The 57671-nt window shown below is 37.9% G+C and carries 47 protein-coding genes (2 of these 47 cut by a window edge); 27 read left to right on the top strand and 20 right to left on the bottom strand.

Going from position 1 to position 57671, the window contains the following annotated elements:
• Together BLW74_RS05590 and BLW74_RS05595 are read left to right on the top strand one after the other, a co-directional pair.
• Positions 1 to 1109 carry the 3' portion of an alpha-ketoacid dehydrogenase subunit alpha/beta gene (locus BLW74_RS05590; RefSeq protein ID WP_089690430.1) on the top strand. It extends 1324 nt beyond the left edge of the window, so only the last 1109 of its 2433 coding nucleotides appear in the window; the start codon falls outside the window, past its left edge; its stop codon occupies positions 1107 to 1109.
• 194 nt (positions 1110 to 1303) lie between these two features.
• Complete coding sequence (locus BLW74_RS05595) at positions 1304 to 2068, top strand: DUF7003 family protein (protein WP_394331225.1); 765 nt, start codon at positions 1304 to 1306, stop codon at positions 2066 to 2068.
• Positions 2069 to 2070: 2 nt separating this feature from the next.
• Here BLW74_RS05595 and BLW74_RS05600 read toward each other — a convergent pair whose 3' ends face one another.
• Complete coding sequence (locus BLW74_RS05600) at positions 2071 to 2487, bottom strand: carboxymuconolactone decarboxylase family protein (protein WP_089690432.1); 417 nt, start codon at positions 2485 to 2487, stop codon at positions 2071 to 2073.
• 124 nt (positions 2488 to 2611) lie between these two features.
• Positions 2612 to 3004, bottom strand: a complete 393-nt coding sequence (locus tag BLW74_RS05605; protein WP_089690433.1) for a winged helix-turn-helix transcriptional regulator — start codon at positions 3002 to 3004, stop codon at positions 2612 to 2614.
• Between the two features lie 166 nt (positions 3005 to 3170).
• Here BLW74_RS05605 and BLW74_RS05610 point away from each other — a divergent pair, with 166 nt between their 5' ends.
• Positions 3171 to 4232, top strand: a complete 1062-nt coding sequence (locus BLW74_RS05610) for an NADH:flavin oxidoreductase (RefSeq protein WP_089690434.1) — start codon at positions 3171 to 3173, stop codon at positions 4230 to 4232.
• A 185-nt stretch (positions 4233 to 4417) separates the two neighbouring features.
• Here BLW74_RS05610 and BLW74_RS22340 read toward each other — a convergent pair whose 3' ends face one another.
• Positions 4418 to 4576 carry a hypothetical protein gene (locus tag BLW74_RS22340; RefSeq protein ID WP_167358375.1) on the bottom strand — a complete coding sequence of 53 codons (159 nt, stop codon included), beginning with the start codon at positions 4574 to 4576 and terminating at the stop codon, positions 4418 to 4420.
• 189 nt (positions 4577 to 4765) lie between these two features.
• The gene (locus tag BLW74_RS05615; protein ID WP_089690435.1) at positions 4766 to 5968 is read right to left on the bottom strand and encodes a C1 family peptidase; all 1203 of its coding nucleotides are present in this window, start codon (positions 5966 to 5968) and stop codon (positions 4766 to 4768) included.
• A gap of 206 nt (positions 5969 to 6174) precedes the next feature.
• On the opposite strand from BLW74_RS05615, the gene BLW74_RS05625 reads away from it, so the two are divergent.
• The 11 genes from BLW74_RS05625 (at position 6175) to BLW74_RS05675 (ending at position 24657) form a co-directional block, all read left to right on the top strand.
• On the top strand, positions 6175 to 6693 hold the full coding sequence (locus BLW74_RS05625; RefSeq protein WP_089690437.1) for an RNA polymerase sigma factor: 519 nt from the start codon (positions 6175 to 6177) through the stop codon (positions 6691 to 6693).
• A 12-nt stretch (positions 6694 to 6705) separates the two neighbouring features.
• Positions 6706 to 9114: a vWA domain-containing protein gene (locus BLW74_RS05630; RefSeq protein WP_089690438.1), complete on the top strand. Its 2409-nt coding sequence runs from the start codon at positions 6706 to 6708 to the stop codon at positions 9112 to 9114.
• Positions 9115 to 9181: 67 nt separating this feature from the next.
• Positions 9182 to 11950, top strand: coding sequence for a porin family protein (locus BLW74_RS05635; protein ID WP_089690439.1), 2769 nt, complete (start codon positions 9182 to 9184; stop codon positions 11948 to 11950).
• A gap of 3 nt (positions 11951 to 11953) precedes the next feature.
• Positions 11954 to 16474 carry a TonB-dependent receptor plug domain-containing protein gene (locus tag BLW74_RS05640; RefSeq protein ID WP_089690440.1) on the top strand — a complete coding sequence of 1507 codons (4521 nt, stop codon included), beginning with the start codon at positions 11954 to 11956 and terminating at the stop codon, positions 16472 to 16474.
• Between the two features lie 130 nt (positions 16475 to 16604).
• Positions 16605 to 17108: a GbsR/MarR family transcriptional regulator gene (locus tag BLW74_RS05645; protein WP_089690441.1), complete on the top strand. Its 504-nt coding sequence runs from the start codon at positions 16605 to 16607 to the stop codon at positions 17106 to 17108.
• Positions 17109 to 17184: 76 nt separating this feature from the next.
• Positions 17185 to 18129, top strand: a complete 945-nt coding sequence (locus BLW74_RS05650) for an MFS transporter (protein WP_089690442.1) — start codon at positions 17185 to 17187, stop codon at positions 18127 to 18129.
• Complete coding sequence (locus BLW74_RS05655) at positions 18122 to 18784, top strand: class I SAM-dependent methyltransferase (protein WP_089690443.1); 663 nt, start codon at positions 18122 to 18124, stop codon at positions 18782 to 18784. Before BLW74_RS05650 ends, BLW74_RS05655 begins: the two co-directional genes overlap by 8 nt.
• Positions 18785 to 18934: 150 nt before the next feature.
• Complete coding sequence (locus tag BLW74_RS05660; RefSeq protein WP_089690444.1) at positions 18935 to 19411, top strand: SRPBCC family protein; 477 nt, start codon at positions 18935 to 18937, stop codon at positions 19409 to 19411.
• Positions 19412 to 19501: 90 nt separating this feature from the next.
• Entirely contained in the window at positions 19502 to 20401 is a 900-nt protein-coding gene (locus BLW74_RS05665; RefSeq protein WP_167358376.1) for a TIGR01777 family oxidoreductase, read from the top strand.
• 50 nt (positions 20402 to 20451) lie between these two features.
• A complete protein-coding gene (locus BLW74_RS05670; protein ID WP_089690446.1) occupies positions 20452 to 21894 on the top strand; it encodes an alpha-L-fucosidase in 1443 nt (480 codons plus the stop codon).
• 99 nt (positions 21895 to 21993) lie between these two features.
• Positions 21994 to 24657 (top strand): beta-glucosidase, encoded by a 2664-nt coding sequence (locus BLW74_RS05675; protein WP_089690447.1) that lies wholly within the window; start codon positions 21994 to 21996, stop codon positions 24655 to 24657.
• A 54-nt stretch (positions 24658 to 24711) separates the two neighbouring features.
• Here the strand turns inward: BLW74_RS05675 and BLW74_RS05680 are convergent, their stop codons facing one another.
• Both BLW74_RS05680 and BLW74_RS05685 read right to left on the bottom strand, forming a co-directional pair.
• Positions 24712 to 25593, bottom strand: a complete 882-nt coding sequence (locus BLW74_RS05680) for a hypothetical protein (protein WP_089690448.1) — start codon at positions 25591 to 25593, stop codon at positions 24712 to 24714.
• Between the two features lie 123 nt (positions 25594 to 25716).
• The gene (locus BLW74_RS05685) at positions 25717 to 26103 is read right to left on the bottom strand and encodes a hypothetical protein (RefSeq protein WP_089690449.1); all 387 of its coding nucleotides are present in this window, start codon (positions 26101 to 26103) and stop codon (positions 25717 to 25719) included.
• A 178-nt stretch (positions 26104 to 26281) separates the two neighbouring features.
• Here BLW74_RS05685 and BLW74_RS05690 point away from each other — a divergent pair, with 178 nt between their 5' ends.
• From BLW74_RS05690 to BLW74_RS05700, 3 genes are all read left to right on the top strand, one after another.
• Entirely contained in the window at positions 26282 to 26545 is a 264-nt protein-coding gene (locus BLW74_RS05690) for a hypothetical protein (RefSeq protein ID WP_089690450.1), read from the top strand.
• Between the two features lie 227 nt (positions 26546 to 26772).
• Positions 26773 to 28161: a dihydrolipoyl dehydrogenase gene (gene lpdA, locus BLW74_RS05695; protein ID WP_089690451.1), complete on the top strand. Its 1389-nt coding sequence runs from the start codon at positions 26773 to 26775 to the stop codon at positions 28159 to 28161.
• A gap of 250 nt (positions 28162 to 28411) precedes the next feature.
• Positions 28412 to 29212, top strand: coding sequence for a patatin-like phospholipase family protein (locus BLW74_RS05700; protein WP_089690452.1), 801 nt, complete (start codon positions 28412 to 28414; stop codon positions 29210 to 29212).
• A gap of 107 nt (positions 29213 to 29319) precedes the next feature.
• Here the strand turns inward: BLW74_RS05700 and BLW74_RS05705 are convergent, their stop codons facing one another.
• On the bottom strand, positions 29320 to 29757 hold the full coding sequence (locus BLW74_RS05705) for a hypothetical protein (protein ID WP_089690453.1): 438 nt from the start codon (positions 29755 to 29757) through the stop codon (positions 29320 to 29322).
• A 444-nt stretch (positions 29758 to 30201) separates the two neighbouring features.
• Here BLW74_RS05705 and BLW74_RS05710 point away from each other — a divergent pair, with 444 nt between their 5' ends.
• A complete protein-coding gene (locus tag BLW74_RS05710) occupies positions 30202 to 32139 on the top strand; it encodes an SPFH domain-containing protein (RefSeq protein WP_089690454.1) in 1938 nt (645 codons plus the stop codon).
• Positions 32140 to 32160: 21 nt separating this feature from the next.
• Positions 32161 to 32595, top strand: a complete 435-nt coding sequence (locus BLW74_RS05715; protein WP_089690455.1) for a hypothetical protein — start codon at positions 32161 to 32163, stop codon at positions 32593 to 32595.
• Between the two features lie 38 nt (positions 32596 to 32633).
• On the opposite strand, the gene BLW74_RS05720 is transcribed toward BLW74_RS05715, so the two are convergent.
• The 3 genes from BLW74_RS05720 to BLW74_RS22855 form a co-directional block, all read right to left on the bottom strand.
• On the bottom strand, positions 32634 to 33329 hold the full coding sequence (locus BLW74_RS05720; protein WP_089690456.1) for an ABC transporter ATP-binding protein: 696 nt from the start codon (positions 33327 to 33329) through the stop codon (positions 32634 to 32636).
• Between the two features lie 80 nt (positions 33330 to 33409).
• Entirely contained in the window at positions 33410 to 33970 is a 561-nt protein-coding gene (locus tag BLW74_RS05725) for a hypothetical protein (protein WP_089690457.1), read from the bottom strand.
• A 383-nt stretch (positions 33971 to 34353) separates the two neighbouring features.
• A complete protein-coding gene (locus BLW74_RS22855) occupies positions 34354 to 34629 on the bottom strand; it encodes a LytR/AlgR family response regulator transcription factor (protein ID WP_089690458.1) in 276 nt (91 codons plus the stop codon).
• A gap of 8 nt (positions 34630 to 34637) precedes the next feature.
• Here BLW74_RS22855 and BLW74_RS05735 point away from each other — a divergent pair, with 8 nt between their 5' ends.
• A complete protein-coding gene (locus tag BLW74_RS05735) occupies positions 34638 to 34895 on the top strand; it encodes a hypothetical protein (protein ID WP_089690459.1) in 258 nt (85 codons plus the stop codon).
• Between the two features lie 74 nt (positions 34896 to 34969).
• Here BLW74_RS05735 and BLW74_RS05740 read toward each other — a convergent pair whose 3' ends face one another.
• A complete protein-coding gene (locus BLW74_RS05740) occupies positions 34970 to 36007 on the bottom strand; it encodes a serine hydrolase domain-containing protein (protein ID WP_089690460.1) in 1038 nt (345 codons plus the stop codon).
• 111 nt (positions 36008 to 36118) lie between these two features.
• Here BLW74_RS05740 and BLW74_RS05745 point away from each other — a divergent pair, with 111 nt between their 5' ends.
• Positions 36119 to 36631: a hypothetical protein gene (locus BLW74_RS05745; protein ID WP_139265704.1), complete on the top strand. Its 513-nt coding sequence runs from the start codon at positions 36119 to 36121 to the stop codon at positions 36629 to 36631.
• Between the two features lie 321 nt (positions 36632 to 36952).
• Here the strand turns inward: BLW74_RS05745 and BLW74_RS05750 are convergent, their stop codons facing one another.
• From BLW74_RS05750 to BLW74_RS05775, 6 genes are all read right to left on the bottom strand, one after another.
• The gene (locus tag BLW74_RS05750) at positions 36953 to 38416 is read right to left on the bottom strand and encodes a RagB/SusD family nutrient uptake outer membrane protein (RefSeq protein WP_089690462.1); all 1464 of its coding nucleotides are present in this window, start codon (positions 38414 to 38416) and stop codon (positions 36953 to 36955) included.
• A 10-nt stretch (positions 38417 to 38426) separates the two neighbouring features.
• Positions 38427 to 41381, bottom strand: a complete 2955-nt coding sequence (locus BLW74_RS05755) for a SusC/RagA family TonB-linked outer membrane protein (RefSeq protein ID WP_089690463.1) — start codon at positions 41379 to 41381, stop codon at positions 38427 to 38429.
• Between the two features lie 960 nt (positions 41382 to 42341).
• Positions 42342 to 43811, bottom strand: coding sequence for a TolC family protein (locus BLW74_RS05760; protein WP_089690464.1), 1470 nt, complete (start codon positions 43809 to 43811; stop codon positions 42342 to 42344).
• Positions 43804 to 46965 (bottom strand): efflux RND transporter permease subunit, encoded by a 3162-nt coding sequence (locus BLW74_RS05765; RefSeq protein WP_089690465.1) that lies wholly within the window; start codon positions 46963 to 46965, stop codon positions 43804 to 43806. Before BLW74_RS05765 ends, BLW74_RS05760 begins: the two co-directional genes overlap by 8 nt.
• 14 nt (positions 46966 to 46979) lie before the next feature.
• Entirely contained in the window at positions 46980 to 48065 is a 1086-nt protein-coding gene (locus BLW74_RS05770; RefSeq protein WP_089690466.1) for an efflux RND transporter periplasmic adaptor subunit, read from the bottom strand.
• 100 nt (positions 48066 to 48165) lie between these two features.
• A complete protein-coding gene (locus BLW74_RS05775) occupies positions 48166 to 48600 on the bottom strand; it encodes a hypothetical protein (RefSeq protein WP_139265705.1) in 435 nt (144 codons plus the stop codon).
• 302 nt (positions 48601 to 48902) lie between these two features.
• On the opposite strand from BLW74_RS05775, the gene BLW74_RS05780 reads away from it, so the two are divergent.
• The 3 genes from BLW74_RS05780 (at position 48903) to BLW74_RS05790 (ending at position 52622) form a co-directional block, all read left to right on the top strand.
• Positions 48903 to 49466 (top strand): TetR/AcrR family transcriptional regulator, encoded by a 564-nt coding sequence (locus BLW74_RS05780; protein ID WP_089690468.1) that lies wholly within the window; start codon positions 48903 to 48905, stop codon positions 49464 to 49466.
• A gap of 1 nt (position 49467) precedes the next feature.
• Positions 49468 to 50883, top strand: a complete 1416-nt coding sequence (locus tag BLW74_RS05785; RefSeq protein ID WP_089690469.1) for an MFS transporter — start codon at positions 49468 to 49470, stop codon at positions 50881 to 50883.
• 230 nt (positions 50884 to 51113) lie between these two features.
• Entirely contained in the window at positions 51114 to 52622 is a 1509-nt protein-coding gene (locus BLW74_RS05790) for an amidohydrolase family protein (protein WP_089690470.1), read from the top strand.
• A gap of 68 nt (positions 52623 to 52690) precedes the next feature.
• Here the strand turns inward: BLW74_RS05790 and BLW74_RS05795 are convergent, their stop codons facing one another.
• The gene (locus BLW74_RS05795) at positions 52691 to 53902 is read right to left on the bottom strand and encodes a winged helix-turn-helix domain-containing protein (RefSeq protein WP_089690471.1); all 1212 of its coding nucleotides are present in this window, start codon (positions 53900 to 53902) and stop codon (positions 52691 to 52693) included.
• 106 nt (positions 53903 to 54008) lie between these two features.
• Complete coding sequence (locus BLW74_RS05800) at positions 54009 to 54956, bottom strand: beta-1,6-N-acetylglucosaminyltransferase (RefSeq protein WP_089690472.1); 948 nt, start codon at positions 54954 to 54956, stop codon at positions 54009 to 54011.
• Positions 54957 to 55403: 447 nt separating this feature from the next.
• Here BLW74_RS05800 and BLW74_RS05805 point away from each other — a divergent pair, with 447 nt between their 5' ends.
• The 3 genes from BLW74_RS05805 to BLW74_RS05815 all read left to right on the top strand — a co-directional run bounded on the left by BLW74_RS05805 (position 55404) and on the right by BLW74_RS05815 (position 57170).
• On the top strand, positions 55404 to 56120 hold the full coding sequence (locus BLW74_RS05805; RefSeq protein WP_228424782.1) for a DEAD/DEAH box helicase: 717 nt from the start codon (positions 55404 to 55406) through the stop codon (positions 56118 to 56120).
• 52 nt (positions 56121 to 56172) lie between these two features.
• Complete coding sequence (locus tag BLW74_RS05810; protein WP_089690473.1) at positions 56173 to 56367, top strand: cold-shock protein; 195 nt, start codon at positions 56173 to 56175, stop codon at positions 56365 to 56367.
• A gap of 341 nt (positions 56368 to 56708) precedes the next feature.
• A complete protein-coding gene (locus BLW74_RS05815) occupies positions 56709 to 57170 on the top strand; it encodes a MaoC family dehydratase (RefSeq protein ID WP_089690474.1) in 462 nt (153 codons plus the stop codon).
• Positions 57171 to 57259: 89 nt separating this feature from the next.
• On the opposite strand, the gene BLW74_RS05820 is transcribed toward BLW74_RS05815, so the two are convergent.
• Positions 57260 to 57671, bottom strand: the end of a protein-coding gene (locus BLW74_RS05820) for a zinc-binding dehydrogenase (RefSeq protein WP_089690475.1). It continues 551 nt past the right edge of the window; the window shows 412 of its 963 coding nt (coding positions 552-963); the start codon falls outside the window, past its right edge; it ends in the stop codon at positions 57260 to 57262.

Raw genomic sequence — 57671 nt, forward strand, 5'->3', positions numbered from 1 at the left:
TTGAAAAAGATAACTATTCATCGCATTTATATTCTCAATCGGAATGGAAAGCTGAAAATATTCAGGAAATCAAACCTGTTTATTCTGACAGTTCAGAAGAGGTGGACGGAAGAGTAGTGATCAGAAATAATTTTGACAAAATTTTTGAAAAATATCCTGAAACCTTAATCTTTGGAGAAGATACCGGAAACATCGGTGATGTTAACCAGGGATTGGAAGGAATGCAGGAAAAATACGGTGCTTTACGTATCGCTGATACAGGAATCCGTGAAGCAACGATCCTTGGACAGGGAATTGGTATGGCGATGAGAGGTTTGAGACCAATTGCTGAAATCCAATACTTAGACTATGTTCTTTACTGTTTACAGGGAATGAGTGATGATCTGGCAACAGTACATTACAGAACCAAAGGAGGTCAGAAAGCTCCATTGATCATCAGAACAAGAGGTCACAGATTAGAAGGAATCTGGCACTCAGGTTCTCCAATGGCGGGTATTCTTAACCTTTCAAAAGGTATTTTAGTATTGGTACCTAGAAACCTTACAAAAGCTGCCGGATTCTACAATACAATGCTTCAGACAGACGAACCTGCGATCATCGTAGAATGTCTGAACGGATACAGATTAAAAGAGAAACAGCCGGATAACTTAGGGGAATTCACTGTTCCTGTGGGGAAAATTGAAGTAACGAAAGAAGGAAAAGATGTTACTTTGGTAACATATGGTTCTACCTGGAGAATTGTAACAGAAGCAGCTAACGAATTGGAAAAATTAGGAATTTCTGCAGAAGTAATTGATATTCAGTCATTAATTCCTTTCGATTTATCTCACGAAATTGCTGAAAGTGTTAAGAAAACCAGCAGATTAGTCGTGATTGACGAAGATGTGGAAGGAGGAACTACAGGATTCATCTTACAGCAGATCCTTGAAAAGCAAAAAGCATTCAGATACCTGGATTCAGATCCGTTGACAATTTCTGCAAATGATCACAGACCTGCTTACGCAAGTGATGGTGACTATTTCAGCAAACCGTCTACAGACGATATGGTAGAAAAAATCTACGCTATGTTTAATGAAACAAATCCTCAGAAATATCCGGCGATATTCTAATTGGGATTTTAGATAAATTTTAAAACCGCTTCCTTTTGGGAGCGGTTTTGTTTTTAGGAAATTTGTACATTTAAAGATTTGTATAATGTTTTTTTAGCTCATCTTTTAAATCAATTCTATGAAACGGATATCCATCATATGTATTTTTTTTTGCATTATTTTTTTGTCGAGCACAGAACTCTAAAGAAACTGAAATTTTAAATCAATTAGATTTGGCTTTCAATGGTAAGCCCGGTTCATATTTCCCTCAAAAAAAATCAAATGAAATTCAATATAATTTTTTCATGGATCTGGAGCATGGCTATTTTTTGACAGCAGGAAACCGAATACATTTATATGGAAATGATGAAGGACAATGGGCAATAGTTTTTGAAAAAAATGGATACCAAAATAGAGCAGCACGAGCAGAAATAGAGCTTAATTATATTGGTAACTGTATTGGTTACTCTATAGAAAAACATGGAGAGATAAATTATATAAGTAATACCCATTATATTGTTTTAATTGATGGTGATGAATTCAAAAGAATTGAAAATAAAGAAGGAAGTGATTTAGAAACATTCGAACACATCGGAGAACACGTTAAAGACATAAAAATTAGGAATCAATTTGTTCCTTTTAATTCTAATTATAAAGATTATGAAAAAGCAGGAATTAAATTAGAAAACTTTGATAGTGGCAGAAGACTGATAGGATTTGGAGACTTGCTAAGATATTATAATGAAATAAATCCTTCATTACTCTATGCTTCGGAAGATGAAATAAAAATGCATATTCCCAAGAAACTAAAAAAAATAATGACAATAGACAAGTTTCATTATGACAGAGAAATTTTACCAAGCAAACAGGAAACCTATAAGATGATAGCCAAGGTTTTGGTTACCAGGGATTCTTCTTATTGGAAGCCTGCATTGCCTTTTAACAATCATTGGAGTAACTGGGAATCCGGAAACATGTAACTTTAATCCTCTTCTGCCAAAGTAATCCTCAATCTATTTAAAGTATTCATCAGGGTAATGCTTGCCGTAAGCTCTACAATTTCTCTTTCTGTAAAATGTTTTATAAGTTTTGCTTTAGTATCTTCCCAATCATCTTTGCTGTACGTAAGAGCTTCTGCCCATGCTAAAACAAGCTTTTGTTGATCATTGAAGACATTGGTATGTTTCCAGCCCGGAAGTCTGTTAATGACATCTTGTTCAAAGCCAAAATCTGAAAGTTCTTTAGCGTGATAGCTGCAGCAATAGGCACATCCGTTGATTTGAGACACCCTTAACTCCACCAAAGCAATCAGTTTTTCATCAATACCGGATTTTCTGATGCTGTTGTGGGCTCTATACAGATTTCCAATGGTTTCTTTTGCAATGTCTTTGTAATTCATAATGAAATTTTTTCTGCAAATTTGCATCAGAAATGGTTTTGAACCTATATACTTACTTTTTCGTAATACACTTACCTTTTTGAAAGTGCTTTATTGATAAAGTGCTTTTACAAGCAAAAAGCCATCAAACGTTGACAGCCTTTTTATTTTTCTTATCCTCATTCAAAAAAACGCAGTCTTTATCTTCATGATGCCCTTTCACCTGATATTTCGCTTCCCATTCTTCCAGCAAATAAAGAATAGGTAATAAAGCCAATCCTTTTTCTGTAAGTGAATATTCTACTCTTGGAGGAAGTTCTTTAAATTCTTCGCGGATCACCAGTCCGTCAGTTTCCATTTCTCTCAGCTGATCGGTAAGTACCTTTCTGGAAATGACATTAATGCGTACTGCCAGTTCCCCGAAACGTAACTTTCTGTCTTTAATAACAAGAACAATAATTGGCTTCCATTTGCTTCCCAAAGCAGCCATTGCTTTGCCCAGAGGACAGCTGTATTGCATTAATTCATTCTTTTTCATAAGGAAAAATTTATGTTAAATAATCATATGAAACAAGATTTCATGTGTTACTTTGATGTTACTAATATAAGTTACTGCGAAGTTACCACTATTTTTTTAATAAAAGATACAAAAGTGAACTATTATTAGTTACTTTGTGTAACAATTATAAAATATAAATTTAAATATGAGCACATCATCATTATTTAAACCGTTTCAATACAAAAATTTACAGCTTAAAAATAGAATTGTAATGGCTCCTATGACCAGAGCACAGTCTGATAATGGAGTACCTACACAGAATATCGCAGACTATTACGGAAGAAGAGCCGCTTCAGAAGTAGGATTGATTCTTTCCGAAGGAACCGTGATCAACAGACCGGGATCAAAAAATATGCAGAATATTCCGGATTTCTATGGAACAGAAGCGCTGAACGGATGGAAAAATGTTATTGATACCGTTCATCAGAATGGAGGCAAAATGGGGCCACAGATCTGGCACGTGGGAGATACAAGAATGTCTGAAGATTATCCTTTGGTTCCTATGGAAAAAGCTTCCACCATGACCATTGAAGATATTCAGGATACAATTGCACAGTTTGCAGCATCTGCAAAATCTGCAAAAGATCTTGGTTTCGACTGTATAGAAATTCATGGAGCACACGGATACCTTATCGACCAGTTTTTCTGGGAAGTTACCAATACAAGAACTGACGAATATGGTGGTAAAACATTAAAAGAAAGAAGCAGATTTGCTGTTGATGTCGTAAAAGCGATCAGAGCAGCAGTAGGAGAGGACTTTACCATTATCATCCGTCTTTCACAATGGAAACAGCAGGATTATAAAACCAGGCTGGCATTTACTCCAAATGAAATGGAAGAATGGTTATTGCCATTAAAAGAAGCCGGAGTGGATATTTTCCACTGCTCGCAACGCCGTTTCTGGGAACCTGAATTTGAAGGTTCTGATTTAAATTTCGCAGGATGGGCTAAAAAAATTACCGGCCAGCCAACCATTACCGTAGGTTCTGTAGGCTTAAGCGGAGATTTCCTTAATGCTTTTGCAGGACAGGGAACAGAGAAAGCAGACCTTACGGACCTGATCAGAAGACTTGATCATGAAGAATTTGATCTTGTTGCCGTAGGCAGAGCCATTTTGCAGGATCACCAATGGGTACAGAAAATCAAGGACGGCAATACAGAAGCTCTTCTGGACTTTTCAGCAGAAAGTATGAACGTTTTATTTTAATAGCATAAACAGTTGTGAATTCACTGCGCAGTCGTTTTTGTAGCAGCATTATATTCGCCTGCAAAGCAGAACTGACCAACCGGTATGGTATTAAATCAGCATAATTAACTTTATTTTATATTTAATTTTCACCTATTTATTAAAGAATCGGCTTTCAGGATTTCCTGAAAGCCGATTTTGTAAATTTATGGACATCCTATAGAATCCGGAACACATCTCCAGCGAGGCGGAATTCCATTACTGCCGGGAATATAGCAAGCCGTACTTCCTTCAGGACACTCTGGAGCATTTCCTCCGATAATTGTCTTTAAATCTGATTTTAATAATTTTCTTAGATTTTTCATATGTAATGCGTTGTTGGTGAAAACAAATATAATATTTTTTGGAAATTAAACAATGCTTTGCACTAAAAAGTGAAATATATTCTTTGAAATAGTATATTCTAAAAACAAACCCGCTTCCGGATTTCCGGAAGCGGGTTTTAACAGATTTAAATATCTAAAACTGCCATGTACCGGCAGAAATGATTTCTTCTATAAACCAATATTTTTGGTTGGCTTTAACTGTTTTAAAATGCTTTTCGGAATTGCATTTTTGTGAACAAGAATTGCCGTGGATTTGTACTCTACATATGGTCTTGTTACGTAAATATATCCGGCAAAATCATTGGTTACGCCCCATGAATTTTTTACCATATAATATTCTTTTCCGGTCTGGTCTTTCGCCAGACCTACGATATGCATACCGTGGTCATCCGTTGTAGAAAGGTTGTTTAACGCTTTCTGACGCATATCCTCAGTAATGGTTTTGTCTTTTTTAGGCTCAGTAAATAAAGTCTGCTTGTTTTCTGCGGTAATCTGATCAAGATCCATATCAGGAACGTAAGCTACCCCGTTTTTGTAAGAAAAATAAGGCTCAGAAACGTCAGTTGCCCAACCTACAGAATATCCTTTGCTTACTGCATTATCAATAATTGCTGTAAGATCTTTCATCGGAACATTCCAGTCAGAATCATGGCTCCAGTTATCAGGAATCGGAACTACAAATTTCTGGAAATAAGGATAATCTTTGTAAGAAGATAATTCCACATAATCTTCAGGATTAATTCCTACCACTTCCTTCGCAAACGTTTTTGGAGTGTAGTTTTTCCCTTCATACGTAAAATTAGCAGGTACTTTTCCTAAGTATTCATCAAGAATGGCATCTACAGAATCCATCCAGTTGTCTGTCAGTTTACCTTTTGAGGAAGCCTGAACTAAACTATCAAGAACAGGTTTCAGTTTACCCTGCATTTCTTTGAAGTTGTTCGTAGTCTGTCCGGATTTTAACCCCGTATAAACATCCTGAGGAACCGTACCATACTTCTTGTACATATTGATTACATCGTGAAGTTCTCCTCCGTCACCCCAGCTGATAGCGCCATTATTCAAAACATATAATTTTGCTTTGTCGTGGTAAGAGTTTCTTGCTGTAAAGATTTCAGCAAGATCTACAGGTTTTTTGCCCATTCTCTGCATTTCAGATTCAAGGAAAGAGTTTCCTGAGTAGCTCCAGCAAGTTCCTGAAGACCCTTGGTTCTTTACCGAAGTAGCACCAACATCTTTTAGTGTTGTGAACTGGAAATTAGCATTTTGTGAGTGGTTGTTTTTTAACTTGTTGATTAAGTCATCTTGGGCAAACATCATACTTCCTGCAGACAAAACAAAAAGTAATGATGCAATTTTGGCATTTTTCATTACTATAAAAAGATTATTTGTATTAATAGTCGTTGATAATAGAGATTTGTTACACAATGAAAAGTTAAATTTGAAATTAAAAAAAGATATTACTGAAGTAAAAAAAAGCTTTACCATTTTACTTTTTAACCATTTTCTTAAAAAAGTTGTTTATGTTTCCAACCCTTTCAAAAGTTTCCGCATCTATAATAGTATAACTCCTGACTATGGAACAAGAATTATTATTGGAATGCCAGCGTAGCAACCGCAATGCTCAGCGGAAAGTTTACGAGAAAATGGCGGGCAGGCTTTACGCAGTCTGCAGACGCTATCTGAAAAACGATGAAGATATAGAGGAAGTAATGGCCGATACCTTCTACAAAATCTTCACGAAAATTACCCAGCTTCAGAAGGCTGATACTTTTGAAGCATGGGCAAGAAAAATTGCGGTAAACGAATGTCTGCAGAAATTAAGAACCTGCAAAGGACTGTTTATTTCTCTGGAAGAAAACTTCATTGACCATGCTGAAGGAACTACAGATAACCTTTCTCTGGAAAAAGATATTCTGAGCTTACTGAATTTTCTTCCGGAAGGCTGTAGAGCCATCTTTAATCTCTTCGCTATTGAAGGCTATCCCCATAAGGAAATAGCAGCCATGCTTTCCATCAGTGAAGGAACTTCAAAATCCCAGCTCAATTTTGCAAGAAAGAAGCTGCAGGAACTTTTAGGGAATCAAAACATTTAAACTTTTACAACAATGGAAAATAATCATATAGATCAACAATTCAATGAAGCGTCCAAGCTTTCAGAAGAGCCAGCCGTTTTTCCTGGTTTTGAGAAAGTATGGGAAAAAATTGAAGAGAAATTAGATACAAAAGAAGAGAAAAAGAGAATGATTCCCCTTTGGCTGCCGTATGGTATTGCTGCAAGTCTTGTGATTGGTATGGGAGCATTTTATTTTATGAATAAAAAGGAATCTGCTGAACCTTTAAAACCTGTAGTAACAAAGAATACAACGCTGAGAGGACCGATTAACAAAACAGAGATTGCAAAAATAGACCGTACCATCAAAGAAAATATCAGGAAAGAAGAATTGCCTGGATCTGTACCTCTTCCTTTACTGAATCAACCTTCACCGATTGTAGGAATGAATGTATACAAATCTCCACCTACATGCAATTTACCGCCAGTACAAGCTCCTGATAGAATAACAACATCTTTACCCACAATTTATAATGATACTTTAAAAACACAAAGTATTGATGAAGTTGTAGTTACTGCTTTAGGGATTAAAAAGAGTTATAAATCTGTTGTTGCATCTTCAACGGTTATGATTGCTTCTACAGATAAATCTTCTGTAAGTTCTCCGGCTGCTTATTCCTCATTGCAGGGATCTGTTGCAGGAGTTCGGATCAATGGATCGGGAAATCAGGGAATTAATGTTGCTCCGGGATATATTAATATTAAAAATCAGCTGGTGATCAGAGGGGCAGCGTCTGTAAAACCGGAAAATAAAGCTTTGTTTGTTCTCAACGGGATCGTAAGATCAGAGGAGGAATTCAGAAAATTGGATCCAAACAAAATTGAAAATATTGACGTTCTAAAAGGAAATTCTGCTACAGCAATCTACGGAAGTAAAGCAGCAAATGGAGTCATTGTAGTGACTACCAAAGATCTTTCCAGAAGAGAAAGAAAAAAACTGAAAAAGCTGCAGGAGGAAATCAGTAAACAGAAACAGATTACCCCGGTTACTCGAAATAATGAAAGCTATGATGCTTTTGTTGAAAACCCTTTTGAGTTGACACAAAACCAGCCTTTATCTACCTTCTCTATTGATGTTGATAACGCTTCCTATTCCAATGTAAGAAGAATGATCAATAATGGTCAGGCATTCGATAAAAATGCAGTGAGAATCGAAGAAATGGTTAATTATTTTAAATATGATTATCCTCAGCCTAAAAACGGAGATCCTTTTTCAATCAATACGGAATACAGCGACTCCCCATGGAATCCTGATCATAAACTGCTTAAGATAGGACTTCAGGGAAAAAATATTCCGATGGATAACTTGCCTGCTTCGAATCTTGTCTTTCTTATTGATGTATCAGGGTCAATGAATGAAGAAAATAAACTGCCATTATTGAAATCTTCCTTTAAAGTACTGTTGAATCAGCTCAGACCCAAAGATAAAGTAGGAATTGTAGTGTATGCGGGAAGTGCAGGAATGGTTTTGCCACCTACTTCAGCAGCAGAAAAAGATAAAATTATTGAAGCTTTGGATCGTCTTCAGGCAGGAGGAAGTACAGCTGGAGGAGCCGGGATTGAGCTGGCTTATAAGCTGGCTATGGAAAATTTTGTAAAAGATGGTAATAACCGTGTCATTATTGCAACAGACGGAGATTTTAATGTTGGAACTTCTTCCACTTCAGATCTTAAAACATTGATTGAAGATAAAAGGAAATCGGGCGTTTTCCTCACCTGTTTAGGCTTTGGAATGGGCAATTATAAAGACAATACCCTGGAAACCCTTGCTGATAAAGGAAATGGAAATTACGCTTATATCGATAATATGCAGGAAGCCCATAAGTTTCTGGGGAAAGAATTTGCAGGAAGCATGTATACCATTGCCAAAGATGTAAAGATCCAGATTGAGTTTAATCCCGAATATGTACACTCATACCGTCTGATTGGTTACGAGAACAGAAAGCTGAAGAATGAGGATTTTACCAATGATAAAATAGATGCAGGGGAACTGGGAAGCGGGCATACCGTTACCGCTTTGTATGAAGTGATTCCTGCCGGGATACAATCAGAGTTTGCTCCTAAAGAAAGTAATCTGAAATATACACGGAATTCTTCGAAGGGCTTTGGAGAAGAACTGGCAACGATAAAGTTCAGGTATAAAAAACCTGACGGAGACACCAGCCGGGAAATAAGCCAGATAGTGAAAAATGTAGCCGGCAGAATATCCTCATCAAGTCCGGATTTTAAATTTGCTTCTTCCGTAGCATGGTTCGGCTTGGTACTGAGAAACTCGGAACTTATTACCAGAAAAGATCTTTCCGATATTGAAAGCCTGGCCAGACAGGGCAAAAGTAAAGACGAAGAAGGATACCGTTCAGAATTTATAAGGCTGATAGAGAGCTATAAAACAATTCAAAAATAAACCTCTAAAAAAGAAATTTCCCCGGAAATTTCTTTTTTTTACTATTTTTAAAGCATACTAATAACTGATGAAAAAGAATTATCTGCTGTTACTGCCATTTACCATTACCATTTTTCAGGCGCAAAACTCACAATTGTACTATTCCGGAAAATTTTTGACGGCTAAAAATAAGGCGCAGAATTTTTTAAAGGTTCATAATAAAAGCAGTGGAGCTTATGAGCTCACTGATAGCAGGGGATTGGCCATTATCGCTGCCAAGCCTTATGATACGCTGGTCTGGAATCAGGGGAAAAACACCCATGTTATAGCTCCGTATGAACTCAGAGAATTGAAGTCAATTCTGGAAAATCAGACGGCAAAGAAAAATGTTGAGAATATTTACAGTAAAGCGTATGACAGTTTGGTCTCAAAAGAAACTGAAGATGAGTTCAGTATGGAAAAAACGAAGACTCGTTTAAGTAAAAATTCCTATCCTTATTTTGATAAAATAAGAAAATTAAAACTAAAAAATGACAGTATATATACGGTAAAAGGTATTAGCCAGAGAACGCTGGTACTGAATGGAAGCTTTACCACCTCTCTCGATATTAAAAGCAGGAATGCCATTCCCGGAACTCAAAATCAATTTGTTCAGGGAAGATCAGAAAATGGGAATCTTGTCTGGAAAGGTCCTGAAACCAATGAAATATTCAGCTTCGGACCCGATATTTCTACGCTGGGATTTAATGGGCTGCCTTACGACTATGATCATAACGGAAGGTTAATTCCATGGGTCAATGGTTTACAGCGTGCACAACAATATAACAACAACATTTTCAAGACTACAGCAGGATATAATAACCAGCTGAATGTAAGTGCTTTTATTAGAGAAGATAACAATGAAAAGATTCGTCTTTCTTTCAATATTGGACAGCAAAAAAACCAGATGTATTTTATAGATCAGTTTGATATTGCTAATACCTTTAAAACAAAACTAAGCACAAATTTTGCCGGATATTCTGTAAACCTTGCCTTTAATTACGAAGAAGATAAAGCAACCAATACCAACAGAATCGGGTTGTTCAACAGAGCCTACCAGAATTCATTGCTGACACCCATTTCTTTTTCCAATGAGCAGAGTACCTTCCTCAATAGCGGTATGCAGAGAAGTTACAGCCAGTATGCAGACAATCCTTCATTCCTGTTTAAACAGGATAGCAAATACCAGTATCAGAACAGCCAAAGACAATTTAGTCTTAATCTCCTCAAAATCTGGGGAGGTTTCAGATTGAATCTTGCCCAGTCTTATGAAAATAACAACATCAACAACCTGGATCAGTATCAGCCATCCACCTACGGTTTTATCAATGGGTTACGGAATGAAAGAATTCAGAACAACAGCCTGTACCATTCTAATATACTGGGGACGTATACACTGGGAGACTATGATTTTAAGAATGTATTCAGTCTGAATTTTATTTTAAACAACAGGAAATCAGATGTGTATAATAGTCTTGTCAATCGGGAATCACGGTATCAGAGAACTTCACAGGATCATATTTTTAATTATAATATGGAGATTAATAAGTATGACTTTGAAGCAGGTTTTAATCTCGGAAATGCATTCTATATCTCTAATACCTCGCTTAAAAATAACTACTGGCTTCCAAAAGCTAATTTCTATGTAAAATTCAATGATATCTTTAATTGGTATAATTATGATTTTAAAATACTGGGAAGTTATGCCCGATTAAGCACAGAGCCTGAAATGACAAGGTCTTATGCGTCCTATGCCACCACATTATTGAACGCACAAAACTATCAACAGTATTTTCCGGTGCAGGAAGTAGAAAGTTTCAGAAATTTATCTAATATTAACACCAGAGAATGGAAGATCGGTGCCAGATTAAATTTTGGCAATAACATAAGTGTGGACGGAGAATATTTCAATAAAAAGAATACAGATGATGTATTTCCTGTTTTCGAAAATAACCGGCTAAGAGTAAAAAATATCGCAGATCATACCTACAGCGGCTATGAATTCAATTTTGCCTACGAAAGATTGCGTTTGGGATATGATGTGCATACCACCCATAAAATTTCATTTTTTAAATATAAAGACATTGTAGACCGGGTAGCTTCCGGATATCAGGATTTGGCCGTTTCAGGGTTTAAAGATATTTATAAAACCTTGTCGGAAGGGCAGGTTCTGGGAGCTGTGATGGGAAGTTATTTTGAAAGAAATGAAGCGGGACAATTGATTATTGATGAATTCGGATTTCCTAAAAAGGCAGCCGGAATGAAAATTATTGCAGATCCTACACCGGATTTTGTGATGAAATTCAATCATAATTTTGTGTATAAAAACTTTTCTTTAGATATCAATTGGGAGTGGAAAAAAGGCGGCCACCTCTGGAACGGAACCCAGGCAGTTCTTGATTATTACGGCCGTTCTGACAACTCCGGTGAAGAAAGGAATATTAAAAATTATGTTTTCGAAGGCGTACAGGCGAATGGAACTGCCAATCAGATTCCTGTTGATTTTTATGATCCCAATCGGAATGTTCAGGAAAACAGATGGTCGAGGTACGGCTATCTGGGAGTGGCGGAAAACTATATTCAAAAGGCAGATTATATCAGAATCAACAATATTTCGCTGTCTGCCAATTTTCCGATTAATTATGACAGACAGAATCTCAGACTTACATTTTACGTAAATAATATCATGCTTTGGCAGGCCAATAAAGGCGTAGATCCCAATCAGAATTTTTATGATATGGATAACGGAAGAGGGCTGGATTTTTTCAATCTCCCTTCTTTTAAAACTTTTGGATGCATTGTTTCATTTAGATTTTAACCCATGAATTTCAAATTGATATCCACCTGTATCATCGTGCTGAGCATATTATTTTCAATGGTTTCTCTGAAAGCCCAGCAGCCATTTCAGGATTTTGAGAAAGAGAAAACCTTTATTCAGACCAACCATGTTTTTTATAAACCCGGTGAGGAAATGTATTTTAAAATATATGTCGTAAAAGGAAATAGTAACCTTCCGGCAGAAGACAGCAAAGTTGTGAATTTTGAAATCATAGATCCGGCAGGAAGCCTGGTGAAAAAATTAAAATATGAAATTACCAACGGGTATGCTCAGGGATATTTCTATTTTGACAGTGATATGAAAGGCGGAATTTACAAAATCCGGGCTTTTACCAACTGGATGCAGAATGAAGAAGGGAAAAACACGTTCGAAAAAGAAATTACCCTCCAGAAAATAGTATCACCCAGAATCTTAATGAAGCTGGATTTCCCCAAAAAAGGATTGGGCCCGGGAGATGAGGTAACCGCCGATTTTTCAATGAGAAGCCTTAGCAGCCTCCCGATTCCTTTTTATGAAGCAGACTATACTGTAATGCACAACGGAGAAACCATTTCAGAAGGAAAATTCATCACGGATAAAGAAGGTAAAAAACGTCTGACCTTTAAGCTCCCTGAGGTTTTGAAATCCTCTGATGCCCTTTTGAATATTAAAGTGAATTTTGACGGATTTACTGAATCTATTTCCAGAAATATCCCTATTGTTCTGAATAATCTGGACGTGAAATTCTTACCCGAAGGAGGAACATGGATCAACGGCATAGAACAGAATATGGCCTTTAAAATTCTGGATGAATTTGAAAAACCTGTCGATGCCGTTTTAGCGGTTTATAATCGGAATCATCAAAAAATAAAAGAAATCCAGGCGTATCATTTCGGAATGGGAAGCTTCCGCTTTACCCCTGAAAACGGAGAGGCTTACTATGCAAAAGTGCTCAAGCCGGAGAATATATCTCAGATTTTCAATTTCCCTGCAGCAACAAATGAAGGAGTGGTTTTGAATGTCCGGCATGAAAACCAAAAACTAGCTTTCACCATCATTTCAACACAGGAAAAAACAATTACCCTGAAAGGAAACTTCCGCGGAAAAGAACTTTACAGTAAAGTAATTTCACTCAGAAAAGGAACGAATTCCCTGGAAATTGAGGAGAAAGAATTTCCCGTAGGTATCTGCAGATTTACCATTGCGGAAAATAATATTCCACTCGCAGAACGTGTGGTTTTCACCAATAAAAAGACCCGGCTCAATATAAAAGTTACCCCTGTAAAGAAATATTACCAGCCCAGAGAAAAAGTAACACTGAATATTGAAACTACCGATGAAAACAGCAGACCTATTCCGGCCAATCTCGGACTGAGTGTGGTGGATGATAAACTATGGACGTATGCAGATGATAAACAGAACCATCTCATCTCATGGCTCCTTATGGATTCTGAGCTGAAAGGTAAGATTGAAAAACCACAGTTTTATTTCGATAACAAAGAAGAAAAAGCCGATAAAAGTTTAGACCTTGTGATGCTGACCAACGGCTACAGGTACTTCGAACTGATCCCTGAAGTTCTGAAAACCAGCAAATACAAATACCTTCCGGAAAAGAAAAATACTGTGTATGGTTTGGTGGAAGATGAGAACAGGAAAACAGTAAAAGCAGATGTTTTTCTTGTTGGTACAAATGATAAAAAGATTCTTAAACAGACCGTTGCAGAAAACGGAAAGTTTTATTTTTCAGATTTGAATGCAGGAAATTCATATAAAATTATTGCGAAATCTTATCAGCCTAAACAAAAGCTGAAAATAAGGATACTATCTTATAATCTGGATATTAATCCTTTAGAAAAACAAAAACTGTCTCATATAGATATAGAAGAAATAATAAAAGAAGCAGAAAAAAAGGAAGAGGCAAAGAAAGAAAACAGAAACAATACCAGCCAGCTGAATACCCCCGGAAGATCAAAAGCTGATACCATTAAAAATAAAAGTATCGAAGAAGTAATTTTCTTAGGATACAGCTCGATGACAGGAAATAAAAGTACAATGGCATCCACCACTGTGGCATCCTCCTTAGAAATTCAGAACCCTAATGTCGCCTCATTACTGAGTGGGAAAGTTGCCGGATTAATCGTAACTCCTGTTGGGCAGGCTGGAGCAAGCGCACAGATCAGAATAAGAGGGGATGCTTCTGTTACGAACAAAAATCCTTTATTTGTTGTGGACGGGGTGCCCGTAGAAAATTTTAATACCACCGTCAACCCGAATGATGTCAGCAGTATTACCGTTCTTAAAGATGCTGCAGCTACCGCAATCTATGGAAGCAGAGCCGCCAATGGAGTGGTGATTATTAATTCTTATAAAAACGGCAGCTCACAAATCAAATGGGATATCACCCCGAAATCTTATATTGCCGTAGAAGCTGTGCCATACGGAAAACTTACATCCTATGCCGGTACTAGAGAATTTGCTTATCCGGAATATGAAACAACCAACACTTCTTACCGTTTCGATTACAGAGAAGCGCTTTACTGGAACCCCGTGGTGGAAACCGATAAAAACGGAAAAGCTAAAGCAGAGTTTTATAATTCAGATGCCAATTCTACTTTTAGAGTGCTTACAGAAGGAATTTCTGCAACAGGACTTTTGGGGCGGGATGAAACTACGTACGCCGCTCAAAGCATTATTTCTATTGATGCAAAAATTCCGCAATATCTCACCAGAACAGACGAGATGATCATTCCTGTGGTCATTAAAAATAACGCCCCGGAAACCCGTAAAATGACTATGGATGTCATGGTTCCCAATCATGTAAAGCTGATAAGTACAGACAGCCTGATTACCCTGAAACCTATGGAATCAGGAAGATTATTTGTCAAAATACAAACCGATGAGACCATCAATTCTAATATTCAGTTTTCAGTGAGGTCCGGAGATTTCAGAGAAACCATGATTCTTCCGTTCAAAGTAGAAGAGAAGGGATTCCCGCATCATTTTTCCATCATTAATAATAAAACAGAGGATATCAACATCAATATTCCGGAATATATCAATGGAACCTTATATTCCTCCTATTATGTATTTGAAAATGCAGCATTGAAACTATTTGAAGACCTGGAACAGCTGAAAAAAGAGCCTCACGGATGTTTTGAACAGCTATCCTCAACAGTGTATCCGAATATTTTCATTCTGGACTATTTAAAATCAAATAAAAAAATAGACACAGCAACAGAAAATTTGGTGGTGAAAAATATGAAGAAGGGCTTCCAGAAGATGCTGAGCTATAAAAATAAAGATGGAGGCTTTGGATACTTCAGCTCTGAAGAATCGGATGTGGCACTTTCAGCATTTGCACTGTTGGAATTTACAGATTTAAAAAAATATGTGAATCCGGATGTAAAAATTATTCAGGAGCTTTCATCATTTATTTTATCAAGAAAAAACGGAAATGGATTATTTGAAATAAGAAGACCCTATGAATCTCCAAAAATGTATTCCGAATATTCCTGGGCAAGAAACATGTATGTTGTTTATGCCTTATCCAGGCTGGGTTTCAAAAATGAAATTGCAGATACCTTCAAAGTAACGATGAAAAGAGCTCTGGCAACAAAAGACACCTATCAGCTGGCTTTACTGGCCAATGCAGCAGCACACCTCGGAAAACAGCAGGAATATGATGATCTGATGAAAATTCTCGACAAACAGTATGAAACGAAGAACGTAAAATCTGAAATTACTTTTACAGGTTCTTGGGGAAGATCTGCAGAAGCAGAAGCCCTTTCATTATACATCATGGCACTTCAGAAAGATGAAAAATTAAACCAGCTGAAACTTGCAGAAGCTGTAGACAACCTTATCATGTTCGATGGCTATTTTGGATTCGGTTCTACTCAGGCAACCACACTGGCAATACAGGCCCTTTCGGATTTTTTCTCTAAAAATGAAAAATTGTATGGAACCGAAAAGCCTGTCATCAAAATTAATAAGGCACAAGCTTTACCTATGATCAGTCTTTCATCAGCATTTAAATCCGGAGAAAATACCATCAGTATTCATTATCCCACACCAAATGGACTGCCTTATAAGCTGGAATACCAGTACTACACCCTTCAGGCGCCGGAAAGCAAAGATATTCCCCTTACCATGGAAACAAAGCTGAAATCCGGAACTTCGAAAGTAGGAGAGACCAGCAGAATGACCGTTACCATTAAAAATAAACTAAACGGACAGCTGCCCATGACGATTGCTAAAATTGGAATTCCGGCAGGGCTTACCCTCCAAAATGCTTTGCTGAAGGATTTAATAGATAAAAAGCAGGTCTCTTACTATGAGATTTTCGACAATTATCTGGTTTTATACTGGGACCATTTCAATGCTGAAGAAACCAAAACAGTCAATCTCGATCTTAAAGTAGAATTTGCAGGAACCTACACAGGAAAATCAAGCAATGTATATCTGTATTATATGCCGGAAGCCAAGTATTGGAATCAGGGAATCAGCACACAAATAGAACCTTAATTGTAAATTTCATAAACTCAAACAGGCATTCTAAGGGATGTTTGGTTGAGTTGGAAAATTAATTTTCAAAAATTATTGAAAATTCAAAAAATATAATTACATTTGTTACAGAATTAAAAAGAGAAATACCATGCAACTTTCAGAAGCAAAAGAAAAATACATTCAGACCTGGGGAACCTTTGCTACCAATTGGGGAATCAACCGTACGATGGCACAGGTACACGCGCTGCTTCTGGCAAGTGGAAAGCCGCTTTCTACGGATGAGGTAATGGAGCAGCTGGAGATTTCAAGAGGAAATGCCAATATGAACCTCCGTGCTTTGATAGACTGGGGAATCGTGAAGAAAGAATTTGTGAAAGGTGACCGTAAAGAATATTTCGTAGCAGAAAAAGATGTCTGGTATCTGTTCAAACAAATTACCAAAGAGCGTAGAAAAAGAGAAATAGAACCTGTCATCTCCTTTCTCGAAGAGCTGAAGAACATTGATGATAAAGATTCTGAAGAAGCTCAGGAATTCATTAAGCTGATGAATGATTTTAGTTCCGTAACCGGAAAAATCAATAATATTATGGATCTTGCCATAAAAAGCGATGACCACTGGCTGGTAGGGAAGATTACCAATCTGTTGAAATAAAACAAAAAGGATGAAAATCCTTTTTTATTTCACTTTAATTTTCAAAAATTACTGAAAATATAAAACTTTTAATATCATGAAGAATTTTTTTAAACAGTATCTTTATTTAAGCCTTTTTATAACGGTGGCTTTAATTGTTGCCGTCTGGTTTGTTCTGATTTCCAAAGGCGAATACGGAGTAACCCTGTTTTTTACCATTCCGGTTTCGATTGGATTTATCATAGGATATGTAAAGTATTTTAAAAGAATTGGATTAATGAATGTCCTAAAAACAAGCTTTAAAATTGTCTTAGGATTAGTCATTTTCTCTATGATCCTGATAGCGGCCGGAGCAGAAGGAGCTATTTGCATTATCATGGCTATTCCTTTTATTGGCTTTGCCATGTTTGTGGGGTTTACGATTGGCTTTATTATTGGGGTTCTTGATGAAAAGAGACATACAGGAAGTGTTATGGTATTCGTTCTTTTTATTAATCCTGCATCTTATATTTTTGATACCTATACAAAACCTATTGAGGAAACTGTTACTACACAAATGATTGTAAACTCTTCAAACGAGAAGGTATGGAAACTTTTAAATACACAGATCAATTTCAATACCCCTGATTTTATCCTGTTTAAAAAAGGAGTCAGCTATCCAAAGAATATTAAACTGATGAATGAAAACGGAAAATTACGGTATCGCTGCCAAACCAATAATGATGCATTACAACTCAATATCGATGAATGTATAGAAAATAAAAAAGTGAAATTCTCTCTGGAAAATCAAACCGTTCCTATGAAAGAAATTACGCCTTATGAAAATATTGATGCCAAGCATTTGCATGATTATTTTATCGTGAAATATGGTGAAATCACTTTGGATAAACTCTCCGAAAATAAAACAAGGATCATTGCGAAAACAAAATACAGTTACAAAATAGCACCCACATGGTACTGGAAAAAATGGTCAGGCTACATCATTGATAGAATGCAGGCCCATGTATTACAATCTATAAAAACACAATCTGAAAATGAATGATCTGCAACAATATTTTGACCGCCTGCAACCCAGATATTACATTAATGAAATTGCATCTTTAGGATTTACAAGACTGTTCAGAAAGATAGCAGTTCAAAAAGTAAAAAGCTATGGAGACAAAAGAGTTTTGGACTTGATGAGCGGACAGGGTGAAAATCTGGAATTTATACAATCGCATAATGAAAATACAGCAATTGTAGCATTGGATTTTTCTTCAGCAATGCATACGAAACTGGCAGAAACATTCAAAAATAAACTGTCAGTACAGCAGATTCAAAATGATTTTTTTGAAAGCCAGATTCCGGATCATTCTATGGACATCATCCTTTGCTCTTACGGAACAAAAACGATAGAAAGCCATCAGAAACCAATTTTTGCCGACAGACTGTCAAAAATCATTGATGAAAAAGGAGAAATTATCATCGTAGAATTTGTAAAGCCGAAAACAAAGTGGAGATTCAGTTGTGTGAAATGGTATATCGAAGTTTTTGTTTCAAGGATCTTTGGAAACGAATTTGGAAAACTGTTTCATTATATCAATAAGAATGAAAGCCTTGAGGATCTCAAAGATCTATTTATCAAAAACAGGCTTTCTATTTTATCCCACCAAAGATATCTTGATTTAGTCGAAATTCTTCACGTGAAGAGAAACTAGTTTTGATTTGAATCTATATTTCAAAAATTACTGAAAATTTTAAATAAATAATAATGAAAAATTTAATCATACATCTGTTCCTGATTATGTATTTCAGCAGAAAAGGATCACTATAAAAGAGTACAATCTAACAACCTTAAAAGCTAAAAAATGTCTACCATCTATTTAAATACAGTTGTCAATGCCGATATTCACTACGTTTTTGATCTGGCAAGGAGTATTGACCTGCATCAGCAATCCACTTCAAAATCCCATGAAAAAGCAATTGCCGGACGTACTTCAGGACTGATTGAAGAAAATGAAACCGTAACCTGGCGGGCAAAACATCTGGGAGTTTATCAAAACCTCACTACAAAAATTGTCAGCATGGAAAAACCGGTTCAGTTCATTGATGTGATGCAGAAAGGAGCTTTCAGATCTATGCGCCATCAGCACATTTTTAAAACGGTAAACGGAAAAACCCTCATGACCGACATTTTCGAATTCGAATCTCCGCTGGGCATCATTGGCAAGTTATTTAATGCCGTTTTTCTCACGGGCTATCTCAGAAAATTTTTGCTCCAAAGAAACGAAATGATTAAAACCGTTGCAGAATCTTCGGTCCGTGACGGAATAGCTGTTTTTTAACCAAAAAACACGCAATTATGAATCTTTTATTGGCAGAATGGCTAAAACTGGCCAGCTTCACGTATGAAATTGATCCTTAAACTAAAAACAATGAAAATAATCATAGCAGGAGGAACCGGGTTTCTTGGAGAAAACTTAGAAAAGCACTTCACGGAAAAAGGACACCAGGTTTACATTCTTACCCGTAATCCCAAACGTAAAAACGAAATCTATTGGGATGCCCAAACCATAAGCGAATGGAAAAACAGCCTTGAAAAGGCAGATGTCCTGATCAACCTGACAGGAAAATCTGTAGACTGCCGTTATCATGAAAAAAATAAAAAGGAAATTTATTCATCAAGAATAGAGAGTACAAGAATATTACAGAAAGCAGCAGATCAATGTTCCGATAAGCCAAAGATCTGGCTGAATGCCAGCTCTGCAACTATTTATGTTCATTCTGAAAAACACCTCAATACAGAAGAAAATGGCATCATAGGAGATGACTTTTCTATGAATATCTGCAAAAGCTGGGAAAAAGAATTTTTTGCAGTCGAAAATGAAGAAATACGAAAAGTTGCCCTTCGTACCTCTATTGTTCTGGGGAATGACGGGGGTGCTTTTCCAAAACTTAAAATGATAACAAAACTTGGTTTAGGCGGAAAACAGGGAAGGGGTAATCAGATGGTAAGCTGGATTCATATCCAAGATTTTTGTAAAGCGGTGGACTGGGTTATTAACCGCGAGACTATTTCAGGAGTGATCAATATCACTGCTCCGGCACCGCTTTCCAATGAAAATATGATGGAAACACTGAGAAAAAAGCTGAAAGTACCATTTGGACTGAATACTCCCGTCTGGCAGCTCGAAATAGCATCTCTGTTCCTTAAGACAGAAACCGAATTAGTATTAAAAAGCCGGAATGTTTATCCCGAAAAACTAGAACAAACCGGATTTAAGTTCTCATATCCGGAATTGGATAATGCCATTGCCAATCTATTGGAATCCTAATGTTTGTGGGTTTCCCCAAGGATAATTAAATTAGCGGAAAACTATTCCATATGCTGGTGATATCCAAAATAAAACCCTTTTTCCTTTCTTCCTTTCTGATAAGTTCGATAGCATTTTCGCAGGCTCATAATGTGTCTGACGGCTATCAGAAACCTACAGATCCCCTGGTAGCACAGAATCTGGAGCAGTGGCAGGATATGAAATTCGGACTCTTTATGCATTGGGGAACCTACAGCCAGTGGGGAATTGTTGAAAGCTGGAGTCTGTGTCCTGAAGATGAATCGTGGACCCAGAGAAAACCCGAGCACGGGAAATCTTACTATGAATATGTGAAAAATTATGAAAATCTTCAGACTACTTTCAATCCAACCCAATTCAATCCACAAAAATGGGCTGATGCCGTTAAAAAAGCCGGAATGAAATATGTGGTTTTTACCACCAAGCATCACGACGGTTTTGCCATGTTTGATACCCGGCAGTCAGATTATAAAATCACATCTCCCAAAACACCCTTTTCAAAAAATCCCAAATCTGATGTGGTAAAAGAAATTTTTAACACCTTCAGAAAAGAAGGATTTAAGATAGGGGCTTATTTTTCAAAACCCGACTGGCATTCTGATGATTACTGGTGGTCTTACTTTCCGCCAAAAGACAGAAATGTGAATTACGATCCGAAGAAATATCCGGAAAAATGGAATAACTTTAAAAAATTTACCTTCAATCAGCTGAACGAAATCACTTCCAATTATGGAAAAATTGATATTCTCTGGTTAGACGGGGGATGGGTACGTCCTTTTCATACCATAGATCCTAAAGTAGAATGGCAGCGTACCATTAAAGTGGAACAGGATATTGATATGGACAAAATAGGGACTATGGCCAGAAAAAATCAGCCTGGAATCATCATTGTAGACCGTACTGTTCCGGGAAGGTGGGAAAACTACGTTACTCCTGAACAGGCTGTTCCGGAACATGCACTTGACATCCCTTGGGAAAGCTGCATCACCATGGGAGATTCATTTTCTTACGTTCCGAATGATCATTATAAGACCTCTCAAAAGATCATTGAAACCTTAGTTAAGATCATTTCAAGGGGCGGAAATTATCTCATGAATATCGCTCCGGGACCCACAGGAGATTACGATCCGGTCGTTTATGAAAGACTACAGCAGATTTCCCACTGGATGGATCACAATCAGACTGCTGTGTTTGCAACCAGAAGTATTGCTCCATACCACGACGGAAATTATTATTATACCCAAAGCAAAGATGGAAAAACAGTGAATATTTTTCACTTGGATGAAAATACAGATTACAAGTCTCCTTCAACATTAAGTTTTACAATACCCGATAATGTTAAACCGAAATCTTTGAAAATTTTAGGATTGTCAGGTAAAATTCAATGGAAAAAATCAGGGAATTCAATTGAAATTAATGTACCTGAGGAAAGAGCCCGGTTACAATATTCAACGGTAATTCAGATCATGCAATAGCTGAATTTGTGATTCATTGTATAGGAAAGTTTCAGGTCCTGAACTTTTGGTTCTTTGGCTTCAAAGTAAAGAACAAATTTTAACTAAATTATTCATGAGATGTATTTTAAACTTCGATTTAAAATTATAGGAATTTTCCTGTTGAGCTCTGTCTATAGTGCAGCTCAAAAACAAATCTATAAAGATCCCAAACAGCCCATAGAAGCCAGAGTTCAGGACCTGCTGAAAAGAATGACACCCGAAGAAAAATTCTGGCAGTGTTTCATGATTCCAGGAGACTTGGACAACGTTCCGAAAGGACAGTATTCCCATGGAATCTTCGGATTGCAGGTAAGTGCAGGAAATCAGGGTGGCGGGGCAGCCGGGCAACTGCTGAAATATAATGCCAGTGAGGATGCTGAAAGACTTGTGAAAAAAATCAATGCCATTCAAAAATATTTCGTTGAAGAATCAAGACTGGGAATTCCCATTATTCCTTTTGATGAAGCCCTGCACGGACTGGTTCGGGAAGGCGCTACCGCTTTTCCGCAGTCAATCGGTCTGGCAGCCACTTTTAATCCGGAATTAATGACGAAGGTCTCAACAGCAATCGCCAGAGAATCAAAATTAAGGGGAATCCGCCAGATTCTGACGCCGGTAGTTAACCTCGCTAATGACGTGAGATGGGGAAGAACAGAAGAAACTTATGGTGAAGATCCTTTTTTGACCTCCGTAATGGGGGTGAGCTTTGTTGCTCCATTTGAAAATATGGAAATCATTACCACTCCCAAACACTTTTTAGCCAATGTAGGAGAAGGGGGAAGAGATTCCTACCCGATTCACTGGAGCAGAAGGTATCTGGAGGAAACCCATTTAGTTCCATTTTACAATGCCTTTACAAAAGGAAAAAGCCGATCGGTAATGACCTCTTACAACCTGCTGGATGGAAGGCCTGCTACAGCAAATCACTGGCTCTTAACCGAAAAATTAAAAAAAGACTGGAATTTCAAAGGTTTTGTAATCAGTGACGCAAGTGCAGTAGGAGGCGCAAATGTATTGCATTTTACAGCAAAAGATTATGATGATGCTTCTGCACAGGCCATCAATGCGGGTCTTGATGTTATTTTTCAGACAGAATACAAACATTATCAACTCTTTATTCCTCCGTTTTTGGATGGAAGAATCTCAAAAGAAAGAATTGATGATGCCGTTTCAAGAGTTTTGAAAGCCAAATTCGAGCTTGGATTGTTCGAAAATCCTTATGTTTCGGAAAAAGAAATTGAAGCGCTGAAAAAACTTAACCATAAGCCTCTGGCAGAAAAAGCAGCTGCAGAATCATTTGTTTTGCTTCAGAACAATAATCAGACGCTTCCTGTTCCCGCGAATGTGAAGAAAATCCTCGTAGTAGGCACAGATGCTGTGGAGGCAAGGCTGGGAGGGTATTCAGGCCCGGGAAATAAGAAGATACATATTCTCGATGGGCTTAAAAAGTATACTGAGAATAAAGGAATTGAAATCATTTACTCAAATGGTATCGACTGGAATGTAAAGGAATTGGCTACCATCTCAACAGAATATCTGTCCTCAGAAAATAAAAAGGGCTTAAAAGGAAGCTATTTTTCCAATGCAGATTTACAAGGAAATCCGTCTTACGAGAAGCAGGATGAACAGGTCAGTTTTAAATGGACCCTATATTCTCCTGATCCTGAAAAACTTCAGCCGGATAACTACAGCATTCGCTGGACGGGTAAACTGGAAGCTCCGGATTCCGGAAAATATCAGTTGGGATTACGAGGAAATGATGGCTTCAGATTATACCTGGACGGAAAATTACTCATCGACCGATGGGAAAAACTGAGCTATTCCACCCAAACAGTTGAAGCAGATCTCGTAAAAGGAAAAAAGTATGACCTTAAGATTGAATTCCATGAAAACCGTGGGGAAGCCAATCTGGAGCTGATCTGGAACTATGGCCGGCACAATTATCAGAAGGATTTTAATGAGGCGCTGAGCCTTGCCCAAAAAGCAGACTATATCATTATTACCGCCGGAATTCACGAGGGAGAATTTCAGGATCGTTCTTCGCTGAGTCTGCCCGGAAATCAGGAACCTTTTATTCATGAAGTTTCAACATTAAATAAACCCACTGCTGTGATTTTAGTAGGAGGTTCAGCCATTAAAACAACAGCATGGAAGGACAAGGTAGGAGCCATCTTAGATATTTGGTATCCCGGTGAAGAAGGCGGAAATGCTGTTGCAAAAACACTTTTCGGAGCAGAAAATCCATCAGGGAAATTACCGGTCACTTTTCCGGTAGAGGAAGGCCAGCTTCCCTTAACCTACAATCATCATCCAACAGGAAGGGGAAATGATTATCATGACCTGAGCGGTGAACCGCTATATCCTTTTGGTTTCGGATTGAGTTATACCACTTTTGAAATCTCCGGATTGCAGCTGAATAAAGCCCGGTATTCAGAAAATGATACTATTATTGCTAGGGTAAATGTGAAAAATACAGGTTCAAAAGAAGGAAGCGAAGTCGTTCAGCTGTATGTGAAAGATCTATTGGCTTCTGTTTCAAGACCTGTTATTGAGCTTAAGGGATTTCAGAAAGTAGAATTGAAACCCGGAGAATCCAAATCCGTTACCATCGAAGTTCCCGTAAAGCAGTTACAGTTTTTAAATGAAAAGATGGACTGGATTGTAGAAAAAGGGATATACAGAATAATGATTGGCAATTCATCAAAAAATCTTCCTTTAAAACAAAATATTGAAGTTTTATAACCATAAAAAAGAGCAGAAATTTCTGCTCTTTTTCGTATTGTATTCTGTGAATTTCTAATATTTTCTTGCTAATAAAACGTTCAGTAAAAATGTTCCCGTCCAGTTACTGTTATTGGATCCGTTGTTTCCCATAAAATCAACACGTGCCACAGAAACAGTAAGTCTCGTTCTTCCTGCAGTACCATTATTGGCAAGACTTACAAACGAAGCAGTGAATACATCAGGAAAACTCGAGTTATTTCCGGCCGTAAGAATAGGATACATATTCGTAACATTAAACGGGGTTCCCTGATATTCATACACGATGGTCATTCTGCTGGCATTGGTAAAAAGTGAAGAATGAGCATTATCTACAGACGATTTACTTATAATCCACCACCTGTCAGTCGCACTGCCGGAATCATATCCTGCATTAAAATGGTTCGTCCAGTCTGCAACAGAGGTACTTCCCAAAGCATGTGGAGGAATAAAAAGCTGTGTACCATAAATTTCTACGTTGCTGGGTTTAGGAAGAACCGTAAAAGATAAATCCCATGTTCCTCCGGTTGTATTGCTGTTGTTTACTACTTCAGCATATGCCCCTGTAGGAATCACAAAAGAAGCAACAGGAGTATTGTCAATCCTTAAAGTATTGCCACTGGAAGCCTGCAGTGTAATTGCGTTGGCAGAGATATTTTTGATCTTATAAATTCTTCCGGTAAAACTTGTCGTTCCTGAGCCAACAACAGGAAGTGTAAATGTGGCATCTGCCGTACCGTTATACGTGATATAATGGTCAGTTGCCAGAATATTGTAAGTAGTAGCCGTGATCTGGGTATAGCCGGCTCTTAATGAACCGTTTATCGCAAGAGTACTGTTGGGAGTCAATGTATTAATACCTACCTGTGCATTTAAAGACAGCGCTCCAAATAAAAGAATTGAGATGTATTTTTTCATATTTTGTAATTAGTTTCAAACAAAAATATAAAAAATATGATGCAAAATTCACATATTTAGGAATAATTTTTACGTTTTTACGATCAATATAGCATTATGGTGTGAAATTTTTGAACAAGCATTTTAGATTAATCTGCATGGCACTTCCAGATCTTCAGTGAGATAATAGCTGCAGCATAGTCTGTGGTAACCGTCTGCAATAATAAGCTCCTGCGGTCCTCTTACAAGAAGGATCGGAGAAAGCTTTTTGTTTTTTTCAACTTTTTTCAGGCTTTCCTTTACATGAATATTGGTTTCCGGCAGCAATGCAAGTTTGCTTGCTCTTAAAATGTCTTTTGATTTTTTGATGATCGTTGGGGCTGCCTTTAATTGTTCAACCATTTTGTTCGCTTCGTCCGGATCCACAAGAAGTTCCAGGTAATCCAATGCTGCAGGAAAATCATGCTCCTCCGGTTCTTTCATCCAGATGCTGTCTTTTGTCAGATTCTTTTTTTTCGCAGAAGTCTTCATAATGCTTTATTTAAGGTAAATAAATATATTAAAAATAGAGCAGCTTTTGATCACGTATTGTATGGTTTACGATTTACAAAAAAAATCTTGGTATGATATATGCAAGATTGATGGTGAACCGGAATGAATTTAATTAAAAAAATACAGTTGATTAAATTTATTCAAAAATAAGAACATTATGAAAAAGTTATTAATCTCAATGGTATTGTTACTAGGTTTATCAATGAATGTTTCAGCACAGAAACGTCCGCCAGCCCCACCGCATCCTTCAAAAAATGAATTGGTGAATATAAAAATGCAGGAGCTTACCAAAAAATACAATACAGAAAAGAAATTGATCCTTAATCATCCGCTTGCCACCAAACAAATGAAGAGAGATCAGATGAAAGCTTTAAATGACAGATATGCGGCTGAAAAGCGATTACTGAGACAGGCAAAATAATAGATAATTTTCGCAGTTATTAGAACTCAAAAAGCTGTTTTTTATCTATTGAACTTTGAGAAATTCTCAATAGAAAAGAAATTTATTAAAAGAGAATACGTTATGTATTCTCTTTTTTTATGTAAAATTGAATAAAAACAGCGTTCTTCCTGCAATGTAAGATCAGTTGGCATAAACATGAAACATCCAATATTTTTCCTTAAATTCGCATAAAAATTTTTAAAGTAATGAATTACGATATTATTGTCATTGGAAGTGGTCCTGGTGGATATGTAACTGCGATCAGAGCAGCGCAATTAGGTTTCAAAACCGCAATTATCGAGAAAGAAAATTTAGGAGGAATCTGCCTTAACTGGGGATGTATTCCAACTAAAGCTTTATTGAAATCTGCTCAGGTTTTTCATTATATCAACCATGCTGAAGATTATGGTTTAAATAAAGTGGAGGGAAGCTTTGAATTCCCGAATGTAATTCAGAGAAGCCGTGGTGTTGCCAGCAAAATGAGCAAAGGAATCGAGTTCTTGATGAAAAAGAATAAGATTGACGTAATTCTTGGTACTGCAAAAGTGCAGAAAGGTAAAAAAGTTTCTGTTACAGATAAAGAAGGAAAAGTAACTGAATACACAGGTACTCATATCATTATTGCAACCGGAGCCCGTTCAAGAGAATTACCAAACTTGCCACAGGATGGTAAAAAAGTAATCGGATACAGACAGGCATTATCTCTTCCTGAACAGCCAAAATCTATGATTGTTGTTGGTTCCGGAGCTATCGGGGTAGAGTTTGCTGACTTTTACAACACAATGGGGACCAAAGTAACTGTTGTGGAATTCATGCCAAATATTGTACCTGTAGAAGACGAAGAAATCTCTAAACATTTGGAGAAATCTCTGAAAAAGACAGGAATCGAGATTATGACAAACGCTTCTGTGGAAAGCGTAGATACAAGCGGTGAAGGTGTAAAAGCTACTGTAAAAACGGCTAACGGAAACATCACTCTTGAAGCTGATATCCTGTTATCTGCCGTAGGTATTGCTGCTAACATCGAAAACATCGGGTTAGAGGAAGTAGGAATCCAGACAGACAAAGGAAGAGTATTGGTAAACGAATGGTACGAAACTTCAGTACCGGGTTACTATGCCATCGGAGATATCATCCCAACTCAGGCATTGGCTCACGTTGCTTCTGCAGAAGGAATTACTTGTGTTGAGAAAATTAAAGGAATGCACGTTGAAAAAATCGACTATGGCAATATTCCTGGATGTACTTACTGCCACCCGGAAGTAGCTTCTGTAGGTCTTACTGAAAAGCAGGCTAAAGAAAAAGGATACGAAATCAAAGTAGGTAAATTCCCTCTTTCTGCAAGTGGTAAAGCTACTGCCAACGGAAATACAGACGGATTTATCAAAGTAATTTTCGATGCTAAATACGGAGAGTGGTTAGGATGCCACATGATTGGTGAAGGCGTTACTGATATGGTTGCTGAAGCTGTGGTAGCAAGAAAACTGGAAACTACAGGTCACGAAATCATCAAATCTATTCACCCGCACCCAACAGTTTCTGAAGCTATTATGGAAGCTGCTGCTGCTGCTTATGGTGAAGTGATTCACATTTAATCTGCTCATTCTTATACAATATAAAGCCCGGATTACTCCGGGCTTTTTTTATCCAAAATAACAACTCATTCAGATGCATTTATCTAAGTCTCACAGAATAAAATGATAAAAGCATTACAGACTTATCTTTACGATCTCTTGGGTTGAATTTGTCCTAGTTTTATATGTGATTTTATTAAAATAATTTTAAAATCAGCATATTTATGAAAATTAACTTAATTATTTCAGACTGTTTTCATACATTTAATCTATGAATTTTGAGAGAGTAGGACTTGTTTTATCAGGAGGCGGTACCAAAGGGATCGCTCATGCAGGAGTATTAAAATTCTTACAGGAAAAAGGAATTGAGGTGGATATTCTTTCGTGCTGCAGCGCAGGCTCTATTGTAGGCTGTCTTCATGCGATCGGTAAAACACCCGAAGAAATCCTGGAGTTTTTCAATTCGGTGTATTTTTTCAACTGGAAACACTTTACGTTCAATCAGCCTGGGCTTGTTTCATCTGTAATTTTCAGAAATTACCTGAAACCTATTTTTCACGACATGAAATTAGGAGACTTGGATATAGAAGTAAAAATTGTTGCTACTGAACTTGTTGCCGGAACCCAGAAGATTTTTGATAAAGATTTTGAAATTGTAGATGCTATCATTGCCTCATGTTCTATTCCCGGAATCACAACACCTTATATCATTGGGGATGAAATGTACTGCGATGGAGGCGTACTGAATAATTTTCCGGCCGATATTATCAGAGAGGACTGTGACAAGCTGATCGGTGTATTTGTATCTCCACCCAACGAAGCTAAAATTAAGGATCTGAACTCCATTAAAGCCATTGTTTCCCGCTCTTACGACCTTCTTTCCTACAGGATAGAAAAAATAAAATTTGATTACTGCGACTGGTTTATTTCTTCTCAGAAACTATCTTCCTATGGAACTTTTGAGCGAAGAAAAGACAGACTGGAAGAGATTTTCAATATCGGTTACAAAGCTGCCAAAGAAAGTTATGAGGAAAGTACTTTCTTTACCGAATTAAGACAATCCGGAACATAAAAAATCCCGCAGGAATGCAGGATTTCTGTTTTATAAAAAGGTGAATTGAAAAGACAGGCTATAATAACTTACAGCTTCTATCCTCCCGCTTCCAGCCTTAATGTTTCCTAATTTTTAACCACATAGCCGTCCTGGCGAACAATTTCACGGTCATTAGCATCACTCACAACCAATGTATAGGGTGCCTTTTTCGGGGAATCGGTCAGGTAATTTCTCCAGATCTGATAGCTGTGTCCCTCATTATTGAAGTTGATATAATAGTTGCCGCCGGTACCATCAGGAATAAGTTCCCCATCACTGATGATCATGCTAGGTTTAGCAGTAATTTTTGCATTGGCATTCCATGATTGGTAAAGGTATTTACCATTCGGCTGCTTGTCAATCCTGATCTTGAATTTTTTGGTTTTGATAATAACCGTCTTCGGGACCTGCTGAAGGATGGAAGAGGTTATAAAACTTTCTGTTTTTGGAGCAGGAATCTCTTTGGCATAAACGAAAGAAAACTGAGCTAAGCAGAACGTTCCTAATAAAATGTGCTTTATCATATTGAGTGGTTATGGGTTAACATTTTAGATTCTATCAAATATAAAGCCATTTTTCAATTTAGAATATAAATATACAATACTGGAAATTAGATTTTTACAACTTCTGAATAGGTGTTTTCAGAAAATAATAATACTGATATTCAATTGATTATTGTTTTATTGATAAAATATTGCGAATTTCTGAATCAAGTGATTACTATTCTTATGTACATTTGTATCATCAAAAGGATCTTGTTCCTTTATTATCAAAATGAAACTCATTAACTTTAGGTTTTATCTGTTAAAAGTGTCAGAAATCATCTTCACGATTTTTAATACATCTCCTCCTACAATTTCTTAATTTTTTCGAAAGAAATATCATAACATTCGTACGCTGCTTTTTCGCATTCAGAAAAATCAGAGTACACTCCCTGTTTAAAATTTAATCAAAAAACAAAACAAATTATGGAATTAGCTTTTCATGGCTGGATGGTTCCGGCCGTAATTGCGCTTTTGTGCGTATTTTTTTACAAATTTATTTTAAGAATTTTCTTTGGATTAATCATTGTTCCCCAGGATAAAATCGGTTTGGTTACCAAAAAGTTTGTATTGGTAGGTAAGCAGGAACTTCCGGAGGGAAGAATAATTGCAACCAACGGAGAAGCGGGTTTTCAGGCCCAGACATTAGCGCCCGGTGTCTATTTTGGAAAATGGATATGGCAGTATTCTATCGATTTTCAGCCGTTTACAGTGATCCCAACCGGTAAGATAGGTTTGCTGCTGGCAAAAGATGGGATAGAGCTTGAGACCGGAAGAATTTTAGCCAGAAAAGTAGACTGCGATTCTTTCCAGGATGCTGAAGCATTTTTAAAAAACGGAGGAAGGAAAGGCCGCCAGACCGCAATTATAGCACCCGGATCTTACAGGATCAATACACTGCTGTTTGAAATAGAATTAACCGATATGACGCAGATTCCTGATAATGCGGTGGGAATTATCACAACCATGGAGGGAAGCCCTCTGGAAGAAGGGCAGATTGCGGGTAAGATTATCAATGATCATAATAAGTTTCAGGATGTCGATACTTTTTTAATGAACGGAGGATATAAAGGCCTTCAGGAGCAGGTTATTCTGGCCGGTTCCTATTTTCTGAATCCATGGTTTACAAAAGTGGAAATGGTAAAAATGACCGAGATTCCGATCGGACACGTGGGGGTAATTATCAGCTATGTAGGAGAAGACGGAAAAGATTTAAGCGGGGTTGATTTTAAACATGGAAATATCGTAGAGAAAGGTCATAAAGGAGTTTGGGCGGAGCCTATCGGTCCCGGAAAATATCCGATTAATCCTTATATTATGAAGGTGGAACTTGTTCCGACTACCAATTTGGTACTGAACTGGGCTTATGAAAGAAGCGAATCCCACCAGCTCGATAAAAATCTTTCAACCATTACCGTACGAAGTAAAGATGGTTTCCCTTTCAATCTGGATGTTTCGCAAATTATTCATATTCCTACCTATGAAGCTCCGAAAGTGATCGCCCGTTTTGGAAATATGATCAATCTTGTCAGCCAGGTTCTGGAACCCACCATTGGGAATTACTTCAGAAACTCTGCTCAGGACAGTGATGTGATTGCATTTTTAGGAACCCGAAAAGAAAGACAACAGTCAGCTAAAGATCATATCAGCAGTGTTTTGGAACAGTATAATGTGAATGCGGTTGATACATTAATTGGTGCCATTGTGCCACCGGAAAGTTTAATGAAGACTCTCACAGACAGAAAACTGGCGGAAGAACAGAAAATTACGTACGAAACTGAAATGCTGGCTCAGGAAACACGCCAGGCTTTGGAAAAAGAGACAGCTGTTGCCGATATGCAGAAGGAAATTGTAAAAGCGGATCAGGGGGTTCTGATTGCGGAAAGAATTGCAGACGCCTCCGTGAAGAAAGCAACCGGAGATGCCAATTCTGTAAGATTGCAGGCGAATGCAGAAGGAGACCGATTGAAGCTGCTGGCAACCGGAGAAGCGGAAAAAACTAGACTTCTGGCAAAAGCTGAAGCGGAAAAGATCGAATTGCTGGCAAAAGCAAGTGCTGAACAGATTTCATTAACCGGTAATGCTGAAGCAGAAAAAATTCTGGCCATCGGTAAATCTAACGCAGAATCTTATAAATTGTCTGTAGAAGCAATGGGCGGAAATAATTTTACTCAATTAAAAATTATGGAAAATATAGCGAGTCAAAATGTAAGAATAATGCCTGAAGTATTAATCGGAGGCGGCGGAGATTCTGCAAATGGAGGAATCAGCGGACTTTTAGGACTTCAGCTGTTGGAACAGGTTCAGAAGAAAAATATAGAAACGGTTTCTGCAACGGAAGATGGAACGGATAATAATTCTTAACTTAAATTGTAATGTTTTAAAATGATTTATATTGTTCAGCTTATTATAACACTTTTGGTAATTAGTTTTTTTATTTTCTCCATTATTGAAATCTATTGTAAGATTGTAAAAAAAGAATCCAGAACTTATTTTGGAATGCTTATTAGCTTGATTTTATTTTTTTTAATGATTACAGTACGCAATCATTTGGTTAAAAATGAACTTGTAAAAAATATAAAAGCTTCAAAAATAGAACAGGGCAATTCATTTTTTTCAAAAAACGAATTGTCTGATATTCATATTGTAAGTGAGAAAATGAGAGTGGTAGATAAGGATATTTATATTGTGCTTATGCCTCAAAAAGATACGCTTTACATAAATCAGGATTTTCATGATAAAAATAAATTCTGGGTTCACTATAAAAAGTACGAGATTTTAAAACTTACAGCACCAATAGGATACATCATTAAAAACTAAAAAATCGCCCGAAAAACTTTCGGGCGATTTCATATTTTTTATGCGGTATAACTTGCAAAAGCATCTTCCAGACTTTCAAATTTGCCTTTAAACTCATCAATAGGGCAGTCCTGAAGAATGTTCCCTTTATGAATAAGAATTACTCTGGAGCAAAGTGCTTCAACTTCCTGCATGATATGCGTTGATAATAAAACGGTCTTTTGCTGTCCGATTTCCTTCACCACATTACGGATTTCAATGATCTGGTTTGGATCCAGCCCATTGGTAGGTTCGTCCAGAATCAGTAGATCCGGCTGATGAATGATAGCCTGTGCCAATCCTACACGCTGCTTATATCCTTTAGACAGCTGTCCTATTTTTTTTGATTTTTCGGGAGTAATGCCAACCAGTTCTATGACCTCATCTACCCTGGATTCAGAGATTTTATGAATATTGGCTACAAACTGAAGGTATTCTTTCACATACATTTCCAGATACAGCGGGTTGTTTTCCGGTAGAAAGCCTATTTTCTTTTTGCTTTCAATCTCATGGTCTGAGATATTTTTTCCATTGAAAATAATTTCACCCTGATCAATTTTCAGCGCACCGACAATAGATTTCATCAGCGTCGATTTCCCGGCACCGTTTGGGCCAAGAAGACCGATGATCTCATTTTTATCAATAGAAATATTGATAGTGTCAAGAGCTGTCTGCTCACCAAATTTTTTGGTTAAATTGATTATCTGAAGCGGCATAAGTTTGAATGTCTTTGTGCAAAAATAAAATAAAAAAACTCATCCGACAGAATGAGTTTTACAATATTTATAAAATATAATTATTTCTTTGATTTTTTCTTGGCTCCTCCTGTTGCCGGGGCAGCGGTTGAGGCAGTATTTCCGGTTGCCTTATTCACGGCAGGGTTTACAGAAGCGGGCTTGTCATAGAGGGCAAACTTCCCATTCGTTCTTCCGAAAACTTTTTCAACCTGCTTTTGAGTTAAGAACTGTGACTTTCCAATATACTTTCTGTTTTTATTGATGATCTGGATAAACTGTACCGTCTGCTGGCCATAATTTTTTTCGTAATGAAGCTCTATAATATCATTAGGAAGTTCAAGTACGATATTTTCGTCAGGAGGTGTGATAAAGCCATCCATAATCAGTTTAAATAATCCGGCAACATCATTATTAAGGTTATGGAAAGAAAAAGATCGGATTGTATTCAGATTGCTCGTGTTCAGATCCTGGTAGTTGACTGTAAATTTATCTTCCTTTTTATATAGACCTACGGAATTATCTTTACCAATTTCCACCAAACTTTCATTCTTCAACACTTTTATCTGTGAGAAAACTGAAATACCGAACATACATGTAATAAGTAGAATTATTTTTCTCATGAAATGAATTTTAATGTTTTATTACTTGGTGTACATAAATTTACTAATAAAAAAGCAAAAAAGCAACTTTATTAGTTCAGGCAAAAGTAACATTTTTTTTTAATATCAATATGGGATAATCCGATGATGCTATGGATTTCATAGTTTATATAAAACACTGATAATTAGATTTTTGCTTGTTTTCTTCTGTGAAGGTGCAGATTTTATCTGAAACCCGATTGACAATAGCTGATACGGTGTAATGTGCTGAAAAACAGATTAAATATTACTCAGGCTAACTTGAATTTTATATTAATTTGAAATTAATGTTAAAAATGCGGTTTTATAGATTAAAATCTAAAAAATGAGCGGAAATCCAATACCGGAATAATGCTAAACAGTTTTTATAACAGCTTATTTCTCGAAACTGAAAATATCAAGGCATCAAATTCTTTTTTATAACTTCTTCCAACGGGAATCTGTTTTCTGCCGACCAAAACGTCACTACTGCTGAAAGCCGTCACAAAATCAGAATTGATGATAAAAGACCTGTGTATTCTTACAAATCCCTTACCGGATAAAGTTTTTTCGATTTCAGTAATCGTACTTTTTGAAATAAAAGATTCCTGAGTAACAAGTACTATTTTGATATCATTTCCCTGACTTTCAAAATAAGCAATCTGTTTTGATGATTGTGGTCATTGGGGTTTCTGTTGCCGCCAGACTGATGGTATGCAATGAATTGATGGCAGAAACAGATACTGCTTCTTCAGATTTCTGGAAATTATGGTATATGAAAATATATTATCCTACGCACACAAGGCTGGACGGGCTTGGAACAGGTGTTTTGACAGGATATTTAATGCAGCATTTGCGTTTTCCAGCTAAACTTTTTTATTTATGTTTTTTGGAAAATGAAAAGGCGCAAAATATTATTGTAAAGTAGTTATAAGGCGCAAAGATTTTATCTCCGATAAAATTTAATAATGCTTATTTCAAATACTTTATATGACAATTTTTTTATTTAGCCGTAATTGCTTTCAAAACGACATTCTTTATGGCGGCTTCTTTGAAACTCCAGTACTCACGGTTTTCAGGCATTTGATTTTCAAGGATAATCAAAGTAGTATCTGTGGAGGGAAAATACACATTAAGGCAGGTAAAGCCATCGCCAAGTCCGGTCACGGCATAATAATCCAGACCCGCTTCTTTAATAAACCTCACATTATACCCAAACCCCATGCTTTCTTTTCCGAATACATCATGCTGAGCACTGGTAGAAGGGGTGAGCATCTGTTTTTGGAACTCCGGAGACAGCAATTTTCCTTTAAATAATGCCTGATCCCATTTTGCCAGATCCTGTACTGTAGAAATGATTCCTGCAGCGGGAGCAATATCATCATTGAGAAAGGATTCTTTTACGCTGCTGAACTGATTGTTTTCGTTCATATAACCGGGAACTGCAGATGGGGTACTCTTTGTATGGTAAACAAAAGTGTGATCCATTTTCAGCTTTTTGAAAAGAGAGTTGGCCAGTTCCGTGAAGCTTTTTCCGGTGGTGTTTTTTAGAATTTCTCCAAGCATCGTGTAGGAAAGATTACCATATTTGAATTGGGATCCGGCTTTAAAGGCGGCCGGCTTCTCAAGATGGGTAATCCCATGGGTATGGTTCAGAAGATGATGGATCGTAACTGTATCTGCCCAGGTCTGGGTAAGGGAAGGAATATATTTTTTGATGGGGGTATGAAGATCCAGTTTTCCCTGTTCAGCCGCCTGTAGAATTAAAACGGCCGTCATCTGCTTGGAATTCGACATGATTTCAAACTGATCATTTGTTTTCAAAGGGATTTTTTTCTCAAAATCTTTGTATCCATTGGATTTCAGATATTCTACTTTTCCTTTTTGAGTGACTGAAACAACACCGTTGAACTGTATCGGGACTGATGCTGTAATAATGCTGTCTATTTTATGTGTATAGGAGTCTTTTTTCTGAGCTGTTGCGGAAATTGACAGCACGGTGGAAAATACACCGGTGAAGAGTAATTTTTTTATGGTCATATATATTTTTATTATTGAAAAAAGTAAGGGATGTAAGAAATGAAAATGATTTTCAAATATATGTATTTCCTCTTTTTCTTTTATTCCAGATATTATAATAATTTAGCCTCTATGAAAATTAAAATTATTAGCCTTTCTATCATTTTTTTCTCTGTTGTTTCCTGTAAAAAAGATAAAAAATACCCAAAATATGTCGAACTGGAATCTGAAAATGGAACCTATTCACTTTATATAAAAGATGGAACTTTTGAATTCTTAAAAACAGAACATGTAAGTTATGATCAAATCGTAACAGCAACATTCTCTGAAGGGAAATATAAAATATCAGGTGATGAATTGATGTTGAATAGTGATAAAGGGAAAAAGTATATTTTCAAGATTGGAAATGAATCTGAACTGATCCCGGAAAAAATGGATTCTTTAAAAGATTTGAAAGGGTTATATCCTGTTCAAATTCTTCATAGCAATAAAATGCCGAAAGAAATGGGACGTCTGGATTCTTTAGGGAGAAAAAATGCTTTGTGGCTTTACTTTAATGAAAAAGGAAAGGTGATTAACCAGAGGTTGTATAAAAATGGCGAGCTGATACAAGATCATTATAAATCTGATATTGTTATAAAATAAAAGAATCTGTAAGAGACCTGGAAATAAACAGTATTCAATTTTATCGCAGATAAAATCCTTGCGCCTTATAGCAACCTTCTTAATAATATTTTGCGTCTTTGCGTTTTCCAATTATACCTTTCTTGCTTGTGCTTTTTTGAAAATGCAAAGCTTTTTTAATTCTATATACAATTTTAAGGCGCGAAAAAATCAAAGATTTTTAGCAAGTGAAAGTTGAAAAATATCAGTACATGATCTTCGTCAATAAAAAAGGCGTCATTTACAAGTAAATGGCGCCTCGTCACTGAATATATTTGAATGTAAAATTGTTTTTGGGTTTATCTACTCATTCTGTTTGATTTGTGGGTTATTATTAATCTCTTTATTGGGAATCTGGAATCTGAATTTATCCGGTGTCAGGTTGAACCTTCCAAAAGTATGATTGGTTCCTGTGTATACCCTTTCTAATGGAATATTTAATCTTTTCATATCAAACCAGGCGTAGCCTTCGCCCCAAAGTTCTATCCTCTTTTGCAGTACAATTTCATTAATCAGCTCGCTGCCTGATTTCGCAGATAATGTATACGCTTTATCCCTTTTGGAGGTAATGTCAAATAATACCTGTCTGGCTTCTGTTTCTCTTCCCTGTCTGGCAAGGGCTTCAGCTTGTATGTAATAAAGTGAGGAAGCTCTGATGTAAATATAATCTCCTTCGAAAAGAGTAGGATCTTTAAACTTCCAGCTTACGTAAGGCGGGTAATTTTTTGTTTTTCCGTTAAACGTGTACGTGGCGTTCTGGCTTCCATTGAATACTTTCTTACGGTAATCCGATGCCGGGATGGCTTCATAAAGACGCTTGTCTATCAGCTTACGGATCTGCGCTGCTCCGGCATATCCTTCATTGGTATTATCAAACATAGAGAAGAAAGAAGCATAGTAATTTCCAATACTCATAGTGGAAATGGTATTATGGAATCCCCATATTACTTCAGGATTATTAATATTGGAAAATCCGGTATTGGTATAATCATCTTCAGTCATAAGGGCAATTCCCTGTTTGCTTTCCTCTGCATATTTAGCCGCTTTGATGTAATCTCCTGTTTCCAGAAATATTTCTGCAGCAATAGCTTTAGCCGTTCTTTGGTCTATCTGAGCTCTGGAAGGGCGGGCATACGTATCCAAAAGCACAACAGATTCCTCTATGTCTTTCTTAATCTGTGTATACACCTCGGCAACCGTTGATCTCGGAAGTCCCTGGCTGGGGTTGGCTGCGGTAAGAACCAATGGAAGACCTGGTTCAGACTGATGTCCATTGTAATCATGAGCATAAAAACGTACCAGATAAAAATAGGAATAGGCTCTTAGGGCGAGCAGCTGCCCTGCGATGGCTCTGTTTTTTGCATTGGCATTTTTATCCAGACCATCAAGCAGCTTGTTGATCACGAATATTCTTGCATAAAAGGTAGTCCATACAATTTCAGATGCAATATTGCTGGCGTTGGTGGCCTCATAATTATAAAACATTCCCAAATGCTGGTTGGTAGATTGTATGACATCGTTAGACATCAGATCAGCACCCGCTTTGATTCCCATAATTCCGAAATCCGAGTGAACGGTAGTACCGCCCGCGCCATTGCTTCTAAGGTCAAGATAGAGTCCGCCCAGGATTTTTTCCGGACTGTTAGCATCATTGTTCAGCTGTTCACCGGAAATATCTCCTTCCGGTAATGTGTTGAGATCATTGGCACAGCTGGCGGCCATAAAACTTATGGTTGCAGCGGCTATAAAGTATTTTATTGTGTTCATTTCTGTTCTTTTAAAAATTGAGTTTAAAGCCTAAAGAGACACTTGACAGCAGAGAATAGCGGTAAGCATCAGAAACGCCCGTCAACGAGGCTCTCGGATCGTAACCTTTTCTCTTAGACCATAGGTACAGGTTGTTTCCTGTCACATAGATTTTCAGACCTGATAAGCCTGCCTGCTGTGCAAAACCGTCAGGAAGCTGATAGGAGAGGGTAACATCCTGAAGACTGATATAATCTGATTTGATCAGATATAACGTTGAATTTCCGTTCTGGTTCGTAGCCGTAAGATCTACCCTTGGCAGTGCTGCAGTAGGATTTTCCGGTGTCCATGTTTTATCCAGATCCGTTGAATAGTTAGACCCATAACTGTCAGAATGGAATAAAGTTCTGTAAATATCATCATATCCATATCCTCCGAACTGATAGGCAAAATTCACTGCAAGGTTGAATCTCCTGTAGCTGAAATCTGTCCCGAATCCACCGTAAACTTTTGGAATAGCAAACTTTCCGGTGTTATAATCAGTGGCCTCTTTATAATTATTGGTCACCGTTCTCTCTTCCTTCTGAGTGGCTGGGTTTATTGTTGTACGGTACCATAATGCATCACCATTTTCAGGATTTACACCGGCAAATTCTTTAAGGAAATACGTGTACCGGTCTCCGCCTTCTGTCAGGATAAATAAACCGGAAACAAGCCCTGTATTTCTCTGCTCAGCCGGTAATCTGGTAATTTTGTTTTTGTAATGCGTCGCATTGGCATAAAAACTCCACTGGAACTCGTCACCGCGAAGGATATCCACACTTATATTAGCCTGAACACCCTTGTTGGTCATATCCCCGATGTTGCCGTACTTCACATAGGATCCTGCATTGGAAGGAGGAAGAGGAAGTGCATAGATCATATCCGATACTTTTCTTTCAAAATAATCGGCGTTGAAGTTTATTCTGTTTTTCAAAAGTGAAATTTCAAAACCGGCATTCAGGTTTTTGGAAGTTTCCCATTTCAGATCCTTATTACCCTGCTTTTTAAGAGAGAGTACAGGTTTGTCATTCCCGAAATTATTAATTCCGTAAATATCCTGATACGCATAATAATCTCTTGTGGAGCCGCTTAAAAGGATGTTGTCATTTCCCTGCTGACCGTAAGAAGCTTTTAATTTTAAAGAATTGATCACGGTGTTGTCTTTAAGGAAATCTTCTTTTGCTATATTCCATGCCAGTCCCAGTCCGTAGAAATTTCCCCATCTGCTTTCAGGTGAAAAAACTGAAGAACCGTCTCTTCGTATATTGGCATTGAAGAAATATTTACCCTCATAATTATACAATAGCCTTGTGAAATACCCTTCCACAGCATATTCATAGCCACTTCCGGATAATCCGGTAATTTTTACGGCATTGTCAAAAGCCTGTGAATCCGGCAATAAAAGCTGCTGTTTTGATCCTGAAAAACCATCATCCTTTATTTTATTCAGTTCGTGCCCCACAAGCAGGTTGAAGCTGTGATTTCCAAGCTTTTTCTGGTAGGTAAGCAATTGCTGATGGTTCAGGGTATATTTAAAGTTGGAACTCTGTGAAATAGTTCCCCCTACAGAAGAAGACGTTCCTCCTTCCGTATTTCCGAACTGCAGATTTTTTGTATTTTCAAGATAAGCTCCGAAATTATAGGTGAAATCAAGGCCTTTTATGATTTCATAATGTAAGCCGAGGTTAAGATTAGTTGCATTACTTACCGTCTGCGATTTGTTTTTCTGCAGATTGCCTACAGGATTTTCAAATACGGCATAAGATCTTGTGGCTCCGTTGGGCCCCTGGCCGTCTCCGTAATCATATAAAGCATTTCCATACTGGTCATAAAGCCTCTGGTAGTTGTTATCTCTAAGGAAAACAGGGTAGAAAGGAGCAATATTTCTGGCAAACTGGAAAGGGTTGGAAAAACCGCCTGTCTCACCAAAATCCTGCTTGCTGTAGGTGTAGGACAGAGCACTGGTTAACTTCAATTTCGAAGTGATGGCGTAATCTACATTGGATCTGATCCCGAATCTTTCGAAGCCTGATGAAATTAAATATCCTTTGTCATCAAGATAATTCAAAGAGGTGTAAGATTTTATCTGGTCACCATTGGCATTGATCCCTACATTGGCCTCTCTTCTCAGTGCCGGTCTGAAAAGCAGTTTCTTCCAATCGTCCTGATATAATAATCGGGCATCAGGATTGAAGGATCCATCCTTTGAAATGAGCTGGTTAAACGGAACGCTATACGCATTATATCCCAGTTTAGTCAGTGCCGAAAGTCCTACATCATGAGGAGATGGACCTGAAGGAACTGCTCCCGGCTGTTTCAGTCTTGCAATTTCACCAATTCTGGCTCTGTTATAATACGCTGTATAATAGTCCTGGGGAGAGGTATAGACGGAATAATCTTCAATAGACCTGAAGTTGACCCCGGTTTTTACATCAGCCTCAATACTGATACCTTTGTTTTTTCCTCTTTTGGTATTGACGATGATTACTCCATTGGCACCTCTGGAACCGTATAAAGCATTCGATGAGGCATCTTCGAGAAAAGAAATGCTTTCAATATCTGATGAGGCGATGCTGTTCAGGTTTCCGCTGTACGGAATACCATCCAGTACGATTAAGGGATCACTGGAAGCATTGATAGAGCCTATTCCTCTCATTCTGATGGTAGGCTGGGAACCTGGCTGTCCGGATGAGATTACCTGTACCCCTGCTACTTTTCCTCCTATTCCCTGAAGAATATTTCCGTTTTGAAGATTAGAAAGATCCTTCGCCTTCAGCGACTGTACAGATCCTGTAATTTCTTCTTTTTTTTGTTTTCCGAAGGCTACTACCACCACTTCTTTTATGGAGGTTTCTCCGGAAAGACTGTCTTTGCTTTGTGCATAACCATATTCCGCGAACAGGAGTAAGGCCAATACACCAAGCTTGCATTGTTTCTTTTTCATTATATTAATCTAGGTTTAAAACTGAACTGGATATTACTGCTGATCTCTCCGTAAGAAATAATAAAATCCCTTCCTCCTGTTTGGGGGAGGATATATGAAAAGAAGATAAAATTTACAGGAGATGTACCCGGATGAAAGAAGCCCTGAACTCTTAGGCTTTAATTCCTACAGTAATGAATGTATCTGAAAATGATTACATCATCATTTTGCACATCATATCAAAGCACATGTTTTGAGAAATATGGTTGTGCTGTGAAAGGACAGTCATGCCACAACAATTTTGCGGTGCAGGAACTGTCGCCAGAAGGGTGCATAGGTAAGAATTAAAGGTATTCTTATTCATGAGAATAAAGTTTATGTTTTTTTTAACTGGGTCAAAATTATTTAATAAATGACAAATCCCTGTAAAAGGAGAGTATGAGATAAATCATATTAGTCTACTAAATTAGTAGGTTATTAGTATAAAATTTGGCATTTTGTCTTTATTTATCTGAAAATCAATATTTTATTTTATAAATTAAAATGTTAAAAAATGATAAAAAAATGGATTTTAAGAAAGTGAATTAAAATTAACACTGGAATGTCTATTAAATTTGTAGACTTTTATTTATTTTATAGCGGATAAGATCTGAAAATAAAGATAAGGAGCTTCATCCTGCTATCCGCTCATACTCCTCACCCCAGGCTGCCGCCTCAGCTTAGTCAAAGCATTTCAATGCCTGCTGCGGGGTAACCGCTGCCATCAGGGCTGGAAGGATCTGTAAATTAGGATTGGGAATCAGGAATTGTGAATGGAAAAATATGCGCAATCTTCTGTGAAAATCTGTGCTATCTGTGGGAAACCCAAATATTCAGCAGAAATGAGCTTTATCCCTTTTAAAGAAGATAAAAATAGGCAAAACCCAAAAAAAAGAAGCCTGCCTATCGGCAGACTCCTATAAAAACAAGATTGAAAAGAATTTATTGTTTGGTGATATCCGGAACTTCTAAAGCTTTCTGATCCCAGCCGCCTCCCAGCGCTCTGTATACAGCAACACTTGCTTTAAGCTGGTTCACTTTCTTTTCTACCAGCTCAAATCTGGATTCCAGAGCATCCCTTTGGGTCAGTAAAACTTCCATATAGTCTGCGCGGGCATATTTGAAAAGGTCGTTGGAAATATCAATCGACTTTGTTAAAGCATTTACTTCCTTCGTTTTAATATTCACGCTGCTTTCCAGATTCTGTATTTTTGATAACTGGTTAGCGACTTCAATATACGCTCCCAAAACAGTCTGTTCATAATGATATACTGCCTGAATCTGTTTCGCGTTGGCATTGTAATAAGCCGCTTTAATGGCTCTTCTGTTAATCAAAGGAGCTGTAAGTTCTCCCGCAAGAGAAAACAGGAAAGACTGTGGTTTGATAATGTACAGAGGATTAAAAGCCTTTAATCCGATTCCTGCAGAAAGATCAAGAGAAGGGTAGAATCTCGCTTTGGCCGCTTTAATGTCAAGTTTGGCCGCAGCAAGTTCATATTCAGCCTGTTTAATATCCGGGCGGTTTTCCAAAAGCTCAGATGGAATTCCTCCATACACTGCCTGCGGGACTATAGAATCGAAAGAATTCTGACTTCTTTCCACCGGCTGCGGAAACCTTCCCACCAGATAATTGATCTTATTTTCCGTTTCAACAATTTTTTGCTGAATGTCATACTGCATTCCCTGGGTTTTCAGAACCTGGGCTTCAAACCTCTGAACAGCCAGTTCGTTGGAACGGGCATTCTTTTTTAAATCTTTGATAATCTCCAGCGCATCCTTCTGAATTTTGATATTCTGATTCAAAATAATCAGTTCATTATCCAGTGCCAGCAGTTCATAATAAGAATCTGCAATCTCGGAGATCAGATGAGTCGTCATAAAGTTCTTGCCTTCAATGCTGGCAAGATACCGCTGTACCTGTGCTTTTGTAGCATTATGAAGTTTTCCCCAGATATCAGTTTCCCACTGAGCCTGAGCTCCTGCTCCAAAATCGAATAAAGGTTCCGGCATTTCTCTGCCGGGCTCTATTTCGGTATTGGCTTCCATAGCCCCGATATTGGTATAGCGGCTTACTTTATCTACTCCCGCTCCGGCTTTTAAACCTACTGACGGAAGGTATTCACCTTTTCTGGCTTTGATCTCATTTTTAGACATTTCAATTTCCTGAAGCACAATATTCAGTTCCTGATTATTCTGAAGAGCCTGAGTTATCAAGGCCTGGAGCTGCGGATCACTGAAATACTCATTCCACTTCATTTTTCCCGTATTGGTGCTGTCATTCTCTGCTGCGCCGTATTTTTCTGGGACGGTTTTATTTTCAGCACGCTGTTCTATTTCGATAGGTTTACAGGCAGTAAGACTTAATAAGAAGACTGCCAGACCTGCATATTGATATATTTTTCTTTTATTCATAATGGATCATGTCTTCGCTTAATGGAGATTCATCTTCGTCTTTGATCATTTTTTTACCATCAGACCATTGGGCAAATATGTAGTAAAGGCCAGGAATTACAATAACTCCGAATAGCGTTCCTATAAGCATTCCTCCTAATGAGGAAGCCCCGATGGTATGGTTCCCGATAGCTCCGGCACCTCTTGCAAAAACAAGCGGAACCAGCCCTGCAATAAATGCAAAAGAGGTCATCAGGATCGGTCTGAAACGGGCTTTGGAACCTTCTACAGCAGCTTCCAGAATAGAATCTCCTGCCTGACGTCTTTTCACGGCAAATTCTACAATTAGCACTGCATTTTTACCCAATAGCCCAATAATCATGATTAATCCAACCTGTGCATAAATGTCGTTTTCCAGTCCCATTGCTTTTAACAGTAAGAAAGATCCGAATACTCCCACCGGCAGTGAACATAATACCGCAAACGGAATCAGGAAACTTTCATACTGAGCCGCCAGAACCAGATAAACAAACACCAGAACAACAAGGAAAACATAAATAGCTTCATTCCCACGCTGTGCCTCATCATAAGATAATCCTTCCCAGGCTACTTTATATCCGTGAGGAAGTGCTTTAGCTGCTGTTTCAATGATAGCCTGGATAGCATCAGCCGTTGTATATCCTGCTGCCGGAAGTCCGCGGATCGCCGCAGAATTGTACATGTTGTAACGGGTAATTTCGTTGGGGCCCTGCGTCTTCTTCATCGTCATAAAGGCTGAATAAGGCACCATTTCATCACGGTCGTTTTTCACATACAGGTTCATGATATCCGTAGGAAGTCTTCTGAATTCCGGGGATGACTGTACATACACCTTAAAGAACTGTCCGAAACGGATAAAGCCCTGCTCATAGGTACTCCCAATCAGAATGTTGAGGTTGTCCATCGCTTTTCCGATAGAAACTCCTTTCTGCATGGCAGCGTTATTGTCGAATACCAGCTCATACTGAGGATAATTGGCTGCAAAGAAGGTGAATACTCCTGAAAGTTCTTTACGTTTTTTAAGCTGCGCGATAAAATCTTTATTGGCTTTATCAAATTCCTGATAATCGGTGGTTCTGTTAAGATCAAGAAGTCTCATAGAGAAACCTCCTGAAGAACCGAATCCAGGTACAGCCGGCGGTTCGAAAAATTCAATGGTTGCGCCGAGATCTTTTGATTTTTCTTCCAGTTCTTTCATGATCTCCTTTACAGAATGGTCACGGTCATTCCAGCTTTTAAGGTTGATCAGGCAGGTTCCCGCATTGGATCCACGGCCTTCTGTCATGATTTCATATCCAGCCAGTGATGATACAGATTCCACACCGTCTACGCCCATACAGATTTTCTGCAATGTTCTGGAAACCTTATTGGTCTGTTCCAGCGTAGATCCCGGAGGAGTCTGGATAATTGCATAGATGGTTCCCTGGTCTTCATTCGGGATAAATCCGCCTGGAAGCACCTTGTTGATCACAAAAATCCCGGCACAGAAAGCAATTAAAATTCCCCATGTTACAACTTTTCTGCTGACGATTTTTCTAAGGAATGAAGCGTATTTTCCGGTTACTTTATCAAACCCGCTGTTAAAAGAATCTAAAGCTTTGGTGAAAATATTGGCTTTTTTCGGCTTGCCATGATGGTTTTTTAGGAGCATTGCCGCCAGAACCGGAGTCAGTGTGAGGGCCACTACCGCTGAAATTACAATAGAGCTCGCCATCGTAATGGAAAACTGGCGGTAGAAAGTTCCCACAGGACCCGTCATAAATGAAATAGGAATGAACACAGCTACCATCACGGCTGTAATGGCAATAATAGCCCCTGCAATTTCTCCCATTACTTCTTTTACGGCTTTGTAAGGTGAAATATTGCTGTCTTCCATTTTGGCGTGAACGGCTTCTATCACTACAATTGCATTATCAACCACGATACCGATCGCTAATACCAGCGCGAAAAGGGTAACAAGATTAATGGTCAGCCCGAAAAACTGAATCACAAAGAAAGTTCCGATCAGTGAAACCGGTACGGCAATAATAGGAATCAGGGTAGAACGCCAGTCGCCAAGGAATATGAAAACCACGATGGCCACCAGAATAAATGCATCTCTTAAGGTATGGATCACCTGTTCAATAGAAGCATCAAGGAACTGAGATACGTCATAACTGATCTTGTAATCTACACCGGGAGGAAAATTTCCTTTCATTTCTGCCAGTTTTGCTTTCACATCCCGGATTACATCATTGGCATTACTTCCGTAATTTTGCTTTAAAACGATGGAGGCGGAAGGATGTCCGTCAAGATTGGAATAAATATCAAAGAACTCACTTCCCAGCTCTACTTTGGCAATATCTTTAAGCTTTACATTTTCTCCTTCTGCATTGGAACGTACAATGATGTTTTCATATTCTTCCGGTTTGTTGTATTGGCCTTTATACGTCAGTACATATTCCAGCGATTGTGCGGCAATACCTGAACTTTGTCCGATTCTTCCCGGTCTTCCGATGATGCTCTGCTCGCCAATCGCTTTCATCACCTCATCTACGGAAATGTCATAAGCACGCATACGATCAGGGTTCAGCCAGATACGCATGGCATATCTGCGGCTTCCCAGAATCTGAGATTTTGCTATCCCGTGGATACGGTTTATTTCCGGGATGATATTCACCATCGAATAGTTATACAGGAATTTTTCATCCATACTTTTATTCGTGCTGTAAAGATTCACGTACATCAGCATACTTGGCTGAATAGGGTTTACCACAACTCCTTCTTTCTGAACAAGTTCCGGTAATAGGGGCATTACCTGATCTACTCTGGTTTTTACGAGAACTACGGCTTCGTTGGGATCGGTTCCGGGATCAAAGACAACGTTTACGGTGGCTTCTCCGGCACTTGTAGCGTCAGTAGTAATATAACGCATTCCCTGAACACCATTAATGGCATTTTCAATCGTTATCAGAGATGATTTTACCAATACATCTGCACTCGCTCCGGGATACGCAATAGAAACCGCTACGGTGGTAGGAGCAATTTTGGGAAACTGTTCTGTGGGAAGCTGCTTCATGGCAATCCCTCCCATAAACAGGATAACAACCGATATCACAATAGCGAAAACCGGTCTGTGTATTACTTTTTTAAACATAATGCGGCTTGGGATTATTCGGCGTACAGATCCAGATTCGACATTACTTTTTCAGGCTTTTGGTATTTTGAGCTGATCTTCTGGTTTTCCTGCACCATTCTAAGACCCTCCAGAAGGATTCTGTCATCCTTTGCAAGCCCCGATGCAACTACATAAATATGCGGCAGTTCTGCAGCAACTTTTATTTCTCTTGCATGTACTTTACCATCTTTCCCAATTACATATACATATTTCTTTTCAAGCTCCTCAAAAGTAGCTTTCTGCGGAATCATCATGGCATTGGCATAAGGTGAGGTAATGACAATATTTCCTGTTTCTCCGTATCTCAACAGGCCTTTTGGATTCGGGAATGTTGCTCTGTAAGCAATATTTCCTGTTTCATTATCAAAATCAGACTCTATGGTTTCCACTACACCATCCTGTGTAAATTCTTTACCATTGGCCATTCTCAGACGTACGTGCATTGGGCTGTTGTCTTTTTTGGCATCCATCTGGTTCAGATATTCGGCTTCCGGCACATTAAAGTATACCCACATTTTGCTGTTGTCTGAAAGTTCTGTTACAAGCTCGCCTTCATCTACAAGGCTTCCTTTCCGTACATGTAATTTTCCCACAATGCCGGTAAAAGGAGCGCGGATTTCTGTGAATCTCAAATGGGTATTCATTGAAGAAAGCTCTGCCTGTGCTTTTTCATATCTTGCTTTAGCCATAGCCATTTCCTGAGGAGCCACAATGTTCTTGTCAGATAGATTTTTAGTATTCTGATATTCTATTTCTGCGTACTTCGTTTCCGCTTTGGCGCGGTTTACATCAGATTCATAAAGATTGGGCATGATTTTAAACATCAGCTGTCCTTTTTTTACAAACTGTCCTTCATCTACATAAATAGACTGGATGTATCCCTTTTCCTGGGCACGGAGTTCGATATGATTGATAGAACGGATTTGTGCAACATAATCTTTGTTTACCAGAGTATCTTTTACGAGCGGACTGGTAACACTGAATGATGCTGCTTCTGCTTTTTCTTTTTTCTCAGATTCGCAGCCTGCCAACAGAAAAATAAGGCACAGGTTGATATACATGAGACTTTTCTTGACCATGATAATATTGTTTTATAATAATTGATAATTGAAAAAATAGAGTTACGTGCTCTCAAGTGCTTGAAAGCCAGTAAAAAGTTTTCGAAAAAATATTATAAAATCACAGTCTGATGACCCTGTACTGGATGTACAGATCATCATGCAAAGGTTTTAAATGTTCTGACTGAGCGAGTGAAACAGCGATCTGTCTGTTGTGAAATGTGGTGACAAAGCCAGAAATCAAGTGCCAGAAACCATCTTTGAAAAGCGCAAGAAGCTCTCCGGAACCTAATGTTTCTACATTGTCATCGTTTTCGTTATCGTTTTCAGAAAGATTAGCTCTGATTTTGCTGTAACGGGGATGGCTGATATTGTAAGCATCATTACCCTCATGGCTGTTAATAAATGCAAAAGAATCATCAATGCTTTTTTTCTGATGAACCAGAAGGTCCGTGGTAAATTGAAGTCCGGAAGAAATATCTGTTGAAATGTACTGCTGAATTTGCCCATAATACCAGCCTAAAACGGTAAGCCAGGCAAATAATAAACTGTACAAATATTGATAAAATCTTTTCCGCATCCCGGTGACAAAGGTAGGCAAAGTTCCTGCCTGATGCAACCAATATAGATTAAAAAAGTGTTAAAAAATGCGACAACTACTGAAAAAAATACAAATTCACAAAGCAAAGAAACTGTAGATGATAAGGAGCTGAAGCCAATTTATAAGATTGTGATTTTTAACCGAAACATTCTTATTGATTGATTTTTATGAGTGAAAGGTAAAATCAATACACTGAATAGATAAAAGCTAAAATAATAAATAGACAAAGCTGTCTATTTATTATATACCTTTGCTCCATGAAACAGAGAGGTCAGGTTGTCATTGACAAAATTTTAGATACCGCAGAAAAATTATTCTACGAGCAGGGGTACAGTAACACCGGAATTAATCAGATTATCAGTGAGTCTGATATTGCAAAAGCTTCATTATATAAACATTTTGAAACAAAAACAGATCTGTTGGTTGCCTACATCCAAAGAATGCATCAGCTTTGGTTCAGCAGGCTGGAAGCGAGTGTGAGCGCTGTCAGCGATCCAAAGGAAAAGTTATTGGCTGTTTTTGATCACCATACCCAAAGGCAGGAGATCAGACAATACGGAGGCTGTCCGTTCATTAAAGCCAATGATGAAGCCGGAACGAGTGATCCCAGAGTTTTAGCTGAGATTCAGAAGGCAAAAATTCACAGTAGGGAATTTATAACAGCTCTTGTCAGAAATTCCGGTCACAAAAAGATTCTTACCGATGAAGAACTGGCAGAAACCATTTATGTAATGCTGGAAGGTTCTATTGTAACGGCATCTGTTTTTAAAAAGCCTGACGAAATACAATCTGCCAAAAAAATTATCCAAAAACTGATTTAAAATGAACACTTCAAAGAATAATAAATGGCTGGAACTGATCATTGTTCTGGCTGCCCCTTTTCTTTCCGTTATTGACGTATTTATTATCAATATTGCAATACCTACCATTAAAAAAGAAATTCATGCTACAGACGGAGAAATGCAGTTTGTCATCGCCGGATATCTTCTTGGTTATGCAGCTTTTCTGATTACAGGAGGAAGGGCAGGAGATCATTTTGGAAGGAAAAAAGTGTTCTTCTGGGGAATGCTGGCTTTTACAGTTGCATCCTGTTTATGCGGGCTTTCTCAGTCAGCATGGCAATTGAATGTGACTAGATTTTTCCAGGGATTAAGCGCTTCATTTATGGTTCCTCAGACCATAGCATTCATACAGGTTCTTTTTACGGATACAAAAGAAAGGGCAAAGGCATTCGGATTGTACGGAATTACGCTGGGAACAGCTGCTGCAATAGGCCAGGTGCTGGGAGGCTATTTATCAGATACGCATTGGATAATAGAAGGCTGGAGGCTGGTTTTCTTTATTAATCTTCCTATCGGAATCATTACCCTTTGGGCAACCCATAAATACGTTACTGAGACCCCAAAACATGAAAGCACAAAATTTGATTATACCGGCATTGTTATTCTCACATTTGCACTGTTTTCTCTTATCTATCCTCTGATTCAGGGACGGGAATCCGGATGGCCGTTATGGAGTTTCGGGCTGTTGGCGCTTTCTTTTATTCTGTTTGTTATTTTTATTTACAATCAGAAAAAGAAGCTGGGAAGAAATGGTAATCCTCTGATTGATGTCAGATTGTTTACAATAAAAGATTTCAATATAGGTCTTACTGCCGTTTTATTTCATTTTATGCTTCATACGGCTTATTTATTACTGAGTGCGGTCTATCTTCAGAACGGGCTTGGAATTTCAGCACTGGATTCGGGATTGTACTTTATTGCTCCTGGGATTTTGTTTATCGTTTCGTCTGTAATGGCTTCCCGTCTTATTGTAAAATACGGAAAGAGGGTCTTGCAGGTGGGAGTAGTCATTCTATTTGTGGCGTTTTATCTTCAGATGACACTTTGGAAACCGGGAGCGAGCAGCGGTTTGATAATCGTATTAATGGCCGTATGGGGGTTCGGAAATGGCTTGGTTCTCCCTTCCTTATTGAATGTTGCCCTTAAAAATGTTCCCTCACAATATGCGGGAGGAGCTGCCGGAATATATTCTACTTTTCAGCAGACGGCTTCTGCCTTGGGAGTAAGTGTTATTGGCGGAGTATTTTTTTATTTTTCAAAAGAAAGCTGGCAGACAGCCTACCATTTCGGTATTATTGGGATCCTGATCTGTGTGGTAATGGTTGGAGTGATGCTGCAGCTGCTTCCAGAATCAGAGTCTGTAAAAAAACGTCGTCAAAAAGTGATCAAAGTATAATGGAAGAATAACTTGTTCGTCCGGATGATAGCAACCGTGATACTAAGATTTTATTTATTTGTCGGCTGAAGGTAAAGGCTTTATGTAATGCAGCAGAAAGATAGAGTGGAGGTTATTTACAGTAAAAATTAATATTATTTTCGAAATCGCCTTATTCTGCACAATTTTTGATGTAACAAGCTACTTTTATCGGGTAATACATCACCGATAGTATAAATTCCACCTGTATTATGATGAAAAAATACCTTATTTATATATCACTTTTGGGAGCACCGTTATACTGGGGCCAAAGCAAAGTGAATCAAATGTCCTCTTACCAGCAGAATCTGACGTTATCAGAAAAGGAAAACAGTGCTATGGCATTTGATGCTGATATGCAATTATCTGATGCAGAAATAACATTGGATCAAAAACTTTTTCAGCTTCGTCAACAGCTGATCAGTGATACAGAAGCAAAAAAAATATCGCTGTACAACAGTTCTTTTAACGAGTTAAAACCATTCATAGAAAGCAGCAGGCTGTATGAAATTCTTCAGACCATGCCGAAAGGAGGTTTGCTGCATACCCACAGCGGAGGAATCACAGATGTGAAGTGGATCATTTCGGCTGCCAGAAAATATCAGGAATGCTATGTGTATGATCAGAAAGACAATGATCAGTTCATATCCGGACAGCTTGGTTTCTTTGAAAAAGGAAAAGTCCCGGCCGGATTTGTAAACCTTGATAAAAAGCTGGCCTCAACGCCCGGTTTTGAAAAGGAACTGCAGGATCTTCTTACATTGAAGCGTGATAACCTTTGCGCTTATACAGATTATTGGATTGAATTTGAAAAACGTTTTAAAAGGATCAGTCTGCTGCTTCCGTACCGGCCTTTCTTTAAGCAATATTACCAGAAAGGATTCCGGGATTTAATAAAAGACAATGTACAGCACGTGGAAATCAGGTATATTTTTGATGAACTTTACGATTTTCAGCATGGGAAATATCCCTTGAAAACCACCATTACGGATCTGCAGGATATTCTTAAAGAAATTCATACATCTGATCCGCAATTTACTTTGAAACTGATCTATTCAAGCTTTAAATTTTTAGATAACGAAAGTATTGAAAAACAGCTGGAAACGGCATTTGAAATGAAAAAGGAATTTCCGGATATGATTTCAGGCTTTGATCTTGTGGCGGATGAAGCTGCAGGACATAATATCCATTTTTTTGAAAAAAGCTGGGCAAAAATGAACAGTCTCAGTCAAAAGTACGGCGTAGAACTGCCCCTTTTCCTTCATGCCGGGGAAAGCAATTCTATCCTGAATAAAAATGTTGTGGATGTAGCCCTGCTTAACAACAAAAGAATCGGTCACGGGCTGAATCTGATTTATTTCCCCAAAACAATGGAGCAGATCAGAAAACAGAATAAACTGGTGGAAGTAAGCCCTATCAGTAATCAGATCCTGGGGTATGTGAGTGATCTGAGAAACCATCCTGCAAGAGTTTTACTAAGCAATGGAATACAATGTTCCATCAGCAGCGATGATCCTTCTGTATATGGATACACCGGTCTCAGCTATGATTTCTGGGTAACACAGATCTACTGGGAACTGGATGTAAAAGCACTGAAAAAACTGGTTTTCAATTCTATCACCTATTCTTCTATGACTGATAACGAGAAAAAGAAAGCAGTATCTTATCTGAACCAGCAATGGAATGATTTTGTTCAGAAAACAAATCAGAAATTGAACTAAATAAAATTGCCCCTGAAAAGTAAAGCCGCATCACTGATTTCAATGATGCTGCTTTTTTTACGGCTCAGCTACCTTTTAAATCTTACTCCAGACAATTCTTTTTTGATAACAGCGCTCAGCTTTGACGGACTTACTTTAGTCACCATCAAAGACTCACAGCCATTGAAAACAGCAAAACGCTTTATCGTTTCCACAAAAGGTTTAAGCCATCTTTCTAAGCCAATAGCAGAGTTTTCAATATGCAGATGAATAAGCTCAAATTTCTTTTCTTTTCGGTGGGCTTTGCAATCAACCCTGCCGACGAACTGATCTCCAAACAGGATAGGAAGGCAGAAATAGCCGTATTGTCTTTTTTCTTTCGGAGTGTAGCATTCCAGGCGGAAATCAAAATCAAAGATCTGCCTGATTCTATCCCGGTGGATAATTGCATTATCAAACGGAGACAGCAGCTGGATATGGGAATCTTTAAGTTCAAATGTCCTATCGGCAACATCGCTCCCAACAAATATAGAAGATAGTCCTCCTGTTTTAACCTGAGATATTAGTCCTTCTTCCAGCATGTTCTCTAAAACCTGACTGACATTTTTCTTTAGCTCATCTCCCTTCCTGAGATGGGTAATTTGTTTTACAGTAGTAAATCCATACGCCCGCAGATTGGTTTTTACCAGATATTCTGCCAGCTCCAATGGAGCAGGTTCTGTGGTATCAATAGAGGAAGGCAAAACTCTTTCGGCAAGATCATAAGTTTTCTGCATTCCTGAGCGTCCGCTGATCATCAGGTCTCCCTGCATGAAAAGTCTTTCGAGAGCGAGTTTGGCTGGCTTCCAGTTCCACCAGCTTCCTCCTTTCTGGCTTTCATTCTCAAAATCTCTTGCTCTTTTAGGTCCTTCATTACGGATCATATCTGTTACATAGCTCATCAATTTAGGATCGGCATTATAGTACCGGGATTCACCTCTTTTAATGGAGAGCATCTGAGGCAAAACATAGCGGAAATCCCGCATAGGAAGATAAGAAGCAGCATGAAACCAGTATTCAAATACTTTACGTTCTTCTACCAGTTCCTCAAGGTAATCAGCCTGGAAATCAGGAATTCTTGTCCAGAGCGTATGATGATGGGCCCTTTCCACCATAGACAAGGTGTCAATCTGCAGGTACCCGAGATGTTCCAAAGCATTCAAAACTGCGGTTTTTCCTGTTCCGAAAGGCGTGTCCTGTGTTAATCCCTGGCTTTCCAATGTTGCCAGTTTCAGGTGTTCCGTTGGCAGTTTCTTTTCCATATTGTATTCAGAGAAAACAGATTATAATCTTTTTCAAATATAATGATTTAGCCGAAAAACACTGATCAGTATCTCCTGTAAAAATTCCGGGTAAACGGGTTAAAAATTAATTGTTCTGTCGTTTATTCCGTTTTAATTCCCTTTCAATTTCATCCACATAGGGAAGGGGAGTAAGATAACTGTCTTCCATATATTTTCTGATACTTTCATCTGTTTTTTTGTTGATTTTCCTGATAAAAAGCTGGTTTCCGGATTTTAAAGATTCAATATAATGAGAGGTATTCTGTTCCGTCTGAAAAATAGATTTCTCAATGACCGCTCTTTTATCATCATTGATAATAATGTCACTGAATGACGTATTCATAAGAACAGTCTGAAAAAAAGATTCTGCTGGTAAAAGGGTGTGGAGATAGTAATCCTCAAAATCCATCACCATTTTATTATTCGTTAAAAATGAACAGGTTTCTCTGGTGAAAATAAACCATTTTCCGCCGATATAAGGTGTCACATCTTTCATAAATGCTCTTTTGTAAATAAAGGTGGAGATCATATAAGCTAATTCTGTAAAATGATTTTGTATTCGCTGGAGGGTATCTGGCCTGTAAAACTTCTGGTCATAGTAGAAAAGATAATTTCGGCCCTTATTGAAAGTGAGAAATTTACGGATGATATTTTGTGATTTCAGGGGATAGTCTTCACCACTCAGATTAATAAAGTAATCCCATTCTTTGCTTACGTTTAAAAGAAATTCCATAGCATTCAGTTCAGCCTGAACCATGTTAAACCCTCCTGAAACAATATTCATGCTGTCCAGGATATAAGCATTGGGAAACTGAATGATATACTGCTGTATTTCTTCTACAAAATCAGGTTTGGCCTTTCTGTCAATATGGATAAGATAAAACTGATCCCTCGTATAAATCTTCTGAAACATGTCTTTAAATACTTCGGGTTTATGGTGTACCAAAATAAAATAAGCAATTCTTACATGCGGTGTGGGATGTGATTCCAGGGTTTGTGTGTGAGGATTGGTTTGGGGAGAGGGGGTCTGCATTGTTCGGAGTTTAAAATCATCCGCGCTACCAAACAATTCTGTTTATTGGCAGAAGGTACGAATATATTTTTGATAATCAATTAATTAAATAAAATTGTATTTGCTTTTTTTTATTGTAGGTTTGCAGAACATTTATAAAACAGGTCACTGCCTTTGCTATTCTGCATAGTTTAAAATCACATTTTTTTCTTTCAGTTTTGCTTTTTCAGCTACCAATTTGTAATCTTCGTTTCTGTGCTGAAACACGGGATTATAAAGTTCAATTGTAGATAAGAGCGATACGTTATTGCCGGCAATACGCAGTAGATTTAAGAATACTACTCCAGCCGAAGCAAGAAAAGATGAACAGAAAAAGAATATTCCTTATTTGTTTATCATTATAACAGACCAATTCAGATTCTGATGTTCAGATTTGTTTGCCAACTACCGGGAAAACCGGAATTTATAATGAATTTTAAAAATTTAAACTTAATCAATCCTATTATCCGGGCGGTGACAGAAGCAGGATATTCCAGGCCTACTGAAATACAGTATACTGCAATTCCGCATATTCTGGCGGGAAGAGATATTACAGCATGTGCAGAGACGGGCGCCGGAAAAACAGCCGCATTTGCGATGCCTATTTTGCAGCTGCTGAAAAGACAGACTCCGGATCATAAGGAAATTCGGACGTTAATTCTTAGCCCTACTTCGGAATTGGTGATTCAGATCGAAGAAAATCTTAAAATGTACAGTAAATATCTGCCATTATCTCTGCTTTCCATTTATGAAGGTACCTCTGTCGGAAGCCAGCTTGCAGCACTCAGAAAAAGAGTAGATGTTCTTGTGGCCACACCGGGAGGTCTTCTTGAGGTAGAGAATCAGAGACATATTGATCTCTCTAAAATTGAGCTTTTTGTTTTAGATGACGCAGATAAGATGCTTGATTTGGGATTCATTAATGAAGTAAAAAAAATTCTGAATCTGATCTCCACCAAAAGACAAAACCTGTTTTTTTCTGCCACAATGCCGGGGAGTTTAAAATATTTTGCCAAAGGGATCCTGAATAACCCGGTCGAAGTTAGCGTGGATCCGGTTTCTTCCCTGGCAAGAACAGCGAAGCGTCCGGTTCTTAAAAATATTCAGAAGCTGATAGGCAGCACAATAGCCGTCAGATTATCATAAATACAATCTGTAGCGTTTACAGATCATAATACACAATTTTAATACAATTACAATGCAAGAAGGCACCGTAAAATTTTTCAATGAAGCCAAAGGCTTCGGTTTTATTACTCCGGCAGACGGAAGTAAAGACATATTTGTACATTCTTCAGGATTAAACACCAGAATGATCCGTGAGAATGATAAAGTAGTTTTTGATGTACAGAAAAGTGATAAAGGTTTAAATGCTGTTAACGTAAAGTTCGCATAGTTAAATCTTAATTGCAGGTATATTAATAACATGATTTGTGATATCAAGTCTCCTATTTTTATATTTTTTACCAATTCAAAAGTCCATGAAACTTTAGTCTCTGGATATAGGGTTTGAAAGAGCATTGATGTAATGTAAATTATTTTTTATTTTCATGATGTTCATTGACCTCTTACTTTAAGTGAGAGGTTTTTCAGGAATTTTTAAAAAAATAAGGCAGTAATTGGTCTGAATATTGAAAGACTAACACTGAATTGCCGGTAACAAAATTATCAGACTTGATATTGATCATAATGATTACCATACCTGTATTGTAATACCTCAAAAGTTCAGAAAAGGATATGATTATTATTAATAATTTTAATGAGTATAAGTCTCTTGAAGGACAGATGTTGGGAGATTCTGCCTGGCACAGGATAGATCAGGATCAGATCAACAGGTTTGCAGATGCCACTTTGGATCACCAGTGGATTCATACGGATCAGGAAAAAGCTGAAAAAGAAGGACCTTTTAAATCTACTATTGCGCATGGGTACTTAACACTGTCATTGATTCCCTGCCTCTGGAAACAGATTGCGGATGTAAGAAATGTAAAAATGGAGATCAATTACGGAATAGAAAACCTTAAATTCGGAGATGCAGTTCCTGTAAACAGTGAAGTAAAGCTGCAGGCAACCGTAAAATCCGTCACAGACCTCAGAGGAACTGTAAAAGCAGTTGTAGAAGCAAGGCTTTTAATTAAAGACCACAAAAAACCTGCCTATACCGGAGATGTCATTTTTCTTTATCATTTTAAAGATTAATTTGCTTTCGGACCATCCAGATCTCAGCGTTAGTACTCCACAAATAAAAAAGCATCATTGAATACAATGATACTTTCAGCTGAATGCCCTTATAAGGTAAGAACAATTTTCCCGAATAAAGGATTTTCCCTTTTTGAATTCTCCATTCTCTGATGAGCGTTCTGAACATCTTCAAGCCGGTATCTACTGTCTATGACAGGTTTTATATGTCCGGTCTCAATTAACTCAGTAATATGATGAAGCTCATCCCTGCTTTGCCGGGTGAAAACAAAATGATACGTAGCGTTTTTTTCCCAGGCATTGATGAGATTTTGTGGCTGTGGAATATCAACCAGCGTTACAACAGAGCCATAATCAGCTAAAGCAAGCGGACTGTCAGAAAGTGTGCTTCCTCCTACAGTATCAATAATTACATCCACCCCTTTTCCGTCCGTATGTGATTGTATTTTTTTCATCCAGCTTTCTTTATGATGATCAATGACCACATCAGCTCCCAGATCC

The sequence above is a fragment of the Chryseobacterium culicis genome (assembly GCF_900108365.1).
GTDB lineage: Bacteria > Bacteroidota > Bacteroidia > Flavobacteriales > Weeksellaceae > Chryseobacterium > Chryseobacterium culicis.

Excerpts from the sequence above, each read along its gene's own strand:
- BLW74_RS22340 (WP_167358375.1), bottom strand. The coding sequence starts at position 4,576 with ATGAAAAATCTAAGAAAATTATTAAAATCAGATTTAAAGACAATTATC.
- BLW74_RS05805 (WP_228424782.1), top strand. The coding sequence starts at position 55,404 with ATGAATTTTAAAAATTTAAACTTAATCAATCCTATTATCCGGGCGGTG.
- BLW74_RS05760 (WP_089690464.1), bottom strand. The coding sequence starts at position 43,811 with ATGAATAAAAGAAAAATATATCAATATGCAGGTCTGGCAGTCTTCTTA.
- BLW74_RS05725 (WP_089690457.1), bottom strand. The coding sequence starts at position 33,970 with ATGAGAAAAATAATTCTACTTATTACATGTATGTTCGGTATTTCAGTT.
- BLW74_RS05670 (WP_089690446.1), top strand. The coding sequence starts at position 20,452 with ATGCTGGTGATATCCAAAATAAAACCCTTTTTCCTTTCTTCCTTTCTG.
- BLW74_RS05645 (WP_089690441.1), top strand. The coding sequence starts at position 16,605 with ATGCAACTTTCAGAAGCAAAAGAAAAATACATTCAGACCTGGGGAACC.
- BLW74_RS05600 (WP_089690432.1), bottom strand. The coding sequence starts at position 2,487 with ATGAATTACAAAGACATTGCAAAAGAAACCATTGGAAATCTGTATAGA.
- BLW74_RS05605 (WP_089690433.1), bottom strand. The coding sequence starts at position 3,004 with ATGAAAAAGAATGAATTAATGCAATACAGCTGTCCTCTGGGCAAAGCA.
- BLW74_RS05615 (WP_089690435.1), bottom strand. The coding sequence starts at position 5,968 with ATGAAAAATGCCAAAATTGCATCATTACTTTTTGTTTTGTCTGCAGGA.
- BLW74_RS05675 (WP_089690447.1), top strand. The coding sequence starts at position 21,994 with ATGTATTTTAAACTTCGATTTAAAATTATAGGAATTTTCCTGTTGAGC.
- BLW74_RS05720 (WP_089690456.1), bottom strand. The coding sequence starts at position 33,329 with ATGCCGCTTCAGATAATCAATTTAACCAAAAAATTTGGTGAGCAGACA.
- BLW74_RS05795 (WP_089690471.1), bottom strand. The coding sequence starts at position 53,902 with ATGGAAAAGAAACTGCCAACGGAACACCTGAAACTGGCAACATTGGAA.
- BLW74_RS05650 (WP_089690442.1), top strand. The coding sequence starts at position 17,185 with ATGAAGAATTTTTTTAAACAGTATCTTTATTTAAGCCTTTTTATAACG.
- BLW74_RS05630 (WP_089690438.1), top strand. The coding sequence starts at position 6,706 with ATGGAAAATAATCATATAGATCAACAATTCAATGAAGCGTCCAAGCTT.
- BLW74_RS05640 (WP_089690440.1), top strand. The coding sequence starts at position 11,954 with ATGAATTTCAAATTGATATCCACCTGTATCATCGTGCTGAGCATATTA.
- BLW74_RS05780 (WP_089690468.1), top strand. The coding sequence starts at position 48,903 with ATGAAACAGAGAGGTCAGGTTGTCATTGACAAAATTTTAGATACCGCA.
- lpdA (WP_089690451.1), top strand. The coding sequence starts at position 26,773 with ATGAATTACGATATTATTGTCATTGGAAGTGGTCCTGGTGGATATGTA.
- BLW74_RS05750 (WP_089690462.1), bottom strand. The coding sequence starts at position 38,416 with ATGAACACAATAAAATACTTTATAGCCGCTGCAACCATAAGTTTTATG.
- BLW74_RS05745 (WP_139265704.1), top strand. The coding sequence starts at position 36,119 with ATGAAAATTAAAATTATTAGCCTTTCTATCATTTTTTTCTCTGTTGTT.
- BLW74_RS05665 (WP_167358376.1), top strand. The coding sequence starts at position 19,502 with ATGAAAATAATCATAGCAGGAGGAACCGGGTTTCTTGGAGAAAACTTA.
- BLW74_RS05815 (WP_089690474.1), top strand. The coding sequence starts at position 56,709 with ATGATTATTATTAATAATTTTAATGAGTATAAGTCTCTTGAAGGACAG.
- BLW74_RS05690 (WP_089690450.1), top strand. The coding sequence starts at position 26,282 with ATGAAAAAGTTATTAATCTCAATGGTATTGTTACTAGGTTTATCAATG.
- BLW74_RS05705 (WP_089690453.1), bottom strand. The coding sequence starts at position 29,757 with ATGATAAAGCACATTTTATTAGGAACGTTCTGCTTAGCTCAGTTTTCT.
- BLW74_RS05800 (WP_089690472.1), bottom strand. The coding sequence starts at position 54,956 with ATGCAGACCCCCTCTCCCCAAACCAATCCTCACACACAAACCCTGGAA.
- BLW74_RS05610 (WP_089690434.1), top strand. The coding sequence starts at position 3,171 with ATGAGCACATCATCATTATTTAAACCGTTTCAATACAAAAATTTACAG.
- BLW74_RS05735 (WP_089690459.1), top strand. The coding sequence starts at position 34,638 with ATGATTGTGGTCATTGGGGTTTCTGTTGCCGCCAGACTGATGGTATGC.
- BLW74_RS05710 (WP_089690454.1), top strand. The coding sequence starts at position 30,202 with ATGGAATTAGCTTTTCATGGCTGGATGGTTCCGGCCGTAATTGCGCTT.
- BLW74_RS05770 (WP_089690466.1), bottom strand. The coding sequence starts at position 48,065 with ATGGTCAAGAAAAGTCTCATGTATATCAACCTGTGCCTTATTTTTCTG.
- BLW74_RS05755 (WP_089690463.1), bottom strand. The coding sequence starts at position 41,381 with ATGAAAAAGAAACAATGCAAGCTTGGTGTATTGGCCTTACTCCTGTTC.
- BLW74_RS05685 (WP_089690449.1), bottom strand. The coding sequence starts at position 26,103 with ATGAAGACTTCTGCGAAAAAAAAGAATCTGACAAAAGACAGCATCTGG.
- BLW74_RS05810 (WP_089690473.1), top strand. The coding sequence starts at position 56,173 with ATGCAAGAAGGCACCGTAAAATTTTTCAATGAAGCCAAAGGCTTCGGT.
- BLW74_RS05715 (WP_089690455.1), top strand. The coding sequence starts at position 32,161 with ATGATTTATATTGTTCAGCTTATTATAACACTTTTGGTAATTAGTTTT.
- BLW74_RS05625 (WP_089690437.1), top strand. The coding sequence starts at position 6,175 with ATGGAACAAGAATTATTATTGGAATGCCAGCGTAGCAACCGCAATGCT.
- BLW74_RS05655 (WP_089690443.1), top strand. The coding sequence starts at position 18,122 with ATGAATGATCTGCAACAATATTTTGACCGCCTGCAACCCAGATATTAC.
- BLW74_RS05740 (WP_089690460.1), bottom strand. The coding sequence starts at position 36,007 with ATGACCATAAAAAAATTACTCTTCACCGGTGTATTTTCCACCGTGCTG.
- BLW74_RS05660 (WP_089690444.1), top strand. The coding sequence starts at position 18,935 with ATGTCTACCATCTATTTAAATACAGTTGTCAATGCCGATATTCACTAC.
- BLW74_RS05680 (WP_089690448.1), bottom strand. The coding sequence starts at position 25,593 with ATGAAAAAATACATCTCAATTCTTTTATTTGGAGCGCTGTCTTTAAAT.
- BLW74_RS05635 (WP_089690439.1), top strand. The coding sequence starts at position 9,182 with ATGAAAAAGAATTATCTGCTGTTACTGCCATTTACCATTACCATTTTT.
- BLW74_RS05700 (WP_089690452.1), top strand. The coding sequence starts at position 28,412 with ATGAATTTTGAGAGAGTAGGACTTGTTTTATCAGGAGGCGGTACCAAA.
- BLW74_RS05790 (WP_089690470.1), top strand. The coding sequence starts at position 51,114 with ATGATGAAAAAATACCTTATTTATATATCACTTTTGGGAGCACCGTTA.
- BLW74_RS05785 (WP_089690469.1), top strand. The coding sequence starts at position 49,468 with ATGAACACTTCAAAGAATAATAAATGGCTGGAACTGATCATTGTTCTG.
- BLW74_RS05765 (WP_089690465.1), bottom strand. The coding sequence starts at position 46,965 with ATGTTTAAAAAAGTAATACACAGACCGGTTTTCGCTATTGTGATATCG.